51 protein-coding genes are annotated in these 55,758 nt (G+C 49.4%); 29 read left to right on the top strand and 22 right to left on the bottom strand.

The window, feature by feature from the left end:
• From ACFQ3W_RS23465 to ACFQ3W_RS23480, 4 genes are all read left to right on the top strand, one after another.
• On the top strand, positions 1-778 hold a 778-nt coding region (locus ACFQ3W_RS23465; protein WP_379321659.1), incomplete at its 5' end, for an amino acid ABC transporter ATP-binding/permease protein.
• Positions 779-986: 208 nt separating this feature from the next.
• Positions 987-1,427, top strand: a complete 441-nt coding sequence (locus ACFQ3W_RS23470) for a DUF1641 domain-containing protein (protein ID WP_379321660.1) — start codon at positions 987-989, stop codon at positions 1,425-1,427.
• Between the two features lie 19 nt (positions 1,428-1,446).
• On the top strand, positions 1,447-2,625 hold the full coding sequence (locus tag ACFQ3W_RS23475) for an NAD(P)/FAD-dependent oxidoreductase (protein WP_379321661.1): 1,179 nt from the start codon (positions 1,447-1,449) through the stop codon (positions 2,623-2,625).
• 325 nt (positions 2,626-2,950) lie between these two features.
• On the top strand, positions 2,951-3,346 hold the full coding sequence (locus tag ACFQ3W_RS23480) for a hypothetical protein (RefSeq protein ID WP_379321662.1): 396 nt from the start codon (positions 2,951-2,953) through the stop codon (positions 3,344-3,346).
• On the opposite strand, the gene ACFQ3W_RS23485 is transcribed toward ACFQ3W_RS23480, so the two are convergent.
• Positions 3,325-3,972, bottom strand: a complete 648-nt coding sequence (locus ACFQ3W_RS23485; protein ID WP_379321663.1) for a nitroreductase family protein — start codon at positions 3,970-3,972, stop codon at positions 3,325-3,327. The genes ACFQ3W_RS23480 and ACFQ3W_RS23485 overlap by 22 nt on opposite strands.
• 161 nt (positions 3,973-4,133) lie before the next feature.
• On the opposite strand from ACFQ3W_RS23485, the gene ACFQ3W_RS23490 reads away from it, so the two are divergent.
• On the top strand, positions 4,134-5,111 hold the full coding sequence (locus ACFQ3W_RS23490) for a Gfo/Idh/MocA family protein (RefSeq protein WP_379321664.1): 978 nt from the start codon (positions 4,134-4,136) through the stop codon (positions 5,109-5,111).
• Positions 5,112-5,149: 38 nt separating this feature from the next.
• Here ACFQ3W_RS23490 and ACFQ3W_RS23495 read toward each other — a convergent pair whose 3' ends face one another.
• The gene (locus tag ACFQ3W_RS23495) at positions 5,150-6,784 is read right to left on the bottom strand and encodes a response regulator (RefSeq protein WP_379321665.1); all 1,635 of its coding nucleotides are present in this window, start codon (positions 6,782-6,784) and stop codon (positions 5,150-5,152) included.
• A 14-nt stretch (positions 6,785-6,798) separates the two neighbouring features.
• Positions 6,799-8,631, bottom strand: a complete 1,833-nt coding sequence (locus tag ACFQ3W_RS23500) for a sensor histidine kinase (protein WP_379321666.1) — start codon at positions 8,629-8,631, stop codon at positions 6,799-6,801.
• Positions 8,632-8,803: 172 nt separating this feature from the next.
• Between ACFQ3W_RS23500 and ACFQ3W_RS23505 the strand changes: the two genes are divergently transcribed.
• The 4 genes from ACFQ3W_RS23505 (at position 8,804) to ACFQ3W_RS23520 (ending at position 13,669) form a co-directional block, all read left to right on the top strand.
• Positions 8,804-10,129: an ABC transporter substrate-binding protein gene (locus tag ACFQ3W_RS23505; RefSeq protein WP_379321667.1), complete on the top strand. Its 1,326-nt coding sequence runs from the start codon at positions 8,804-8,806 to the stop codon at positions 10,127-10,129.
• A 110-nt stretch (positions 10,130-10,239) separates the two neighbouring features.
• The gene (locus ACFQ3W_RS23510; protein WP_379321668.1) at positions 10,240-11,121 is read left to right on the top strand and encodes a carbohydrate ABC transporter permease; all 882 of its coding nucleotides are present in this window, start codon (positions 10,240-10,242) and stop codon (positions 11,119-11,121) included.
• Positions 11,122-11,134: 13 nt separating this feature from the next.
• Positions 11,135-11,959 (top strand): carbohydrate ABC transporter permease, encoded by an 825-nt coding sequence (locus ACFQ3W_RS23515; RefSeq protein ID WP_379321669.1) that lies wholly within the window; start codon positions 11,135-11,137, stop codon positions 11,957-11,959.
• Between the two features lie 12 nt (positions 11,960-11,971).
• Positions 11,972-13,669: a glycoside hydrolase family 66 protein gene (locus ACFQ3W_RS23520; RefSeq protein ID WP_379321670.1), complete on the top strand. Its 1,698-nt coding sequence runs from the start codon at positions 11,972-11,974 to the stop codon at positions 13,667-13,669.
• Between the two features lie 68 nt (positions 13,670-13,737).
• On the opposite strand, the gene ACFQ3W_RS23525 is transcribed toward ACFQ3W_RS23520, so the two are convergent.
• The 4 genes from ACFQ3W_RS23525 to ACFQ3W_RS23540 all read right to left on the bottom strand — a co-directional run bounded on the left by ACFQ3W_RS23525 (position 13,738) and on the right by ACFQ3W_RS23540 (position 17,817).
• The gene (locus ACFQ3W_RS23525; RefSeq protein WP_379321671.1) at positions 13,738-15,156 is read right to left on the bottom strand and encodes a copper amine oxidase N-terminal domain-containing protein; all 1,419 of its coding nucleotides are present in this window, start codon (positions 15,154-15,156) and stop codon (positions 13,738-13,740) included.
• A gap of 28 nt (positions 15,157-15,184) precedes the next feature.
• Positions 15,185-16,579, bottom strand: coding sequence for an MBOAT family O-acyltransferase (locus tag ACFQ3W_RS23530; RefSeq protein WP_379321672.1), 1,395 nt, complete (start codon positions 16,577-16,579; stop codon positions 15,185-15,187).
• Positions 16,580-16,771: 192 nt separating this feature from the next.
• Positions 16,772-17,449, bottom strand: a complete 678-nt coding sequence (locus ACFQ3W_RS23535) for a CidB/LrgB family autolysis modulator (RefSeq protein WP_379321673.1) — start codon at positions 17,447-17,449, stop codon at positions 16,772-16,774.
• Positions 17,446-17,817, bottom strand: a complete 372-nt coding sequence (locus tag ACFQ3W_RS23540) for a CidA/LrgA family protein (protein WP_379321708.1) — start codon at positions 17,815-17,817, stop codon at positions 17,446-17,448. Before ACFQ3W_RS23540 ends, ACFQ3W_RS23535 begins: the two co-directional genes overlap by 4 nt.
• Positions 17,818-17,958: 141 nt before the next feature.
• Here ACFQ3W_RS23540 and cidR point away from each other — a divergent pair, with 141 nt between their 5' ends.
• Positions 17,959-18,855, top strand: coding sequence for a cidABC operon transcriptional activator CidR (gene cidR, locus ACFQ3W_RS23545; protein ID WP_379321674.1), 897 nt, complete (start codon positions 17,959-17,961; stop codon positions 18,853-18,855).
• Here the strand turns inward: cidR and ACFQ3W_RS23550 are convergent.
• The gene (locus ACFQ3W_RS23550; protein ID WP_379321675.1) at positions 18,840-19,364 is read right to left on the bottom strand and encodes a GNAT family N-acetyltransferase; all 525 of its coding nucleotides are present in this window, start codon (positions 19,362-19,364) and stop codon (positions 18,840-18,842) included. The two genes, cidR and ACFQ3W_RS23550, sit on opposite strands and share 16 nt — an antisense overlap.
• A gap of 268 nt (positions 19,365-19,632) precedes the next feature.
• Here ACFQ3W_RS23550 and ACFQ3W_RS23555 point away from each other — a divergent pair, with 268 nt between their 5' ends.
• From ACFQ3W_RS23555 to ACFQ3W_RS23575, 5 genes are all read left to right on the top strand, one after another.
• Positions 19,633-21,048 (top strand): amino acid permease, encoded by a 1,416-nt coding sequence (locus tag ACFQ3W_RS23555; RefSeq protein ID WP_379321676.1) that lies wholly within the window; start codon positions 19,633-19,635, stop codon positions 21,046-21,048.
• A 195-nt stretch (positions 21,049-21,243) separates the two neighbouring features.
• Positions 21,244-21,999 (top strand): delta-lactam-biosynthetic de-N-acetylase, encoded by a 756-nt coding sequence (pdaA, locus tag ACFQ3W_RS23560; protein WP_379321709.1) that lies wholly within the window; start codon positions 21,244-21,246, stop codon positions 21,997-21,999.
• Positions 22,000-22,208: 209 nt separating this feature from the next.
• Positions 22,209-22,676: a MarR family winged helix-turn-helix transcriptional regulator gene (locus tag ACFQ3W_RS23565; protein ID WP_379321677.1), complete on the top strand. Its 468-nt coding sequence runs from the start codon at positions 22,209-22,211 to the stop codon at positions 22,674-22,676.
• A 22-nt stretch (positions 22,677-22,698) separates the two neighbouring features.
• Positions 22,699-24,426 (top strand): ABC transporter ATP-binding protein, encoded by a 1,728-nt coding sequence (locus tag ACFQ3W_RS23570; RefSeq protein ID WP_379321678.1) that lies wholly within the window; start codon positions 22,699-22,701, stop codon positions 24,424-24,426.
• On the top strand, positions 24,423-26,309 hold the full coding sequence (locus tag ACFQ3W_RS23575) for an ABC transporter ATP-binding protein (RefSeq protein ID WP_379321679.1): 1,887 nt from the start codon (positions 24,423-24,425) through the stop codon (positions 26,307-26,309). The genes ACFQ3W_RS23570 and ACFQ3W_RS23575 overlap by 4 nt, the downstream gene beginning before the upstream one ends.
• A 96-nt stretch (positions 26,310-26,405) precedes the next feature.
• Here ACFQ3W_RS23575 and ACFQ3W_RS23580 read toward each other — a convergent pair whose 3' ends face one another.
• Entirely contained in the window at positions 26,406-28,706 is a 2,301-nt protein-coding gene (locus ACFQ3W_RS23580; protein ID WP_379321680.1) for a bifunctional 2',3'-cyclic-nucleotide 2'-phosphodiesterase/3'-nucleotidase, read from the bottom strand.
• A 479-nt stretch (positions 28,707-29,185) separates the two neighbouring features.
• On the opposite strand from ACFQ3W_RS23580, the gene ACFQ3W_RS23585 reads away from it, so the two are divergent.
• The 4 genes from ACFQ3W_RS23585 to ACFQ3W_RS23600 all read left to right on the top strand — a co-directional run bounded on the left by ACFQ3W_RS23585 (position 29,186) and on the right by ACFQ3W_RS23600 (position 33,520).
• On the top strand, positions 29,186-30,517 hold the full coding sequence (locus ACFQ3W_RS23585) for an ABC transporter substrate-binding protein (RefSeq protein ID WP_379321681.1): 1,332 nt from the start codon (positions 29,186-29,188) through the stop codon (positions 30,515-30,517).
• Between the two features lie 67 nt (positions 30,518-30,584).
• The gene (locus tag ACFQ3W_RS23590; protein ID WP_379321682.1) at positions 30,585-31,514 is read left to right on the top strand and encodes a carbohydrate ABC transporter permease; all 930 of its coding nucleotides are present in this window, start codon (positions 30,585-30,587) and stop codon (positions 31,512-31,514) included.
• The gene (locus ACFQ3W_RS23595) at positions 31,514-32,398 is read left to right on the top strand and encodes a carbohydrate ABC transporter permease (protein WP_379321683.1); all 885 of its coding nucleotides are present in this window, start codon (positions 31,514-31,516) and stop codon (positions 32,396-32,398) included. Before ACFQ3W_RS23590 ends, ACFQ3W_RS23595 begins: the two co-directional genes overlap by 1 nt.
• 39 nt (positions 32,399-32,437) lie before the next feature.
• Complete coding sequence (locus ACFQ3W_RS23600) at positions 32,438-33,520, top strand: hypothetical protein (protein WP_379321684.1); 1,083 nt, start codon at positions 32,438-32,440, stop codon at positions 33,518-33,520.
• Here the strand turns inward: ACFQ3W_RS23600 and ACFQ3W_RS23605 are convergent.
• The 9 genes from ACFQ3W_RS23605 to ACFQ3W_RS23645 all read right to left on the bottom strand — a co-directional run bounded on the left by ACFQ3W_RS23605 (position 33,517) and on the right by ACFQ3W_RS23645 (position 41,530).
• Positions 33,517-34,245: a Crp/Fnr family transcriptional regulator gene (locus tag ACFQ3W_RS23605; RefSeq protein ID WP_379321685.1), complete on the bottom strand. Its 729-nt coding sequence runs from the start codon at positions 34,243-34,245 to the stop codon at positions 33,517-33,519. The genes ACFQ3W_RS23600 and ACFQ3W_RS23605 overlap by 4 nt on opposite strands.
• 190 nt (positions 34,246-34,435) lie before the next feature.
• Positions 34,436-35,350: a copper amine oxidase N-terminal domain-containing protein gene (locus tag ACFQ3W_RS23610; protein WP_379321686.1), complete on the bottom strand. Its 915-nt coding sequence runs from the start codon at positions 35,348-35,350 to the stop codon at positions 34,436-34,438.
• 437 nt (positions 35,351-35,787) lie between these two features.
• Positions 35,788-36,132: an EamA family transporter gene (locus ACFQ3W_RS23615; protein ID WP_379321687.1), complete on the bottom strand. Its 345-nt coding sequence runs from the start codon at positions 36,130-36,132 to the stop codon at positions 35,788-35,790.
• Positions 36,116-36,463, bottom strand: coding sequence for a DUF2304 domain-containing protein (locus ACFQ3W_RS23620; protein WP_379321688.1), 348 nt, complete (start codon positions 36,461-36,463; stop codon positions 36,116-36,118). The genes ACFQ3W_RS23615 and ACFQ3W_RS23620 overlap by 17 nt, the downstream gene beginning before the upstream one ends.
• Positions 36,464-37,168: a glycosyltransferase family 2 protein gene (locus ACFQ3W_RS23625; RefSeq protein WP_379321689.1), complete on the bottom strand. Its 705-nt coding sequence runs from the start codon at positions 37,166-37,168 to the stop codon at positions 36,464-36,466. It abuts the gene before it with no gap.
• Positions 37,165-38,457: an ArnT family glycosyltransferase gene (locus ACFQ3W_RS23630; RefSeq protein ID WP_379321690.1), complete on the bottom strand. Its 1,293-nt coding sequence runs from the start codon at positions 38,455-38,457 to the stop codon at positions 37,165-37,167. The genes ACFQ3W_RS23625 and ACFQ3W_RS23630 overlap by 4 nt, the downstream gene beginning before the upstream one ends.
• Positions 38,458-38,563: 106 nt before the next feature.
• Complete coding sequence (locus ACFQ3W_RS23635; protein WP_379321691.1) at positions 38,564-39,238, bottom strand: DNA-3-methyladenine glycosylase family protein; 675 nt, start codon at positions 39,236-39,238, stop codon at positions 38,564-38,566.
• Positions 39,239-39,252: 14 nt separating this feature from the next.
• Positions 39,253-41,229, bottom strand: a complete 1,977-nt coding sequence (gene abc-f / locus ACFQ3W_RS23640; RefSeq protein ID WP_379321692.1) for a ribosomal protection-like ABC-F family protein — start codon at positions 41,227-41,229, stop codon at positions 39,253-39,255.
• 151 nt (positions 41,230-41,380) lie between these two features.
• On the bottom strand, positions 41,381-41,530 hold the full coding sequence (locus ACFQ3W_RS23645; RefSeq protein ID WP_379321693.1) for an RAxF-45 family protein: 150 nt from the start codon (positions 41,528-41,530) through the stop codon (positions 41,381-41,383).
• Positions 41,531-41,790: 260 nt separating this feature from the next.
• Here ACFQ3W_RS23645 and ACFQ3W_RS23650 point away from each other — a divergent pair, with 260 nt between their 5' ends.
• From ACFQ3W_RS23650 to ACFQ3W_RS23660, 3 genes are read left to right on the top strand one after another with little or no spacing between them, the layout of a single operon-like run.
• On the top strand, positions 41,791-42,642 hold the full coding sequence (locus ACFQ3W_RS23650; protein ID WP_379321694.1) for an amino acid ABC transporter substrate-binding protein: 852 nt from the start codon (positions 41,791-41,793) through the stop codon (positions 42,640-42,642).
• A gap of 48 nt (positions 42,643-42,690) precedes the next feature.
• Entirely contained in the window at positions 42,691-43,359 is a 669-nt protein-coding gene (locus ACFQ3W_RS23655) for an amino acid ABC transporter permease (protein WP_379321695.1), read from the top strand.
• 12 nt (positions 43,360-43,371) lie between these two features.
• Positions 43,372-44,127, top strand: coding sequence for an amino acid ABC transporter ATP-binding protein (locus ACFQ3W_RS23660; protein WP_379321696.1), 756 nt, complete (start codon positions 43,372-43,374; stop codon positions 44,125-44,127).
• Positions 44,128-44,213: 86 nt separating this feature from the next.
• Here ACFQ3W_RS23660 and ACFQ3W_RS23665 read toward each other — a convergent pair whose 3' ends face one another.
• The 4 genes from ACFQ3W_RS23665 to ACFQ3W_RS23680 all read right to left on the bottom strand — a co-directional run bounded on the left by ACFQ3W_RS23665 (position 44,214) and on the right by ACFQ3W_RS23680 (position 47,917).
• On the bottom strand, positions 44,214-45,164 hold the full coding sequence (locus tag ACFQ3W_RS23665) for a DUF4097 family beta strand repeat-containing protein (RefSeq protein ID WP_379321697.1): 951 nt from the start codon (positions 45,162-45,164) through the stop codon (positions 44,214-44,216).
• A 1-nt stretch (position 45,165) separates the two neighbouring features.
• Complete coding sequence (locus ACFQ3W_RS23670; protein ID WP_379321698.1) at positions 45,166-45,843, bottom strand: HAAS signaling domain-containing protein; 678 nt, start codon at positions 45,841-45,843, stop codon at positions 45,166-45,168.
• Positions 45,840-46,166 carry a PadR family transcriptional regulator gene (locus ACFQ3W_RS23675; protein WP_379321699.1) on the bottom strand — a complete coding sequence of 109 codons (327 nt, stop codon included), beginning with the start codon at positions 46,164-46,166 and terminating at the stop codon, positions 45,840-45,842. Before ACFQ3W_RS23675 ends, ACFQ3W_RS23670 begins: the two co-directional genes overlap by 4 nt.
• A 182-nt stretch (positions 46,167-46,348) precedes the next feature.
• A complete protein-coding gene (locus ACFQ3W_RS23680; protein ID WP_379321700.1) occupies positions 46,349-47,917 on the bottom strand; it encodes an FAD-dependent oxidoreductase in 1,569 nt (522 codons plus the stop codon).
• 189 nt (positions 47,918-48,106) lie between these two features.
• On the opposite strand from ACFQ3W_RS23680, the gene ACFQ3W_RS23685 reads away from it, so the two are divergent.
• The 7 genes from ACFQ3W_RS23685 to ACFQ3W_RS23715 all read left to right on the top strand — a co-directional run.
• Positions 48,107-48,496 (top strand): Fur family transcriptional regulator, encoded by a 390-nt coding sequence (locus tag ACFQ3W_RS23685; protein ID WP_379321701.1) that lies wholly within the window; start codon positions 48,107-48,109, stop codon positions 48,494-48,496.
• Positions 48,478-49,290, top strand: coding sequence for a winged helix-turn-helix transcriptional regulator (locus ACFQ3W_RS23690; protein WP_379321702.1), 813 nt, complete (start codon positions 48,478-48,480; stop codon positions 49,288-49,290). Before ACFQ3W_RS23685 ends, ACFQ3W_RS23690 begins: the two co-directional genes overlap by 19 nt.
• A gap of 222 nt (positions 49,291-49,512) precedes the next feature.
• Positions 49,513-50,757 (top strand): methyl-accepting chemotaxis protein, encoded by a 1,245-nt coding sequence (locus ACFQ3W_RS23695; protein ID WP_379321703.1) that lies wholly within the window; start codon positions 49,513-49,515, stop codon positions 50,755-50,757.
• Between the two features lie 332 nt (positions 50,758-51,089).
• The gene (locus ACFQ3W_RS23700) at positions 51,090-51,938 is read left to right on the top strand and encodes a uroporphyrinogen-III synthase (RefSeq protein ID WP_379321704.1); all 849 of its coding nucleotides are present in this window, start codon (positions 51,090-51,092) and stop codon (positions 51,936-51,938) included.
• Between the two features lie 99 nt (positions 51,939-52,037).
• Positions 52,038-52,346, top strand: a complete 309-nt coding sequence (locus ACFQ3W_RS23705; RefSeq protein ID WP_379321705.1) for a phasin family protein — start codon at positions 52,038-52,040, stop codon at positions 52,344-52,346.
• A gap of 3 nt (positions 52,347-52,349) precedes the next feature.
• A complete protein-coding gene (locus tag ACFQ3W_RS23710) occupies positions 52,350-54,017 on the top strand; it encodes an ABC1 kinase family protein (protein ID WP_379321706.1) in 1,668 nt (555 codons plus the stop codon).
• A 460-nt stretch (positions 54,018-54,477) separates the two neighbouring features.
• A partial coding sequence (locus ACFQ3W_RS23715) for a DEAD/DEAH box helicase (RefSeq protein ID WP_379321707.1) occupies positions 54,478-55,758 on the top strand: 1,281 nt, incomplete at its 3' end.

Consider the following 55,758-nt stretch of genomic DNA (forward strand, 5'->3'; position numbering starts at 1 on the left):
CGCCCCGGGCCGCGCCGCAGGCGAGCTGCCGCAAGCTGCGCGCGGCGTGCGCCTGCGGCTCGCGGACGTCCGCTTCGCGTACCGCGCGGACGACGCCCCGTCCGTGGACGGCGTCACACTGGACGTCCCGCAGGGAAAACGTATCGCCGTCATCGGCCGCAGCGGAGCCGGCAAATCGACGCTGTTGAAGCTAATCCAGGGAGCGCTAGCTCCGACGGACGGCTCGGTCACGCTGGACGGCACACCCACAGCCTCCTTCGGTGACCGGATGCCAGAGTTTATCTCCGTCCTCAATCAGAGCCCGCATTTGTTCGATACGACGGTGGCGAACAATATTCGGCTCGGACGTCCTGATGCCACCGATGAGGAGATCAGACTAGCGGCTCAGGCAGCTCAGCTCGATTCAGTGATCGCCGGACTGCCAGGCGGTCTGGACACTCCGATGCGTGAGACCGGTCAGCGATTTTCCGGCGGGGAGCGGCAGCGTGTCGCTTTAGCTCGAATTTTGCTGCAAAATGCTCCCGTGCTCATCCTTGATGAACCGACAGTGGGCCTCGACCCGCATACGGAGCGAGAGCTGCTAGCTACCATTTTTCGGACAACGAGAGGCAAATCACTGATCTGGGTAACCCATCATCTTGTAGGCGCCGAGCATATGGATGAGGTCATTTTCATGGAGCATGGGCGCATTCTGATGCGAGGCACTCATGCCGAATTGATGGAGCGGGAGCCTCGTTACCGGAACCTTTATGCCCTGGATCGGCCTGAGATTTTGTAGGTTAAAATTAGAAACATAAATATACGTTACAGGACCGTGAAATTTATCACTTTCATGGTCCTTTTTCATTGAGAATGTGGTACAATTTACGTAGATTGTTGGGGATTTAGATGTGCATATTTTCACTTAATAGTAATAATGGCATAAATTGGACCAAATATTGCACTTAACCAAATTACAATTACTTTTTGTAAAGGAGAATCGAAAAATGTCTGAAACGATCACAGAAACAAAGACGGAACAGGCACCTGCCGCGTCCAATGCTCAGGACCAGCGGGAACTTCTGGAGTTGCTCCAAAAGCCGGAGGTACAGGCATCGCTGACGACCTTGGTAGAGCTTCTTCCGAAATTGACGGAAGTTGCCGGAGCGCTTACGAAATCGTATGATTTCATCAAATCGGTTTCGACCGATGAAGTACTGAAGAACGACACCGTCGGTGCCATTCAGGAAATGGCCGGTCCGGTGAAGGACAAAGTGAAACATATCGCCGCTAATGTAATTGAAGCGAAAGACCGCGCAGAGGCAAGCCAAGAAGCGATCGGTCTGTTTGGGCTGCTCAAAATGCTTAAGGACCCGCAAGCTCAAAAGCTGCTTCGCTTTGCAAATGCGTATCTTCAAGTCGCCGGTACTCGGGACAGCCATCACTAAAAACGGAGGAATCATTATTATGTCAAAACATATCGTGATTTTAGGGGCCGGTTATGGCGGTGTACTGAGCGCATTATCGGTTCGCAAATATATGGATCGCTCGGACGTACGGGTTACCGTCGTCAACCAGTATCCTACGCATCAAATCATTACTGAGCTGCATCGTCTTGCAGCGGGCAACATTTCCGAACGTGCGGTGGCTCTGCCGCTGGACAAAGTGTTCAAAGGTAAAGATATCGATCTTCGCATCGCGAAAGTGGAGAGCTTCTCAGTTGATAAGAAGGAAGTGAAGCTGTCGGACGGTACCGTTTTGAACTACGACGCACTTGTTGTCGGTCTCGGCAGCAAAACCGCTTATTTCGGAATTCCTGGGCTGGAACAACACAGCATGGTGCTGAAGTCAACTGAGGACGCTAAGAGAATCCATCGGCATATCGAAGAACGGATCCGGGATTTCGCCAAAGAGGGAAATGAAGCTGACGCAACGATTCTCATCGGTGGTGGTGGTTTGACCGGCGTTGAATTAGTTGGGGAAATTGCCGACGAGCTACCTGCTTTGACGAAAAAATACGGCGTAGACCGCAAAGCTGTGAAGCTAATGCTTGTGGAAGCTGGGCCCAAAATTTTGCCGGTGCTTCCTGACCCGCTTATCCAGCGCGCAACTGCCAGCCTTGAAGCTCGCGGCGTTGAGTTTTTGACAGGCCTTCCGGTAACGAACGTGGAAGGTAATACGATTGACCTGAAGGATGGTCGTAAAATCGTAGCCAATACTTTCGTATGGACCGGCGGTGTGCAAGGCAACCCGCTTGTTGGCGAATCAGGACTCGAAGTGAACCGCGGACGTGCTTCTGTGAACGAGTATTTGCAATCTGTCTCCCATAAAGATGTATTTGTCGTTGGCGACAGCGCGGTATTCTTTAGTCCGGATGGCCGTCCTTATCCACCAACGGCTCAAATCGCTTGGCAAATGGGCGAACTTGTGGGCTATAACCTGTACGCTTACCTGCAAGGCAAAACGATGGAAGACTTCCATCCGGTAAATTCCGGTACACTGGCCAGCTTGGGCCGCAAGGATGCCGTAGCCACGATCGGCGCCAACAATACGTCGCTTCGCGGACTGCCGGCAACACTCATGAAGGAAGCGAGCAATATCCGCTACTTGTCCCACATCAAATCGCTTGAAACATTAGCATATTAATCGTAAGTAATAAACACAAGGAACGGTTAGGGTAAATCGCCCGATACCGTTCCTTTTTTATACTTGTGCTTTACTGGCGAACCGAACAATTGGGCCTGGATCAACTCATTGATCATTTTTTTCATTTATTTAGTTTTAAATGTATTTCGTACATCTAATTTTAACGAATAAGCTCGGCTGCGCATAATAACTGCAAAAAGTACATTTAAAAGTCAGGGTTATCAGGGAAACACCCATTTTTATTCGAATTAGATGTATCTTTTACACTTAAATTGGCTAAGATAGCGAAAATTCCAAAATTAGATGTAGAATATACAGCTATCCGATGAGTGGTCAATACGGCGGGGCGGCATTTTTGCTTTTATTTATCGTTTGTTTGTTGGCTGTAGGGTTGCCGGTGCTTTTGGCAAAAGCTTTTTTCGATTGGATGGATTTTCTCGCCTCCAATGTTCTGCTTCCGCTCGGCGGACTAATCGTCACCATTTTTGCCGGCTACGCCTGGAAGCGAGCGTCAGAAGAAGCCAGACTTACAGGCGGATGGAACCGGGTTTGGATGTTTTTGTTGCGATACGTCGCACTGATCCTCGTTCTTTTCGTCTTTTTGCATACATCCGGTTTGATTCAATTTCAAATAAAAAAGCGCGAGCTCAGGATTTTATCAGCCCTTGCACTCGCGCTAATTTGTTGTTTGCGCCCCTTTTATTTAAAGGAATTCCAGTGAGTGATTTGATCTACAGAAAGACGAGGGGTCGCATGTGCTGCTTTAGCTGCTTTTCCGATAGCAATCAGCATAATCGGTTTCAACGTTTCCGGCACTTCGAACTCTCTGGCGAACGCTTCTGCATCGTACCCACCCATAGGCACCGTGTCATAGCCTCTCGCTTTAGCAATTAGCATTAGCTGCATGGATATGAGGCCCGCATCGAGCAAATTAACTTGATGAAGGCGTTCCGGTCCCATACCGCCATAGCCTTTATGGAGCCGTTCCACGAAGTTATTCTTCAACTCCTCGGTCATGACCCCAGCTTCCACCGCCTTGCTGTAAATGGTATCGGCTTGTTCATAGGACTTCAAATCCCCAAGCACGGCGATAACTGCGGATGCATCCACAACTTGCTCTTGGTTATTGGCGATCGGGAGCAATTTTTTCTTCAGATCTGCATCGTCGATAATCATAAACCGCCAAGGTTGCAAGTTGGAGGAGGAAGGTGCCGAAATCGACAGCTCCAGCATTTCTCTCAGTTCCTCACGTGATATTTTCACTGTTGGGTCATAGACGCGTACAGAATGTCTTTCTCGAAGTACAGTATAAAAATCATTCAGATCCAGTTTCTCTGCAATATTCATCCAAAATCATCCTTTCTATCTCAGCTCGAATTCAGTATAACGCCTAACTGTAATTATTTCAAGAACAGTTTATAAGTTGTGCATTGACCATCCGCTTGTAGATAATGGAGATAACCATTACTCTATAAGAAGAATATAGGCCTAGAAGGAGGAGCAGCAGCATGACGTTACGAATTGGAATCGTGGGTACAGGATGGTTTAGCAGGGTACATGCGGATTTATTAGCTGGTATGGAAGGTGTGCGGGTAGCGGCTGTTTGTGGAACGAGTGAAGAGAAGGCCCTTATGTTTGCCTCAAATTATCCTGGGGCAACAGGCTATAGCCGGTTTACCGAAATGCTCGACTCGCAGAAGCTGGATGCGGTATATTTATGTATTCCGCCAATGGCGCATGGCCAGATGGAGCTTGAGCTGATTGACAGAGCCATTCCGTTTTTTGTGGAAAAGCCGCTCAGTACGAATTTGCAAACCCCGCAAGACATTTTGGACCAGCTGCAAAAGAAACCCGTGGTCCACGCGGTAGGCTATCACTTTCGATATAAGGAGACAATACAGCGGCTGAAGGCATCCTTAAGTGGGCAAACGATTGGGATGGTCATGGGCGCATGGATGGGTGATATGCCTCAAGTGGCATGGTGGAGAAAACAGGAGGGCTCTGGCGGACAGTTTATCGAGCAGACAACCCACATTGTTGATTTGCTGCGCTATACGGCAGGAGAGGTCGAAGAAGTTTATGCGGCATACGGCAACCGGGTAGTTCAGGGGCAATACGAGAACGTCACAGTACATGACGTAGGTACCGTTTCGATGAAGCTTGAGAGCGGTATTATTGCAACTGTGTCCAACACCTGCATCCTGCCTGGAGGTGTAGGGCAAGTAGAGCTGCGGCTTTATACCAATAACGGAATACTGGATTGGAGCCCAGATCGATTGGAAATCTCCACCCCGGGAGTAAGAACGACATATACAGGAACGGACAATCCTTATGCTGCCGAAGCCGGGGCTTTTATTCATGCCTTGCGAACGGGTGACACTTCACGGATTTTATCGGACTATAGCGATGCCTATAAGACACAAACGGTCACCTGTGCTGCCTTAGAATCGGCAATGACGGGCAAACCGGTTCGAATCTCTGAGTAAACCGGCTAGCCCTATCCGCCCTTCGCTATTTACTCAACTCACTCTTTCAGTTTCTCCTGATATTCGCCCGGAGGCAGACCAAAGTGCTGTTTGAAGACGTGGGAAAAGTGCTTGGCACTGAGATAGCCGACTTGCTCAGCAATATCATAGATTTTTTGCTCTCCCGGTTCGGACAGGAGTTTGGCGGCACGCTCCATCCGGATCCGGGTGAGAAATTTGATATACCCTTCCTGCTGACGTTGACTGAATACCGTACTTAAATAGGCGGGGGAGACACCTACCTTTTCAGCGATCAGCGCTAGGCTGAGTGGTTCGGCATAGTGAGTGACAATATAGGCTTTGGCTTTAGCGACTAGATCGATGTCGTTGATATCGCGATTGTCTGCATTTCCTTGATGCATCAACGTCTCGGCCGCCTCTGTGTAGATTTCGTTGACATTATCCCGGGTCAACTGGTTACCGTATACGAGCAGCTTCCTTAGTGTATTTAGTGCGGCTTCCGAATTCACTTCTAGCAGATTTTCCGCATGCAGCCGGTCTAAATACGAGAGCATTTCGTTTCCAAACAGCAGGGCTCTGGGTACATTCAAAGGATCGATCAGTTCGATATAGTCCCTTAAGGCAGCAGTAAAAGCCCATTCCTCGTTCGAACTTAGAGCGTTGCCCAAACTGGTAAGGGACCGTTCGATCTGATGAATCCTTGTCAGCAGCGGTTCGCTGTCGGTAACCTGATTGCAGATTTCTTCGTGAAGGTATAATTGTCCGTTTCCCTGGAGTAAACGGGCTTGCAATGCTGTCCGGGCATGCCGGTAAGAAAGGTCGAGCTGCAGCACCTCGCTGACGCTCGAGCCCAGGGCCCCCGTCAGACTTAGACCGGTATGGAGACTTAGTGCGGAAGCCACATGCTCAAACAACAGACAGCTTTTTTGCTTCAGCTCCTTTGCATTCTCCCCGGTAATAAGCAGACAAGTATGTTGATCATGATCATTAAACACGATTCCGGCCTCAAGTTCTTCGAAGAGCTCGGCAGCCATCCGGTGCAAAATAAACCGGAAGATGCCGCGTTCTTCCAGCGGAACCGATTTCTCATAAAAAGGGACTTCGTCTAGATTTAGAATTAAAATGGCCGCTTCGGCTTCGATTAAGTTGACCTTGATCCGATACATTAACGGATAAAGGGTTTTAATTTCAATATGATTCCGGGTAACAACGGCGGTCAGAAACTGGTTGACCGCTTGTTTTTGCGTCTCCTTCGATACGCTTTGAAGTGCCCGTAGGGCGAGTTGATGGTGATTTTCCAGTTCAAGTTCACTGGCGATTTTGCTAAGTGCCTTGGTCATTTCTTCTGCTTGAATCGGCTTAAGCAAATAATTGCTTACACCATAACGAATCGCTTCCTGGGCCATGGGAAATTCATTGTATCCCGACAACAGCATGACCTTTTGTCCTGAATTTGCATCCGCAATATGACGGCAGAGCTCCAGTCCATCCATCTCAGGCATTTTGATATCTGTTATCACGAGGTCGAAGTGCTGTTTGTTCATCAGCTCCAAGGCTTCCACGCCGTCTCCTGCGACTGCTGCAACCTCGAAGCGAAAATCCCATTGCGGAATATGGGTGCGTAGAAAACGTCCAGTAAGCGGTTCGTCGTCGACAATGAGCAAGGTATACATGGTGATTCATCTCCTTACGAAAATTCGGGCGGGAGCATGACCGTTACGATCGTACCTTTTTCCCACTCGCTCTGAATGCGGAGTCCGTAGGTTGGTCCGTATTTCAGTTTAACGCGCTTGTCGATATTTAACAGGCCGATGCCGGTTCCCGGTGAAACCCCGGATTTAGCCGCGGGTCCCCCTGGCTCGGTTTCTACCGAATGAAGTGCTGCCCCTTGGGACAGCATCGTTTGCAGCGCAGCCAGTTTTTCCCCGCTCATTCCCTTTCCATTATCCCGGATATGAAACAACGTATAATCCGCTGTAAGCTCGTTATACATCCATATTGTCGTCTTTCCCCGCTTCAACTCACAGCCATGAATGACGGCGTTTTCGATAATCGGTTGAAAAAGGAGCGAAGGAACGGACGTGTTCATCAGTGACTCATCTACTTCTATCCGGTATTCAAGCCTGCCTTCATACCGGGTGCTTTGAATACCCAAATAAGCTTGAACCAGCTCCAGTTCCTTTCGCAGAGGGAGTTCCTTGTCCCAAGCGGTTAAGCTGCGCATCAGCAGGCTGAGTTGATTGAGGTGCAGGAGTGCTTTATCCTGCTCCCCGCTTTGCATGAGAATTTGAATCATGTTCAGAGAATTAAAAATAAAGTGCGGCCGGATCTGACTGTGCAGTGCGTTAATCTGCGCCTCCTGCTGCAGCATTTTTGATTCGTAGACCTCTTTGACGAGCTTGGTATTAGTTGATAGCATCACATTAATTTGTTGGGTCAAATGGTTAAAGGAGGAGCCCAAATATCCGATCTCATCCTGGCGGTTGTATGGGAATTGCACATCCAGTTGTCCGCTCTCCACCTTTTTCATCAGACGTACGATATGCAGTAGAGGCCGCAAGAAGCGTCTGACAAAGACCGCGAGAATAACAATGGCGAGCAGTGAGCAGGCAATAGCAAACAGGAAGGCCGTGTTCCGCGTTTTAACAGAATTGGCGTTCAGTTCTTCCATCGAGTTGACGGCAACAATCGTCCAATTGGTACGGGGCACATTGGCGAAGTTCACAAGGTATGACTTACCATTCTCCTTCATGGTGAAAGGCTTCTCCCTGCTACCGATGGCGTTGTAAAACGCAGCACTGTCCGGTCGAGATGAATTGGCGTAAATCAGCTTGCCCTGCTGGTCGATGATAAAGAAACGCCCCTCCTGACCGACGTCAACTTTGTTGCAAATATTTTCAATGCCCTTATAGTTGGCATCCACTTTGATAACTCCGAGGACCCGGTCCGTATTCCGGATGCTGCGGAGTCGTTTGACGATCGAGAAGACTTCCGTCTTATCGTATTTTATGAGCTGCTGCTGATGTGCCGAAACGAAGGTGGCTTCCTGCGTTGACATCGCTTCCTTGTACCAATCGTATTGGGTGAAATCCTTATCGGTATTGATGGTAATAGGGAAACGCCCGCTGAAATATATCTCGTCGGCCAAAATAAAAACCCGCAGAATATCTGACCGCGGATAAATCATGATCTCGTCGAGATAGTCCTCGATAAGGCGACGCTTATCTAGCTGTTTCATCTCTGAACCGCTGACGTTCCTGTCTAGCGCATCCATTACCGTTTCGTTACGGTATGGGGACAAAGTTAGCCGGAATAGGTCGTCAAGATAGTTGTTTACATTAATGGACACCTGATCGATCGTCTGCTGGACCTGATCCGCCGCTTTTTGCCTGGAGTCTTTAGTATATTCCATATAGGATAGCGCAGAGACGGAGAACACGGAAATCAATATGAACAAGGCGGTAAAAAATAGCAGTTTGGCTCGGATGCTCCAGTAACGGTAAGCTTTGCATTTACGCATGTCCCTCACCTCTGATTTTAGTTTATACGGTGGATACCGCGGTTTCAATGGATATGAAAAAGCAGTACCATGATCTTAAAAAAGCGGTGTTTAGGTTCCGGCCCGCCTGCTATATGCTTGATCTCGTAAGGCTGAACAAAACAGCACGGATTTAAAAGGGAGGGCTAATAGGATGAAAAAGATGTTGGTAATGATGCTGAGCGCAGTGATGTTCATTGTGCTGTTGGCAGGTTGTTCCGGAGGAGATAACTCTGATGCCTCGAAACAAAACGGCGACAAGGCAGAAGGCTCGAAGAGCGAGAAGAAAGTGAAGCTGCAATTTTTTACGGGAAAAGTCGAAACCATCGATTTAATGAATGAGCTAATCGCCAAGTTTAATGAAAAGAACCCGAACATCGAAGTGGAACAGGAATACCAGAAGGACGCGAGCAACGTGTTCAAGGTCAAGCTGGCTTCGGGCGACGTACCAGACATTACAACCGTGGTGGCCCAGGAATATATCGATCAGGGCAAATACCTGGATTTGTCGGGCGAAGCATACTGGCCCCGCGTTTTGCCGGCGATTAAGGATTTAACGACGGATGTGAAAAGCGGAAAGCAATACAAGGTAGCCACGAACGTGACGATGGGCGGAATTTTTTACAATAAAGCGCTGTTTAATGAATTAGGCCTGAAACCGGCTACCACATGGGATGAATTCGTAAGCAATATGAAAATTATTCAGGCAAAGAAACCGGACGTTGTACCTTTGTTTATCGCAGGAAAAGAATCTTGGACGCTTGGGCAATTGATTGAGTTTGTCGGACACGGCCCGCTCAAGCAGCAGCTTGGCGTTGTTCCGGCCAAGAAGGCATTTATTAACAACGACTCAGCCCAGTTGAAATTTGACGAGCAGGGTGGAGCCATGGATACATTCGCCAGCCGTCTGATGGAGCTCCGGGATGAAAAACTGGTGAATAGTGATCTAATCACGGCAACCTATGACAACCAGAAGCAGGCTTTTGTCGATGGTAAAGCGGCTATGATCATTCAGGGTATGTGGGTTATGGGCGATTTACTCAAAATGAAACCGGATTTTACGGACAACATCGGGTTTACGGTGATCCCGTCGGTGGTTGATGGCCTGAAGCCGACCGTCCTGTCTGCGGAGGATTCCGCCTACGCCATTACCGCTGAATCTAAGCATCCGGAAGAAGCCAAGAAGTTTCTGGAGTTCCTGCTGCAGCCGGAGAACCTGAAAATCTACAGCGAAACCCTGAAGTCTCCTACAGCTTTTACCGATGTTGATGCCGATTGGGGCCCACTGAAGGACCAGGCGGCCGAAGCGCTTAAACAAGGTGCGAATATCGCCTTTACTGATTGGCCATCGGGATTTTCCGGAGATGACGCCGGCCGAATGGTTCAGGAACTGCTGGTCGGAAAATACAAGAACGGGCATGACTTTGCGGTTGATTTCAAGAAAACCTGGGATAAAGCCTGGGCTGCCAATAACAAATAAGATTTTAGAAATTAGTAAGGAAAAATGGAAGGAAAGTGAGATCGTTCGAGCGGTGAATCCTTTCCTTCCTTTCATTCTTTTCCAAAACGAGAGAGAGGAGAGAAACGATAATGGCATTACTTCGCAACTTCAACAACCATCTGCATAAATATATGGCTATTCCGGCGATCGTGTTGTTTGGTTTCTTCTTTATTTATCCGTTGGCCCGGGGCATCGGGATCAGCCTGACGGATTCCAACGGAATCACGACTCCAAACTTTGTAGGCTTGCAGAATTTCATCGATTTTTTTAAGGATGATCGGGCCACGCACGATATGCTGACTACGCTGTGGTTCGCCATCGGGTCGGCACCTTTGCTCAACTTATTCGGTTTTCTTTATGCCCTGCTTCTTGACAGGAAAATGGTGGGCAAAGGACTCGTCAGAGCGATTGTCTACTTACCGGCTGTGATCAGTCCGCTGATTATGGGCTATATCTGGTATTTTATCCTTCAACCGGAGCGGGGCTTCCTATATCACCTGGGACAAAATCTCAAGCTAGAATTCCTCCAGGGTAATTGGCTAGGCAGTAGTACCAGTTCAATCGTTTTGCTAATCATCGTCAATGTCTGGCAATTTGTCGGTATGACCATGATCATCTACTTGGCCGGTCTGCAGTCCATTCCTTCAGAATTGTACGAGGCCAGCCGGATGGACGGAGCCGGGGTCTGGAAGACGTTATGGAATGTCACGATCCCCATGCTGTACCCTTCTATTAAAATAAATGTCGTAACCAATATAATTGGTTCCTTGTCGGTTTTTGACATTATTGTGGCGTTAACTGACGGTGGACCAGGGTATAGCACGGAATCGCTCAGCTTGTACATTATGCGGATGCAGTATGGCAGCTTCACGGGATACTCCACCGCAGTTGCCTTGATTCTGTTCTTAATTATCATCATCCCTGTCTTCTTATTCCTGCGTTTGACCCGGAATAAAGAAGTGGAAATGTAAGGGGGGAACGAAGTTGAAACAACTGCTGGGGATCATAAAGTATTTGGCTGTTATCGCTATTTCGCTGCTGGCCCTAATTCCGTTTTATGTGCTGTTGTATTTGTCGCTAAATACTCCTTCCAGTAATGTGTTTGAAGGCGGTATACTACCCGTTCCGAATTTTTACTTCGGCAATTTTAAGAAGGCATGGTTCGCTTCGCAACTGGGAACAGCCATTGGAAACTCACTGATCATAACCGTAGGGGCGTTGTTTATCATGGTGGTGCTTTCCAGCGCGGCGGCTTATTCCATCGCACGTTTCAACAGTAAAATGAATTCCGTGATTTTTAATGTGCTGCTCATTTGCATGATGGTCCCAGCGATTATCATCACGGTGCCATTGTATACGCTGATGCGGTCCATTCATGGGATCAATACGCTGTGGGCCATGATTCTGCTGCTTGCCTCAAACGGTCTGCCAATGGCGGTTTTTTTATACACCAGTTTCATCAAAGCGTTACCCCGCGAAGTGGAGGAATCGGCGATCATCGACGGATGTACTTATTTTTCCGCGTTTTGGCGGGTGACCTTTCATTTTCTGAAACCGGTAACCGCGTCTTTAATCATCTTGTCGGGCCTCGGAATTTGGAACAATTATGGTCAGGCGGTATTCTTTCTACAAAAACAGGAAATGAGGACAGTGCCGTTGGCGGTGTCGATGTTTTTTCAAAAGTACGGCGCTGACTGGAACCAAATGGCGGCTGCCGCTATGATCGGTCTTGCTCCAGCGGTGCTGGCATTTTTGGCCTTCCAGAAATATTTCATCAAAGGAATTACTGCGGGAGCGGTGAAGGGATAGGAGGACAACAGCATGATTAAAGATATATACCCGGTTCGTGCCCAGTTCTTGAGCGGGCAGCCGGTGGAAATAGCTATAGAGCTTGCTAACTTTACAAAAGAAATAGTAGTTATTACACTGTCTGTCAGGGTAAATTGGCTTAATCAGGAGCTTAACAAAATGGAGCTGCGTGGCATTACCCTAGCTCCATGTGAAGAACGGGTTCTTACGCTTCGTGTTGGGGAATATCTTGCTGATTTCAATGGATACGGAGTGGATGTGGAATGGGTGTTAGACGAAGCCATGGAGGTTTCCGCCGGGAGGATATCTACGGCCTTCGACGTAGTTTCGGACTGGCGTAAATCGACCCGCTACGGGTTTTTGAGCGATTTTAATACGTCGGAGAAAGGAGACCGGCAGGATGTAGCCTGGTTAAGCAAGCTCCATATCAATCTTGTGCAGTTTTATGACTGGATGTACAAGCACGACGATCTGGTTCCAGAATCCAGTGAGTTTACCGACCTGATGGGGCGGAGGCTGAATTTAGATGTTGTTTCCGAAAAGGTACGCTACTGTCATGATTACGGCATGAAGGCGATTGCATACGGTGCCATTTACGCAGCAAGCAAAGGATTTTATGAGCAGCACAAGAATTGGGCGCTTTTGCAAAGCGACGGAGAGGCTTACGATTTTATCGATGTATTCAAAATCATGAACATAGAAGCAAGTTCACCATGGCATGACCATATCATTGCGCAGTATAAACGGGCGATTGAAAAGGTCGACTTTGACGGCATTCATATGGATACTTACGGTTTTCCCAAAACCGGCATTTCCGCTGTCGACGGAAGCGTCGTCCGCCTGGAAGAGCAGTTCCCGCTCCTGATCGACCATACCCGTGAAGCTCTGGAGCAAAGCAAGGACGATATTTGCCTCATCTTTAACAATGTCGGAAATTGGCCGGTGCATACCGTGGCAAGAGCTGCCGAAGACGCGGTTTATATTGAGGTTTGGAAGCCTTACGAACGGTACCATCACCTGGTGCAAATCATCCAATGGGCCAAGCTGTGGGGAGGCGGCAAACCAGTCATTTTGGCTGCTTATCTGGCTCCCTTCCGTCTGGAGGGGGCAACTTCCGAACAGGCGGAATACGGAGCTTTACTGCTAACGGCCGCCATTGCGGCACAAGGGGGGTATCATCTGCTGGTTGGTGAAAACGGGGGCGTTCTAACCCAAGCCTATTATGCCGACTATTCGACGATGGGGGGAAAATTCATTCGGACGCTGAGAAACTATTACGATTTCAATGTCCGCTATGCGAACCTTCTATATGACAATAAGTTGGTAGATGTCTCCATGACGCATGCCGACGGCGATAACCGGGAATACGTTTTCGAAAATGTCGAATACAGCACATATGGGGAACCCGGTAAGGTCTGGACGGTCATCCGGGAAAACGAAAGCTTCAAGACAATCAGTTTCATCAACCTGAGCAACAATACCGAGGATTATTGGAATGCCGGCAAAAATCACCCGCTTGTGCAGGATGGCATAAGGGTACAGGTTTTGCTTGACAGGAAACCGAAGGGCGCGTTCGTCGCCACGCCGGACCGCGATAACGGGCGCCCGCTGCCGCTTGAATTTGAACTTACCTGCAGCCTCCGAGGAATCACGTTGGAAGCAATTCTCCCATCTCTGGAAGTATGGAACCTACTGGCAATCGAACTTTAATTAATATTCAAACAAATTGAGGCATCCGGACATAAAACGGGCTCCCGGGAAGGGAGCCTGATTTTGGCTTAATCCAACGTAATATTGTAAGTGACCAAATGAGAATCCGGTTCATCCTTGGTTATCTCTACTTCCCCGCGAAGGAGCTGAATAATTTGAATCAGGGGTCCGTTCACGCGGTTCTTGTAGATTTTAGCGGGAATATCAAGCGATGTCGATTCTCCATTCACCTTAGCGGTCTGATCTCCTACGCCAAGCGATAGTTCCTGTTCTCCATAGGAGAGGGACACATTTTTGCTGCCAGCGTCATAAGTGAACTCAATACCCGCTGCATCAGCAAAGTCCTTGAGCGGGACACTAACCTGGTCACTATCCGCAGGTGGGAGTTCCTTGAACATGACCGGCTCCCCGTTGATATTAATGGCGATGGAATATATCTGTCCGCTTTCACCAACGACAAGGCTATTCACCTGCTCTTGCAGCTGGCGATTGTTCAGCTCGACGTTTTCTGCGGTAACCAGATGTGAGCCGGCTGCAATTTCTTCCACGATGAAACGGTTAATATCGGCAGAATGATGGGACAAATCCTTGAATTCATCCAGGTTGTAGGTGATGGAGCTGTCATTTTGAAAATCGTGGACTGTCACATTGCTTAAAGCGCTGAACTGCTCAAACATGTATTTTTTCATCTCCAATTGATTGTTGAACCGCTCCGGATTTATGCTATACCACAGCTGCTGGCGAAGGATAGAATAAGGCGGGAAATATACGATGAATTCGATTTCCGGATGAGCCTTCATTAGACTGATTGTATTCCTATCGAAGCTCTTCTTTACGATGTCCAACGAAGGTTCAGTTTCGGAGGTCATCTGCTCTGAAAGACGGGCTTCTTCCCGCTTGGCAAGCACTCTTTTCGCCCCATAGACAGCGGAAGCATCCCAGTTATTCAGCATATCCAGGGTCCGCAGCTCGGGCAGCATAGCTTTGGGAAGATACAGCACCCCTAACGCATGCTTCACGTTAGAGATATTGAATAAATACTTATAATCGTTCAGCTTAGATTCGTCGTACAGGTAATATGGAAACGTCTCCTCGCCCCGGACCGAATCGTCCCGGAAGGAGAAGTAGTCGATTCCCCACAGAACTTTCTTGACCTGTCCCGTTTTGATGGCGACGTCAGCAATCATGCGCTGTTCTTTCGCGGTGGAGCCCTCCATGGACAGCTTCATCACTTTTCCGCCCAATACTTTACCTACCTGGGAAGGAACAAAATTTTCGGTCATGGAGCTGCCGAGAATGATGGTGTCATAAGCGTAATTTTTGGCCAGACCCGGGTTCTGGTAGCGCTCCTGCTTCGTAAAAAGGGGCTCATAAGCGGATTTGCGGTATAGCTGTAGCGGGTCGACGGCGTACACAAACGTACCGACGATAGCGGTGAACAATAGGATAAAGGCCGCAAACCAGGCGATAAATTGAATATTTTTCAAGGGGAAGAGTCTCCTTTGCTAACACGGTTTAGAAGGTGAAATATAAAAATTCACTGACCTGGTTGAAGTATAAAATGGAAAAGACGAATAGTGCGGCAATATACGCTGCATATTTGAGGTTCGGCTTGAAATGTAGCTTCATTTCCATCGAGTTGCGCGCCAGTACGGCTATGGTGAAGGTAGCACCGATCATCAGAAGCTTGCCGATAAGGTCCAGATTGAGCACTAAACCGATATTCTGAAAATTAAACATTCCGTGGAACACCTTCATGGCGTCCTCCATCGTTTTGGCCCGGAAGAACACCCAGCTGAAATTGACGAACAGGAACGTGATAAGCCAACCGCTCCAGCGTGGTAGTGTTATCCCCGTCTTGCCCCACAGCCTTTGTACGACTTGAGCAATACCATGCAGCAGTCCCCAGATGATAAAGGTCCAGCCTGCTCCGTGCCAAATCCCCCCGATCAGAAACGTGGCCACAAGGTTGAAATAAGTACGCACCTTTCCTTTGCGGTTGCCGCCAAGCGGAATGTATATATAGTCCTTGAGGAACCGGCTTAACGTCATGTGCCAGCGGCGCCAGAAATCCTGAATACTGACCGCCTTATAGGGAGAATTGAAGTTTATAGGCAGCTTGATATTGAACAAAAGAGCAATCCCGATAGCCATATCGGAGTATCCGCTGAAATCGAAATACAATTGTAGGGTATAGGCTAAAGAGGTGCTCCAGGCATCAACCAGACTTAGTTGCGTAGAAACATCAAATCCTTGGGTGGCTATAGGAGCAAGTGTGTCGGCGATGATGACTTTTTTAAACAGGCCGATACAGAATACAAAGAAACCGCGAGCGACATTGCCCGGGATAATCTGTTTGCTGCGGACGCGATCGAACTGTGGCATCATTTCTTTATGGTGCAGGATCGGGCCGGCAATCAAGTGAGGGTAAAACGTGACGAAAAGGACGTAATTAACGATGCTGTATTCTTTCGCCGAACCGCGGTAGGCATCGACGAGATAAGCGATTTGCGTAAAGGTGAAGAAGCTGATTCCGAGTGGAAGAGCTAGCTCTAGCAGCTTGATATGTGCGGCAAATAGGCTATTTACGTTCGTGATTAGAAAATCGGCATATTTGTAGTAGCCGAGCAGAAGGACGTTGCCGGAGATTCCTGCGGTTAGCAGCAACCTTCGAATTTTGGGCGATTTACTCCCGGAATGACCGATCAGGCGTCCCATTAAATAGTTAAAGGCGATCGAACCTAGAATGAGCGGAAGCGATTTGATGCTCCACCAGCTATAAAAGAACAGCGATGCGGCAGCAAGCCACAGTTTTCCCACCACAGGAGGGCAGAACCGGTTAAGTAGAAAATAAGCAATAAACGTAATCGGCCAAAAGGCGAAAATGAATTCATAGGAGTTAAACAGCAAGGATCGATGGCACCTCTTTCTCCAAAAAAAGCGATATATCGAGCTAATCATATAACATTATGTCAAAAGCGGACAATAGTTTTTTGTTAATTCAATTCCTTTTTTTTACAAAAAGAGCCCTGCCATTACGGCAGGGCGGAAAAGAGAAATCTATATAATAAAATAGGAGGAACCATAACATAAGCTTTAGAACTACAGTAGTGATATCAGCATCGGAGCTGCGCCTAAAGTGAATAATGCCGCCAAGATCATCGAAATGCTGGAAATCGTGCCGGTTAGTGAGCTAAGCTCAAAAGCTTTCGAGGTACCGGTACCGTGGGCGCTCGTTCCGAACAGAACCCCGCGCGCCACCTCGCCCTCGATACGGAACATCTTCACCACAAGCGGCCCGAGCATCGTTCCAAGCAGGCCGGTCAAGATGACGAATACAGCCGTAATGTTCGGAACGCCGCCGATGATTTGCGATACATTCATGGCGATCGGTGTCGTCACCGAGCGTGGGATCAGACTACTGATGAGCTCGTTGTCCAGATGCAGCCACTCGGCAAGAACGGCTGAGGAGAACATCGCTACGATGGAACCGCTCAGGACGCTAATCAAAATTTCCACGGCATGCTTTTTCAGCACGTTATAGTATTTATAGAGAGGGACGGCAAAAGCGATCGTTGCCGGCTGCAGCATGGCGCTTAGCCATTTTCCTCCGGTATGGTAAGTTTCGTAAGGAATATTCGCCCATACTAGGCCGATCACCAGAAATAAAGGAGTAATCAGCAGGGGAGACAAATATATTTTAGGCTGAATTTTGTAAATTCGTTTGGACAAAACGTAAATCATTAATGTAGCAGCTAAACATAACACACCGGCAATCATGAGATTCGGCGCTCCTTTCGTTTCGCAATACGAGTGGCGATAAGCCCGGAACTGACCATGACGATCAGGGTACTGAATATGACAACGATGAGAATACGTACTCCTTCACTTTCCAGAAGCGGTATGTATTGCATAACACCGACAGCCGAAGGAATGAAGAACAGCAGTAGTTCGGCCAGCAGCCAGTTTGCGCCTTGCTCTATCCATGTAAGTTTGATGACGTTGGTTTTCAGGAGAATAAAGAGAACAACAATGCCAAGAATCGAACCTGGAATCGGCAGATGGAGCAGCTTAGCGATAGCGTTCATAGCCATTGAGATGCAGAACAGGATGGCAATTTGAAAAATGGCTTTACTTATCATTTTCATTTTATCCATGTGGATAGCAGCTCCTTTCTGTCTGTGGTTGGTAATGAAAATATTACACCGTTTGTTTTCATGAGTAAAATGAATATACTGAATGAATAGCATTCCATTTATCTATGGATTAAGCATAAAGGGGACTTGGTTATGGACATCCGGCAAATGCAGTATTTAATTGAGGTTGCTCGGCTCAAAAGCTTCACGAAGGCAGCGGAGGCACTCTATATTACTCAGCCGACGATCAGCAAGACGATCAAGGGAATTGAGGAGGAGCTGGGGGTCGTATTATTCGACCGATTTGGGAAAAAAATAGAGCTGACCGATGCAGGCCAAATTATAGTGGGACAAGCCCAGCAGATCGTCACGTCGTTCCAAAATCTTACGGCGGAGCTGGATGATTTACGCAATTTGAAGAAGGGCCATATCCGGATCGGACTGCCTCCAATGGTTGGATCGAGCTTTTTTCCGAAGGTCATTGGCCAATTTCACCATCGATACCCGGAGATAACGATTCAACTGATTGAGGATGGGGCGAAAAAGGTGGAGTCCGACGTGGCCAGCGGAGCGCTGGAAGTCGGCGTCGTGGTGCTGCCGACGGTACAGGAGGGTCTCAGCAGCTTCCCGTTTGTGGAGGAAAAGCTCAACTTGGTCGTTCACCCGACGCACCCGCTCGCCGAGAGGAAGGCGGCGGAGCTGTGGGAGCTCGCCCAGGATCAGTTCGTGCTGTTCCGGGAGGACTTCACGCTGCATGACCGGATCATCAATGAATGCGGGAAGGCTGGTTTTCAGCCGCATGTCATATATGAGAGCTCCCAGTGGGATCTTATTAGTGAGATGGTGGCGGTGGGACTTGGCATTACGCTATTGCCGGAAACGATCTGCCGCGAAATCGATGATGAGCGCGTGAGAATCATTCCGCTCGTCAAGCCGATCATTCCCTGGAAGCTTGGTATCGTATGGCGCGATGACCGGTATTTATCTTTTGCTACGCGGGAATGGATTCGCTTTGCTCAGCACGAGCTGGCGGCTCAAGGGCAGGGATAATTTCTCATTAATTTCAAACATATCTGCGGCTGCTCATCGACATCCCTGCACGGTTCAGAATCGACAAACCCAAACTTTCGCACAGTTGAAATGGATGCTTTGTTTTCGGGATGCGTGAGAATATAGATACAATCAACACCAAGATGGGTAAAACAAATATTGATTAAAATGGGTAATGCTTCGGACATATAGCCTTGCTTCCAATAATCTTTCCAAATGTCGTATCCAATTTCAACTTGCTTTTCTTCAGGATCCCAGTAGTGATACCCACATGTTCCGATAAATGCATCACTATTTTTATCAAACATGCCGTAACGGAGATACCCTTTCCCTTCTGGGTTTTGGTAATGCTCAATAATTTCTTTTGCTTCTTCCATATCGCAGGGTGGTTCACTAAAATATTTACACATGTCCGGATCAGAAAATTGCCTGTAAACTGAATCAAGATCGCCAATATTAAGCAATCGAAATTTCATTCTTGCCGACGTAATAGGTTCTGATAGGTTCATAATAGTCACCTCGGGCGATTTGTTGAAGGAATATAAACCGCGTTTCTTCTCATCATCGCATTAAAGATTTTTTCCTTATGTTAGCAAAATTTTATTGGAACAGCAATGGAGTGACCACCACATCTAGAGTTCTCCCGGAAAATATTTCGCAAAATGTTAGATATTTAACGCTTTAACCCTGTGCAGGATATATGTACAAAAGTCCTATCTTTTTATATAATAACCAAATGTGAAACTTACAAATAAAAAAGTAGGGGACAGAGCCTATATGAGTTTTATTAGAAAAAAATCGATCACTGCGATGATTCAAGAGAAGAACGCATCCAGTGATGGGACGCTCAAGAAAGAGCTTAACGTGTTTGATTTGACGATGCTTGGCGTCGGGTGTGTTGTAGGAACAGGAATTTTTGTACTGACCGGTGTAGCGGCAGCCCAACATGCTGGACCAGGGTTGATCTTGTCGTTTATTCTAGCCGGGATTGTGTGTGCCTTCTGTGCACTCTGCTATGCAGAGTTTGCTTCCATGGTTCCCGTGTCGGGCAGTGCCTACACCTACAGCTATGCTACGTTTGGTGAACTGTTTGCCTGGATTCTCGGTTGGGATTTGATCCTAGAATACGGCTTTGCCGCCTCTATGGTCGCGAGCGGTTGGTCGGGATATTTCCAAGGGCTGTTATCCGGCTTTGGATTTAACATACCGAAGGCCATCAGCAGCGCCTTTGATCCGAGTGCAGGGACTTATATCGACGTACCAGCCATCTTGGTGGTACTGGCGCTAACCTTTATCGTTTCTCGCGGTGCGAAGGAATCGACGCGCCTCAATTCGATCATGGTTATTATCAAAATAGCCGTCATCATCCTGTTTATTGTCGTCGGCGCTTTTTATGTGAAACCGTCCAACTGGACGCCATTTATGCCGTTTGGCTTCAGTGGTGTTGTTACCGGCGCGGCAACTGCCTTTTTGGCTTACATCGGATTCGATGTCGTTGCCACAGCGGCCGAGGAGGTCAAAAATCCTCAAAAAGATCTGCCACGAGGCATAATCTGGTCACTCATTGTTTGTTCCTTGCTGTATATTCTTGTCACCGCCATTCTTACCGGCGTAGTGCCTTATACGATGCTCGACGTGAAAAACCCTGTTGCCTTTGCACTCCAGTACATTCATCAGAACTGGGTTGCTGGCTTCATCTCGCTTGGAGCAATCGTAGGGATTACGACAGTTTTGTTCGTACTTCTGTTTGGACAAACCCGTTTGCTTTACGCTATTGGCCGTGACGGCTTGCTGCCTAAGAAGCTGGCCCACCTGCATCCGAAGACAGGGGCCCCGAGTACAAGCACATGGGTTACCGGCATTATTGTAGCTGTATTCGCAGGATTGATTCCGCTTCACAGACTTGCCGATTTGGTCAGTATCGGAACGCTGTTTGCTTTTATCTCGGTTTCGCTCGGTATCGTCATTCTGCGGAAGACGCGTCCGGACCTAGAGCGTTCATTTAAGGTTCCATTCGTACCAGTCGTACCGATTTTGGCAGTCCTTTCTTGTGGTTATTTGCTGATCAGTCTGCCGAAGATTACTTGGATAGCATTCCTTCTATGGCTTGTGATTGGCCTGGTCGTATACTTTATGTACGGATACCGGCACAGTCAGCTTGCCGAGCAGCGTGACCACTCTGATCATAAATAGACTTTAACGTTACACTCCTAATCCCTTTTCGAGCTGTCCGCTAAAATGCGGTGGCAGCGACCGAAAAGGGATTTTTTTCGTATATTTCGGGTTGCTTCAGCGGATAGTAAGCAAAAGAGTGCTGAATATTCCAAATGAAGGGGAGATTGCTCAGTGAGGTTTACGAGGTTAGCTATCATCCTGGCTGTAGTTGCGCTGGTATTTGCGGGAGTTTCATACCCTGCCATACCGACCGAGGCTGCTTCGGCAGATGTTCCTTATCACTTCGGCTTTAAGAAAAGCGTCGGCGGCCAGCTTCCTTCCATTAATGAGGAAGGCTTCAAAGAGATTGTCGACAAGCACGAAGCGATTTTTCTGGGGGATACCTCCAGTAAAGATTTGTTTCTTACCTTCGACAATGGCTATGAGAACGGCTATACGGCTCCGATATTAGATACGCTGAAAGCGAAAAAGGTGCCGGCTATTTTCTTCATAACCGGCCACTATGTCAAGGATCAACCCGAGCTCGTTAAACGCATGGCTGCCGAAGGGCATCTGGTCGGCAATCACTCCTGGAGTCACCCGGATATGACCACCATTTCCGATGAACGTATCCGTGAGGAGCTGGACAAGGTTAAGCAGGATACCGCAAAATTAACAGGACATCCAGACATGGCGTATTTGCGGCCTCCGCGCGGCATCTTCAGTGACCGAACGCTGCGGGTAACCAAGGAGCTCGGCTATATTAATGTGTTTTGGTCTATCGCATATAAGGATTGGGACGTGAACGACCAGAAGGGTGCCGGGTATGCATATCAGAAAGTAGTATCCCAGCTGCACCCCGGCGCGGTGATATTGCTTCATTCTGTATCGAAGGACAACGCTGCGGCACTCGGCTCCATCATAGATGAGGCTAGACGACAGGGATACACCTTTAAAAGTTTGGATCAGCTTCACAAAAAGCATAATTGAAATAGAAATGGAGCAAAGGTTTGAAGATCGCCAAAAACCGCATGCTAATGCGGATTTCCAGGCGATCTTTTTTATGTTTCCTGCATGGAGCAAAGGTTGATTTTACCTCCGCTTGACTTTGAATTTTAACGCTCCTATAATTAGGCTTGCGAATAAATAGATATGCTAATTATTAAACTGTGAAAATAAAATGGAGGTGAACTAACGAGATGATGCTCGGCGATGATCCCAAAGCCCAAAGATTATGGAGGGCATTTCGACGCTTCCGTAAGCTGGACATGAACAAATCTTCGCCGGAAGGGTATAAGGCAAGCGAAATTAGAATGATGTTCTTTATTTGGCGAGAAACCCGGCACAATGAGCGCGGAGTAACGGTCTCCGGGCTTAGCGAGGTTATGGAGGTGACTTCTCCAACCGTAACCCCGTTAATAAGAGGCATGGAGAAGAAAGAGCTCGTCTTCCGCTATAACGACCAGGAAGACCGCAGGGTTGTTCGTGTGAAGCTCACGGAAAAGGGCGAGGAAGTAACCCGCGCGGCCATGGAGAAGTATTCCAGCCGATTTAAAGGCCTATGCGAACATCTAGGGGCGGAGAAAGTCGAACAACTGACCGAGCTGCTCGATCAGGTATATCATTACTTGGAGGAGCTGCTCATACAAGATAGCCATAAGTCATAAGAGAAAGTGGAGATGATAGGAATTGCTGAAACTTTTCCGCTATTTAAAACCATACTGGATATTGGTAGCTGCAGTGCTCCTACTGGTATTTTTCCAGACGCTCTCCGAGCTCTACTTGCCGACACTGATGTCGGATATTGTGGATAAAGGGGTTGTGAAAGGAGACACCGACTATATTTGGCGAGTGGGCGGGACCATGCTGCTCGTGGCACTCGGCGGAATGGCCTGTTCGATCGCGGCAAGCTTTTTCTCAGCCAAGTCGGCCTCCGGATTCGGCAAGCTGCTTCGTGGCAAGCTGTTTAAGCACGTTTCGAATTTTTCGCTGGAGGAGTTCGATAAAGTCGGGACAGCTTCCCTTATTACGCGGACGACGAACGATATTACGCAAGTTCAGCAAGTGATGATCATGATCCTGCGGATGATGGTCATGGCGCCGATGATGTGCATTGGCGGGATTATTATGGCGGTATCGAAGGATGCTACATTGTCTTTGGTCCTCGTTGTCATTCTTCCGGTGCTGGTCGGGGCTATCTTTCTGATCGCCGGCAAAGGGATTCCGTTATTCAAACAAATTCAGAAGAAAATCGATAGACTTAACCTCGTAATGCGGGAAGGCTTGACCGGGATTCGTGTTATCCGCTCGTTCAACCGGATCAGCCACGAAAGCAAACGGTTCGATGCTGCCAACTGGGACCTGACGGAAACCTCGATCAAGGTCAACAAAATAATGGCCTTTATGATGCCGGTGATGATGATCGTCATGAACTTGGCCTCGGTCGCAATTATTTGGTACGGGGGCTTGCGGATCGATAAAGGACACATGCTGGTCGGAGACCTGATGGCCTTCCTGCAGTATGCGATGCAAATCATGTTCTCGCTGATCATGGTTTCGATGATGTTCGTCATGATTCCGCGTGCATCTGCTTCGGCGGTCCGCATCAATGAAGTGCTGGATATGGCTCCGGTGATCAAGGATGAAGGAACGAAAAGACCGGCTGCAGGGCACAAGGGCTATGTCGAATTCCGCAATGTCAGCTTCAGCTATCCGGGTGCGGAACAGCCGGCGGTACAAAACATATCGTTCAGCGCCAAGCCGGGTGAGGTGACCGCCATTATCGGCGGTACGGGCTCCGGGAAATCGACGCTGATTAGCTTGATTCCGCGCTTCTATGACGTGGATGAGGGAAGCGTCCTGGTCGACGGTACCGATGTTAGGGAAATGCCGCAGGAGGTGCTGCGGAGCAAGATCGGCTTTGTGCCGCAAAAGGCGGTGTTGTTCTCGGGGACAATCAACGAGAATATCCGCTACGGCAAAGAGGATGCGACGGATGAGGAAGTACAGCATGCCGCTCGGATCGCTCAGGCGAGCGACTTTATCGCCGAGATGGAGCAGGGCTTTGAGTCTCCAATCTCCCAAGGCGGAACGAACGTATCCGGCGGTCAAAAGCAGCGCCTGTCCATTGCACGTGCGCTTGTCCGGAACCCGGAAATATATATTTTTGACGACAGCTTCTCGGCGCTGGACTTCAAAACCGATGCCAAGCTGCGTGCGGCTTTGAAGGGTGAAACTCAGGAATCCACGGTGATCATCGTCGCTCAGCGGGTAAGTACAGTGCTTGATGCCGACCGGATTATCGTCATGAATGAAAGCCAGATTGCCGGTATCGGCAATCACCGTGAACTGATGGAAACCTGCGAAGTGTACAAAGAAATCGTGTATTCGCAGCTTTCAGAGGAGGAAATCGCATGAGCCAGGAGCAGAAGAATAAACGACGTGGTTTCGGAGGCCCTGGTGGCGGTCATGGCGGAGGACCCGGTATGGCGATGCCGGTAGAGAAAGCGAAGGATTTCAAAGGCACCTTAAAAAGACTGATTCATTACTTGAAACCTCGCAAGGTCCAACTCATCGTGGTATTGCTGATGGCCGTATTAAGTACAGTATTCAGCATCGTCAGCCCGAAGGTGATGGGGAAGGCGACAACGAAGCTTTTTGAAGGAATCATGGCTAAAATGAAGCACGTCCCGGGAGCTTCGATCGATTTTCATTATGTATGGCAGATTATTATGGTTTTGATCGGTCTTTATGTATTAAGTGCACTTTTCAGTTATTTACAGCAGTACCTGATGGCCGATGTCGCACAAAAAACGGTTTACGACCTGCGTCGTGACGTCAGCGATAAGCTGAACCGTCTACCGCTTAAATACTTTGATGCGCGGACGCACGGTGAAATTTTGAGCCGGGTTACCAATGATGTCGATAACATCAGTACAACGCTGCAGCAAAGCTTGACTCAGCTCATCACTTCGATTCTGACGATTATTGGCGTGATCGTGATGATGCTGTCGATCAGCCCGCTATTGACGTTGATTGCGGTTCTGACCCTGCCGCTTAGCGTGTTGGCGATCACCAATATTGCCAAGCGCTCGCAGAAGCAGTTCGTTCGGCAGCAAAAGGAGCTCGGACAGCTAAACGGACATGTGGAGGAAATGTATACCGGCCACAAGATTATCAAGGCGTTTGGCCGTGAGCCGAAATCGCTGGAGCAGTTCGATACGATTAACGAGCGGCTGTATGAAGCAGGCTGGAAAGCGCAGTTTATTTCCGGCGTTATCATGCCGATTATGAGCTTTATTGGAAACATCGGCTACGTGCTGGTTTCGGTCGTCGGCGGGATTCTCGTGACGAAGAAGTCGATCGAAATCGGGGATGTTCAAGCATTTATTCAATACGCTCGCCAATTCACCATGCCGATTACCCAGACAGCCAATATCGCAAACATCATTCAATCGACAGTGGCTTCGGCGGAACGTGTATTTGAAATTTTGGACGAAGAGGAAGAGAAGCTGGAATCGGTTCATCCAGTCGAACTGAAACAGCCGCAAGGTAATGTTGCCTTCAACCACGTGAAGTTTGGATATGATCCAAGCAACATCCTGATCGAGGATATGAACATCAACGTATCCCAGGGCCAAACGATTGCGATTGTCGGACCGACCGGCGCCGGGAAAACGACGCTAATCAACCTGCTGATGCGGTTCTATGAGGTGAATGAAGGCTCGATTACCGTGGACGGTGTCAACATCGCGGATATGAAACGTGGCGATTTGCGCAGCTTGTTCGGAATGGTACTTCAAGATACGTGGCTGTTTAACGGCACGATCCGTGACAATATCGCTTACGGGCGGGAGAATGTCACAGATGAAGAAGTGGTGAGCGCAGCCAAAACGGCGTATGCCGATCACTTTATTCGGACACTCCCAGGTGGCTACAATACGATTCTGAACGAGGAAGCATCCAACATTTCGCAAGGGCAGAAACAGCTATTAACGATTGCCCGTGCAATCCTCGCCGACCCGGCCATCCTCATTCTGGATGAAGCGACGAGCAGCGTCGATACTCGGACCGAGGTCCACATTCAGAAGGCAATGAACGAGCTGATGAAAGGCAGAACGAGCTTCGTTATTGCGCACCGTCTGTCAACGATCCGGGACGCCGATCTCATTCTGGTGATGAATCATGGCTCCGTCATCGAAAAAGGCACGCACGAAGAACTGCTGGCCCTCGGTGGATTTTATGCGGATTTGTATAACAGCCAGTTCACGAAAGGCGGCTTCGATCAAGAGGTTGGGTGAGGGTCGAGGCACCGCGATTTGCCACATTAAAATAGAACGAAAACAAGGCTCGTCCCAGATGGGGCGAGCCTTGTTTGTGTTTTGGCCAAAGCAGTATTACTTCGACGGGATTAAAATTTGCTGCCCGATACGGAGAAACTGCGGATTAGTCAACTTGTTGTGCTTGGCAAGAGCTTGCCAAGTCGTTTTGTACTGGATCGCGATGCGGTCTAGGTTATCGCCTTTCTTGACGATATAGGTTTTCACCGCTGCAGCTGGCTTCTTGGCTGCTTCCTTGGCCGGCTTCTTAACCGTTTCTTTTACCGGTTTCTTAGCTGGCTCTTTAGCTGGTTCCTTGACCGGCTTCGTTGGCTGCGGTTTTGGTTCCGGTGTCGGAACTGGCTTTGGCTCAGGTGCAGGAGTAGGAGTCGGTTTCGCCGATTCTACTGCCGAAGCCAGCTTAAATTTGGCGTAGCCGTCCTTGGTATCGGAGAGGTACGTCAATTTGCTGTCTTTCGCAGCGATCTCCTTGGCTGCTGGCGAAGTAGCAAACGTCACGTCAGCCTTGCCAAATGGCGCGAGCGACCAGTTACCGTCTGCTGCCGGGTTAATCGTTCCATTCGAACGAATGTAATTGATGACAACCTGACGGTTTTCATCCGGTGATGCAAGGATGATCCGTTTGCCGTCCGGATTTGCCAATTTGCTGGACGACGCGCGGTAGTTGTTGCTGGCAACGACGAATTTTTGCGCCGGATCGATCGGTTTTCCCTTATAGGACAAGCTCAGGATACGGTTTGCTTTTTCGTTCAGCAGTCCGCCTTTTGCGTCGTATTTGGTCGGCTGCGTTACGTCGATTTGATATGTTACGCCGTCGATGACGTCAAAGTTATACGTTGGGAATTCATTATTAACCAACTCTTGTTCTTCTGTTTTGGCAGGATCGATTTGCTTGAACTGCCCGGCCGACCATTCCAGCCATTCCTTCAATTCGGCGCCAGTTACCAGTACCGCGTTCACCGTGTTGGAATACAAGTACAAGTCGGCAACGTTTTTAATGGCGATATCACCGGCAGGAATATTCGTGTAATAGTTTGCACCTTGGCGTCCGCCGGCTTTAAACGGAGCAGCGGCCGAAAGCACAGGCAATCCTTCGTATTCGGTACCTTTTAAATGCTGCTCGACGTACCATTTTTGCGCGTTGTTGACGATTTGGATCGAAGGGTCGTCCTGGATCAGGGCGAACCAGCTATTGATCGGCGCGGAAGTTTTGCCAACCGGTCCGCGTACGTACTCCAACGTATGATCGTGATCGGTTTTGACCGCGTCCCAGATTTTTTGGTCCGCGTCCACCAGCGGCTTTTTATTTACGGTGTCAAAGATCGGTTTAACGGCAACGGAGGAATCCTTCACCGTCCAGGTGTTACCGGCTTTCTCCAGCTTGAGGTCGATGATACCCAGGTTGTTGCCCCAATAGCCAGGCTCTACGGCAGGCACACCGTTGATCGTTCCTTTTTTCAGGTCGACGCCCGTTTTGCCTGAAAAGGAAGCGTCCGGGAATACCTTATGCGCGTGTCCAAACAGGATTGCGTCGATGCCTTTCACCTTGCTCAGGTAAAGGATCGAATTCTCCATCAGCGGCGTTTGCGGAATGTCCTCAAAGCCGGAGTGCGGCACGGCAATGATGATGTCGGCACCTTCTTTTTTCATTTGCGGCACGAATTTATCTGCCGTTTCCACAACATCCTTTGTGATTACCTTACCTTCAAGGTTAGCTTTGTCCCAGGACATGATTTGCGGCGGCACGAAGCCGATGATCCCTACCTTCAGCTTGTGCTTCGCTCCCGTGCTGTCAGTCACCTCTTTGTCGAGGATGAGGTACGGGGTGAAGGCGTTTTTGTCGTTCGATGGATCTTTATCCTTATCGTCGATGTAAATGTTGGCGTTGATGTAAGGGAAATTGGAGCCTTTTACAGAGGTCTTCAGGAAGTCTAGCCCGTAGTTGAATTCGTGGTTGCCGAAGTTACCGGCATCGTAACCGAGCAAATTCATCGCTTTGTAGACGGGATGCGTTTCACCGTCTTTCAGCTTGTCCACTGTCGCAACGTAATCGCCCAGCGGGTTGCCTTGGATCAGGTCACCGTTATCGATGAGCAGGCTGTTCTTGGCTTCGGCGCGGGCCTGTTTGATCAGCGTCGCCGTCTTGGCCAGGCCGTATTCGTCGGTCGGCTTGTCCGCGAAGTAATCGTAGTTGACGATGTTCACGTGCAGGTCGGTCGTCTCCATGATGCGGAGATCGACGGATGCTGTGCCGCTTACGTCTGCCGCGGACGCCGAAAAAGGCAGTGCCGCCAGGCTTGCCGTCAGCAAGGATGCGATCATAATTAATTTAGGACTGCGGGGTTTGTACAAGTTCATTCCTCCTTGAAATTTGGATGACTCCCTACATGCGCAATGTGTAGAAACATGATGAAAAATTATTTTAAATTGACTTTAATATTTTATATGAAATGGCAAGTGTTGTCATGGATTATTTTTCTATTTATGCGCTGCAGACCCTGGCCAAGGCGATTTTGTATGCGATACTCTAGTAAACAGTAGGATAAAATTATCAAAAATAAAGTTAAATATGGAGTATTGTTCCAACTATTAAGATATGTTAATATATTGAAAAAAAAGTGAGAGACTAAGGCTTTCGTTTGCTAGACGCGATATTTTTTATGACCATATGGAGAATATTTTCGTCTATTGTTTATTTAATGGGTGAAAATTTTCCTTAATTGATAGAGGTAATTCTGTGGAGGGGGTGGTAATGGAAAGCCGTTGCAATCGACAGCGGTGCTTTGCAGGGCATTATTTTAACTATTCAAGAAGAATATTAGGGGGAGGCGTCAAGCATGTTTTTGTTTAGAAAAAAAGCGATTGCACTTTTAGGTTCGGCTGTCCTAGCTTTATTATTATTGGCAGGCTGTGGATCTGGCAACAAGGAAGGGGATGCCAAATCTGACGCTCCCTCGCAGGGTGGTCAAAAGGAGAAGGTAGAAATCACCTTCTGGACGACGTATACGGATAAGGATGCAGGCCCAATCACGGCACTGGTGGAAAACTTCAACAAGACAAACGATCATATTACGGTCAAAATGCTGGGCAATCAGGATCCGACGAAGCAACTGACGGCTATCTCCGGCGGAGCTGCACCCGATATCCTATTAACTTACTGGAACAACATCGGACCGTGGGCTGATGCTGGAGCTGTGCTCGACCTGACAGACCATATCGCCAAATCCGGCTTTGATGTCGGTACTGTCGTTCCTGCAGCTATGGAACGGATGAAAATCAACGATAAATATTATGCGATGCCATTTACAATGAGTATGGCTAGCTCACTTATGTATAACAAGAAAGACTTCGCGGACGCCGGTTTGACTAAAGCACCGGAGACGCTGGAGGAGCTTTTCGATTATGCGAAAAAGCTGACAAAGAAGGACGTAAGCGACAATATTACGCAGATCGGATTTATTCCGGATTACCCGTGGATTGACAATGTCTTCTGGCCGATTATCTTTGGCGGCTCCTGGGTGGATGAGTCGACTGGAAAAGTAACGCCGAATGCGGTGGCGAACGTGAAGGCCATCGCCTATCAACGCTCGTTCTATGAAGCGTTTGGACAAAGTCAGATCGACAAGTTCAAGTCCAGCATGGGCAAACGTGGTACACCGCAGGATCCGCTCCTGACGGGGCAACTGGCCATGTATATCGGGTGGGAGTACAATTTCATGCCGGAACGAGGCGAGAACGGCCCGATCGGCGTTGCACCGTTCCCGTATCCGGCCGATCGGCCAGAGTTGAAGAGCTCCGGCATGGTCAGCCCTCGCGCGTTATTTATTCCTCAGCATGCCAAGCATCAGGAGGAAGCTTGGGAATTTATGCAATATCTGATGACCGTAGACGCTCAGGTTCAATTTTCGCTTGAAGGGCATGTGATTCCAACCATTACTGAGGCGCTAAGCGACAAACGTTTGATGGTCGAAGAGAACAAAACGATGTGGGAATTCTATGAGCGCGCTAAGAGCGAAAATCTGAAAGGCTTCCCGAACAGCGCCTACATCAATGAGTACCTTCAATCGCTCACCGAAGAAACGGAGAAGGCGCTTAAGGGAACCGTGTCGCCTCAGGAAGCCATGGATAACGTCGCTAAAAAGATTCAACCGCTGGCTGACGGTAAATAAGCGATAGTAAATAAGGCGGACCGCGGCCAGGCGGTCCGTTTACTACTTGCAGACAGGAGGCGTGACGATGGCCAAAGCCAGCGGCAATACGGTTGGAACTCGCAAGAGAGAACGAAAGGTCCTGCTCACGGGTCTGCTGTTCACGAGTCCCTGGATCATTGGGTTCATTATTTTTCAGCTTTATCCTATTCTGACTTCTTTCTATTACAGCATGACGGAATACAACCTTTTCAAGGCCCCGAAGTGGGTGGGGCTGGACAACTATAAGGCGCTCTTCAATGACGACAAGTTCTACAAATCGATGTACAACACCCTCTACATTACGATCGTCGGCGTCGTGCCTCATATGGCATATGCTTTGTTGATGGCCCTGCTGCTAAATGCGAAGGTGAAGGGGCAAAGCATCTATAGAACGATCTATTTCCTGCCGACACTCGTACCGGCGGTGGCAGGCTCACTGCTGTGGATGTGGCTGCTTAATTCCCAATATGGGCTGATCAATATGGCGCTGGAATGGATCGGCGTTGCGGGGCCAAACTGGCTGATTGATCCGAACTGGACGAAGCCGTCGCTCGTTCTGATGGGTTTCTGGGGAACGGGGACGATTACCGTCATGTATCTTGCGGCCCTCCAGGATGTACCCAAGATGTACTATGAAGCGGCGGAAATCGACGGAGCGAGCAAGTGGAGACAGTTCTGGACGATCACATTTCCTGCCATCTCCCCGATGACGCTGTTCCAATTAATCATGATGCTCATCTCTTCATTTCAATATTTCACGGAGGGTATGGTATTCGCCGAAGCGACGCAGTCGGTAGGAGGACCTGAAAATTCGCTGTTATTTTACTCGATTTATCTTTATCAACAGGCCTTCTCGTTCCTGAATATGGGGTATGCTTCCGCGATGGCGTGGATGCTCTTCCTGGTGGTCATGATGTTCACCTTGATCATTTTCAAGACTTCTGCACGCTGGGTTTACTATGGGGGTGACAAGTGATGGCCGATCATCCGATAGCCCTGGACACTTATACAAGGAACACATTTAAGAAAAGAAGAACAGGAAAGAGCATCGCTATCTCCTTGTCCAAGCATTTCATTCTTTGCATTGCCGGCGTCTTCTTCCTTGGACCGTTTGCTTATCTTCTGCTTACTTCCGTGAAAAGCATTGATGAGATTTTCGCCGTGCCGTTTGTCTGGTGGCCCAAGCGATTCTATTGGGAGAACTACTCGAATGCGGTTCAAGCCATTCCGTTTTTTCGCTATACGCTAAATACGCTGTTTGTATCTCTTTTGAGCGTACTCGGCGAATTGATAGCGGCTCCTCTGACCGCGTACGGCCTGGCGAGAATCCCCTTCAAGGGACGGAATGTGCTGTTCATGATCATGATGGGAACGATTATGCTGCCGGCTCAGTCCACCATGGTGCCGCTGTACGTCCTATTTAACAAACTGGATATGGTGAACTCGTACTGGCCGTTGATTCTTCCTGCCTACTTCGGAGCCGCTTATTATATATTCTTGCTTCGGCAGTTCTTTATGGGCATTCCACAAGAGATTTCGGAGTCCGCCAAAATCGACGGGGCGTCTGAGTTTCGTATTTACGCGCAGATGATCCTGCCTCTATCGTTTCCGGCCTTATTCACCGTCGGCTTGCTCGTCTTCCTGAATTCGTGGAAGGACTACCAGATGCCACTTATCTATCTGAATGATCCGATCAAATGGACATTGTCTGTCGGTCTGAAGGCCTTCATCGGCGAATACAACATCGAATGGGGGATGCTTATGGCCGCAGCGGCCCTGTTTGCCATACCGATCATCATCTTGTATTTCTTCGTGCAGAAGGTGTTTATTCAAGGCATTACAATGACTGGCTCCAAATAACAAAAATGAGGGATAGACCAAAGGAAGGGGAATGGACATATGGATTCTTCTGCATTGATGGAAGCGATCGGCCCCCGTGTCATCGCCGGGGTCAAGCCTTACTTTGACAGTCTGCTCAGACGTGACTTAGAGACGGGGGAGTTGTACATCATTGATGACGAGTTGGACAACCGGGCAAGCTGCTGCACAACAGCTGCCGCCGCGGTTTTCTACGCCTGGGAAGGGCGATGCAATGCTTCCGAGGTGTCGGTGGAAATCGCGCGAGCACTTGCCAGAGAAGTGCGGCGGCGCCAGCTTCCAAGCGGCGGTTTTGGTCAGCCTTTCTATGTCAAGAAGGGGGAGCCGGATGTCGTGGATATTGCCGAAGTAGGAGCAACAGCCGATAGTCTGTACCATTTGCATCGGGCGGTTGGCAGCGAGGTGGCTCGGGAGAGCCTGATCCACTCGGCGGAATATTTGCTTACGCAAGTCGCAGCGCAGAATCCGGCTGTGATTCTAAAGCGTCCCGGCGAGGATTTCGATGTGCTGAACGGGGATATGTACGCCGCTCGGACGTTTGACAGAGCCTATGCGTTGTCTGGAAATCCAGTCTATCTGGAGAAGGTGAGGCAAATATTTGCCCACCTGGCTGATCGTTTCGGCCGCAACGAAGCGGGATGGTGGCCCTATATTGAAAATTGGGACGGTTCCGTCGTTATGGGAAACAGCGTCGCCTATCAAGCGACGATCATCGAAATGGCTCATTCCTCGCTGCCGCTGCTGGACGAAGCGCTGCGCGAGCGTTGGAATGATGTATCTAGGAGTGCGATGGCGACGATTCAAGATGCGATGAAGGCTCCCCCATCGGAAGCAACCGAAGCCCCCTGGTGGGCTCGCGATTGGAGCCAAAGCTGGGAAATCACGATGGCTTTCTGGCGCTGCGGAAGTCCCGAGGTGAAGCGGATCGCGTGGAACCGCTTCGCAGAAACGGTTGATCGCCTAGAAGAGCAAGGTATTGCGTTGTTTAAACCCGTGATCGAGAACGATGTACAGGATCGGACGCCGGTGACGACGACCTACCGCAAGGCTGCCGGCTTCGCCGGAATGATTGCGAATATGGCGTTTGGCCAATTCTTTGATTAGATGTTGTCGGACTGTGGAGAAATCTCCCCAGCCAAACGGCGCAAGGCTGCTTCCTCTATAATACGCAGCTTCCGGTTCGAAACGGCGATAATGCCGTTCTCCGTCAACTGGCGAAGCTTGCGACTGAGTGTTTCCGGGGTGGCGCCGATCATCCCGGCTAATTCTTTTTTGCTCACGGGCAGCGTAAATTCAGCGGAGGACGGGTCAAATTTTTGCCGAAAATAGAGCAGCATCTTCGCCAGCCTCCGGTCGGCCTCCAGCAGCGTGAGTACCGCGGCCCAGCCGTCCGCTTCCTCCAGTTGCCCGCTTAGTGCCGTCATGAACCGAGCCGCAGTGTCCGGGCTTCGGCGTAAAATGTCTAAAAAATCTTTGCGGTAAATGCGGCATACATCGGTTGTATCGGCTGCCTGAGCGCTGGCGTAATGCGGTTTTTCCTGCAACAGAGCAAATTGCCCAAAGAAATCCCCGGGAAAAAGCAGCCGCAAAATGTGCTCTTTTCCGTTATCCTCGAGCTTAGTTAGCTTAATGATGCCCCGGTTCAAGACAAACAGGGAATCCGACCGATCCCCCTCCCGAAAAATAAACTCTCCTTTATGATAATGCGAGGTCTGCATTACGGAATGAAGCAGATCTACCTCCGCATCGCTTAGTTGTGTAAAGACTGGAACACGTGACAAGCAGGACAGGCGACCATCTTCGGCATTTATGCATGTATGGCAGGTCATCGATTCCACCTTCTTTTCGATAATGTTGGTCCCATGGAGGTTTGTATTATTACCCTACCAAGCAAAAAGAGGCTGTATGGTGATTGTCATCACAAAAATTGAAAAGCTTAATAGATATCAAGCGTAAAAAAGATCAAAGGCTACCATATAGGCAGCCTTGTTTTTGTTTGCGATATCGCTAAATTAAACCCTATTTATTCGTTATTTTAAGTTCAGCTACCGGTTTTTTGCTGTCTGTTCGGGTTTCTCCCTTGATTGAGACGGCTACCTTGTGCATCCCGGTGCTTCGTTCAATTCTTCCAAGCTCTGTCTTGACGCCTTTAGCGTCAATCGTCCCGTAAAGCAGTACTTCAGACATAACGGCATCCGTGAAATATACGCTTTCCCCAAACGGCTTTGGAGGTGTCCCGATCTCAATCTTATTGCCTAAGCTGTCTTTTTGCCATTTCGCGATCAACAGACCGTCCTCATCGACCTCTCCATACGTCGTCATTCCCTTGTAGTCTTCTATCTGGCGAAGGGCCTCACCTCGCGGAAAAGTATGGTCATAAGTAAACCCTTCCCCGGTATAGGGCAGCTGTTCCAATCCGTCTTCAAAAACGAACGGAAGCCGGGCAACGATTTCGCGGGCTTCTGTCAAGTCGCCATTCATCATCGTTTTGTACTGCTGCTGACCTAATGGTGTACGGATGATGGTGCGCTTTTTCTCCTTATTGTAGGAGACGAAACCGTCAAGCGTTTGGGAAATAAATCGTAGTGGCACATAAGTAGTTCCGTTTTTGACAGTCATCGATGCATCTAGCTTAACACTTTCCCCGTTTATCAGGGCGGTCGGTTGCCCGGACTTAAGCTCAATGATTTTTTTGCCGGCTTGCAGCTTCACCGTCTTGGATTTCGCATCGTAAGCAATGCTCCAATCCGGATCCTTCAATGTGGTTAGCGGTACTAGGGTGCGTCCGTTTACAGATAAAGCGTCCCAGGACATATTTCCGTTAATGTAGACGCTCGTCTTCGATTCCGCAGCATGGACGGGAACTGCCGCCCCCAATAAACTGGTCACCATGCCGAATAAAGCTATTTTGCGTACCCAATTTGTCAAACTCATCCCAACCTCCCGAATATTTTAATAGCTAGTAAACATTGGAAGCTATATTGATTAGACGTGATAAACCGCAGAATAGTTTCCATTGTCAGGCAAATTTTATAAAAAGGAGCCCAATTAGAGATAGGCGAGGTGCAGACGAGATCAGGCGCTAACGAATCTATACGTTCTTATTTGACTAAAAATAGAGGGATTCATCATCTAACGAACCTACTCATTCTTATTTGCCGCAAAAACCTCGAAAAACCGTCATAACCTGCTAAATAGCGCCGTATGGGTTCGTTACATTTGAAATTACCCTATTTTCTATCAAATAGCGCTTATCAGGTTCGTTAAAATACCCACGTATCGAAGTATAAAAAAAGTGGACGAACTACGCTTGATCAGCATAGCATCCACATCCACTTTGAACATGCTTCATTGGTCGTGAATCTCTTACATTACTTAGCCAGCAGGTACACGCCGCACAAAATAACTGCTACTCCGGCCAGCTTCGTAGCGGTAATCGTTTCGTTAAATATAAAATAAGCCGGAACGAGTGCGAGGACGTAAGCCATTGCCTGCATCGGGTAAGCGACGCTCAGCGGCAACCGTGTTAGCACGGCAAACCAGAGCAGGGTGGCGATCGCATACAGCCCAACGCCGCTAATAACGTAAGGGGATGTCATCAGCTTGACCCAGTGCAGTCCGCCGGAGCGTGTCAGCCCGACTTTAAAGAGCACTTGGCCGGTTACAAGCAATAGGATATTTCCAAGCAGCAGGAGATAACTAATCGTTTTGTCCATGGAGAGCCTCCCGTTCTTTCAGAATCGCTATTTCCTGTGTAAGCCGGAGCACCTGTGCCGTTAGCCGCGTAATAACGATCGTTAAATGAAGAATAAATGCAAAGCAGAATATGAGCCCGAACAGGAAAAGCACCGCCGGAGCATATTTTACTCCAAGGCGGTCCGCCACCCATTCTACAAAGGAAACGTTAAGCGAAATGATTACAAGAATAATGCTGAATAAGATCCATAGCAGGGAGTATTGCTCCCTCAATTTTTGTCTTCGCACCAGCTCTAGGACGAATACTAGGAACAAGCAAGCAATGCTGATGGACAACACATAAATGCTCATTTATTTCTGCACCGCCGTTCTATCGTAACGGATAGCGCTCATCAGCACGGAGAGCGTCACCTTAATCATATAATAGACGGATTTCACCGGCGTGATCGAGGATTTCCCGGTAGTACGCGGGTTCATCTCGGTCGCTACCTCGGCGATCCGGCAGCCTTTTCGCTTTAAGTACACAATCGACTCTACCTCCGGATAATCCACCGGATAATAGTGGGCATAAAGGTCGATTACCTTTCGCCCAGCCGCACGAAAACCGCTGGTGGTATCGGTAAATTTCTGCCCTGTGACCAGCGACACCAGCATCGAAAAGAACACAATTCCCACTCTTCTGGCCGGGGAGGAATGATAGGATGTCTCGGCCACAAATCTTGAACCGATCACGAGATCATTCGTGCTCGCCTTAGCAATCAGCTTCGGCAGCTCCTGAGCGGGGTGCTGACCGTCCGCATCCATTTGAACGGCGATGTCATACCCCATTTCCTTGGCATACATATATCCGGTTTGCATCCCACCGCCGATTCCTACATTAAAAGGCATTGTGACTACGCGGGCACCTGCTTCCCGGGCATACATTTCCGTATGGTCGGATGAGCCGTCATTAATGACGAGAACATCCGCATCCGGCGCAAGAAGATGAATATCCCGTATTACCGAAGCGATGCTGCCTTCTTCGTTATACGCAGGGATAATGATAAGTGTCTTCACGTCGCTGAGGCCCCCTTTCGTTCCGCCTTTTTTAAGGGACGAGGCAGGAACCGACTGATCAGCCTGTCCACAAAATACGCCCCAAACATAATTAGCAGTACCATGTTCGGATACCCGTAGCGGTTAAAAGCGACAAACGGAAAATAAATCAGCGTAAAATACCCAAGCGCCAGGAGAAGAGGAAGCAATTGGTTTAACTTCGACTTGATCAGCGCCCAAACGATTCCGGCCATATTAATGACCATCAGCCAGATTTGAATCACGTTCATGACAGGACGGGTTACAGGCCAAAACGGCCGGGAGTAAAACGGGTGAAAGTACAGTTCAACCCATCTGCCAAGCGTATACCAATACAGATATTTCAAAGGCTCATGGATGAACCCGTATTTCGCAATATCGAGTCCTTTATGAAAAGCGGCGCTGTCGGCCCCCTGAAAAATTGTCTTCGGATCATACTGCGGATAAGCTTCAAAGAAACCGGCCGGTGGCAGTTGTCCGTGGATACGAGTCCCCAGCAGAAACGGACTGCCGCCAGAATTCGTGAACAAAATGAACTCATGAAATGTTACCCAGTTACGGATCCACCATGGAGTAAGCAGAAGTATGTAAGTAATCCCCATCAGCATGGTGTATTTCACCATGAGTCGCCAAGGTAGCCGCGTTCTCAGCCATACAATAAGTAAAACGGCTGGGTAGAGCGAGGCGTGCGGTTTGAAATAGGCCGCTGCCGCCGTCAGTACGCCTATGAGGATATAAAGGCCGGAACCCTTCCGTTCCATCGCTAGTATAGTGCAGCATACTAACAGTAGAAGAATCGTGCGGAACGTCGTCTCCGACAAAATAACCCCCGAGGAGAAGTAGTCCGGTAAATATAAAGCACTGGCGATACATGCTATAAGCGCTACGCGATCATTGAAGATCCGTCTACAGATCCAGAAAATCAAGTAGATGCATAGTGCCTGCTGTGCGCATTGAAATAGGCGAAAGGCGATCACTCCGCCTTGGTCTTGGCCGAAAATCGCCATCAGTCCGGACAGAATGAGCGGCAGGCCGGGCATAATAAAGGCCGAAGGCTCTTCCCCTGAATTATAGGCCAGAACTCCCTGGTTCAGCAGAAGTCTAGAGGACTGAATGTACTTGACATCATCGTTATTCGGTTTAATCGGGTCTCCCAGCAAAAAATAATTATTGTACGTAAGTACAATAATGCAGGAGACAATGCCGACAAAGGCTATCAAACCGATCAGGACCATTTTGGTCGGACGGCTAATTTCTGACCGTGAGAACAACTTATTCGACCCCCGCTACTCATATATTGTAATCCACATGAATCCAAATGATTTCCTTTCTATACCAATATCTTATTCTATATGCAATCCAAAGACGGCGCAACCGTCATAGGGAGGGATTGCCGAACCGTTCTTCAAAGGTTTCTCCGGAATCGACATGACCCCGGTTGATCCCTTCCCATAAATATAAGGAAGCGATCGAGCCATAGGGCGTCCAGGCAGGAGCTACCTGCTGTAAATACTTACGGTCAGGGCGCTCCTCCATAGCATAAAGCCACCTGGCGGCACGCTGCAGACCAGCGTCACCGGCTGATACGATATTCTCGCGCCCCAGAGCAAAAATGAGGAACATCTCTGCGGACCACCTGCCAATGCCTTTGACGGAGGTGAGCTGATCGATCACATCATTGTCACTCATATGCTCAAGCTGCTCCAGTACAATTTCACCGGATAGCACCTTGCTGCATAAGTCGCGAATGTATGCGACCTTGGAGGCCGACAGACCGGCTGCCCGCAAATCGGCATCGCTTTGGGCCGAGAGTGCTGCCGGGGATAGCTCCCCGGCAAGCTCCAGCACTCGGCCGCGAATGGTGGCTGCGGCCTTAACGGAAATTTGCTGACTGATGATCGATCTGGCCAGCTCGGCAAAATAGGGGCCTTGCGGTTTAGTCGTTAAGCTTCCAATCAGTGTGATCAGCTTTCCCATATGCGGATCGGCCATAGACAGCGCCTGAACACGCGGGTCCTCAAGATGCAAATGAAATTTTGCGGTGCCACTCATTAAGGGCTCCTCCTTTATTCTTCAGATTCGTCCAACAGGGTAAAATATCGCTCCATCAGCTCTTCAAGGCGCTGCTGCAGGTCATCCCGCCGGCTTTGAATCTCCGTCAGCCGCGAGGCGTCGAAGGCGGCCTCCGGCTCAAGCATCGCGGCGTCCACTGCCGCGAGCTCCGCCTCTAGCGCTGCGATATCACCCTCCAGCTTGCGGAGCAGGGACGGGTTCGCCTGCGTTTTGCCTGCGACTTTCGGCTTCTTGGACAGCGCTCCGGCCATATTAACCTCAATATTAATGGGGCTGTTCTTAGCTGTGCTAGTATCAGTGCCAATTGTCCCGGCCTGAACGTTCATTCTTGCCAGCTCTTCCTTGTAATCCTCATAGCTGCCGAAGGTGACGCGCATTCTCCCATGGTCCAGTTCCCATATCTGACCTGCTATCTTATTTATAAAGTAGCGGTCGTGTGAGACCGCTAGAAGCGTCCCCGGATACTCTTCGAGCGCCTCCTCCAGTGCCTCCCGAGAATCTATATCCAGGTGGTTGGTCGGTTCGTCCAGCAGCAGCAGGTTTGGCTTGCGGTGCATCAGAATGGCGAGTCGCAGCCGGGTCCATTCTCCACCCGAGAGGCTGCTTACTTTTTTGAACACATCTGCGCCGTAGAACAAGAAACGGGCCAGCTGATTTCGGGCTTCGCCTGTCTCGATCCCGATCTCGTCTCGGAAGTACTGCAGCACCGTCTCGTCATGATCCGAGGGCGCAGTCTGTTGGGCGAGATAGCCGACATCAACCCTAGAGCCTAAACGAATTTCGCCTTCGGCATGGGCTTCGAAGCCGAGAATATTTTTGAGCAGGGTGCTTTTGCCCGCCCCGTTGCCGCCGATCAGCGCGGCCGTCTCACCATAGCGGAGTGTATGGTTGATGCCGCTGAATAAACGCCGCCCGCCGACCAAGGTACCTACCTCGCGCAGTAAGATCGCGTCTTTCCCCGAGCGGTCTGACTGCTGCAGCTGCAGATCGATTCGTTTGCGCTCCAGAATTGGCCGTTTCAGCTTCACCATCCGATCCAGCGCCTTCTGCATCGAAGCAGCCCGGCGGTGGAAGCCTGGATTCGGCGGGTTGGAGCGATTACCCCACTCGATTAGCTGTTTAATCGTTTCCTGCATCTTCTTTATTTTCTTCTGCTGCTCCTGATAATCGGCAAATTGCTGAAGCAGCCGCTGCTCTTTCTCTTCTTTATATGCGCTGTAGTTGCACGGGTAAGTGAACGCTTCGCCATCCTCAAGCTCTACGATTTTGGAGGTAACGGCATCGAGAAAGTAACGGTCATGGGAGATAACGATGGTCGTCCCGGCAAAAGAACGCAGGAAGGACTCCAACCACTCAATCGCCGCCATGTCCAGATGGTTGGTCGGTTCATCGAGGAGTAAAAGATCCGGCTGCTGTAGCAAAATGACTGCCAGCCCAATCTTCGTCTTCTCCCCACCAGATAGGGAAAAGAAGGGACGGGAGAACTGGTCAGCAGGTATGCTTAGCCCTGCGGAAACCTTTTCAATCGATGCCTCGATTTCATAGCCGCCACCGCGTTCAAAGGCTTCCTGCAAGGCACCGTACTGACCCAGCATCACTTCAAGCGTGGCATGGCTGCCACTACCGTTATCCCCGGTGCTGGATGCAGCCATGTCCGTCTCAAGGCGCTGCATTTCCGCCTGCATCTGTCTTAGATGCGTAAAGGCGGTTAACAGCACATCATAAACGGTTTCACCCTCGCGAACATCAGGAATTTGGGACAGGGCACCGATCCGGGTGTTTTTGCGGATGAAGAGTTGGCCTTGGTCTGGCTGCTCACTACCAGTTAGCAGCTTCATCATTGTAGTTTTCCCTGTACCGTTTCGGCCGATAAGCCCTACCGTTTCGCCTTCTTTAATTTCAAACGTTACATCGCTAAGCACCAGTTCGGCGCCGTAGTATTTCTGTATATTTTGACATTGAATCATCATGGTTATAATCTCCTTCGGCCTATGCCGTCCTGCCGAAAGCATCATCCTTAGGCTCAGGGGCTGCTGTTCTGTTCTACTAGCGCCCGTTAGTTACAAAAAGAAGGCTGCAGGAAATCCTGCAGCCTTCTTAAAGCACACAAAGTCCGTGAGGTTAAGGTAGGAGCGGCATTTCGCAATTTGTAATGGATATCGAATTGTTAAAAATGGACAGACTGATCCCGTTACGGGCTGCAGCATGAACAATGCCAAACATTGCCATTGGCAGTTGGCTAACTCGACTCCACACAAATTTACGATCCACTCTACCCACCTCCTTTTCATATAGTTACGTTAAATTATATTCTCTGGATTTGGAAAAATCAAGTATTGCGGAACGGGATATACTATTTTTGGGCATGGCAAAGTAGGCAAATTTTGAAAAGCATATAATTTACATTGGAATTATGAGAAAAAACCGTTGACGGATAATGTCGAAGCGTGTAAGATTCATTTAAACCGAGCGAAATAGTAGGAAATAAATTAATTTAAATAAACTCTTACAACGATGGGGGAATGAACATTATGAAAAAACTCAGCTTACTTGTACTCACACTCGTCCTTACTGCACTGCTGGCGGCAGCTTGCGGAGCTAATAAAACCGGTAACAATCAGGCAGAAAACAAAGGAGCAGCAGGGGAGGGGACTACAACAACCGAGCAGCCAACTGCACAGAACACGCTTGAAGCCGTTAAGTCTAGCGGCAAGCTGCGAATTGGTACCGAGGGAACTTACGCACCGTTTACCTTTCACGATAAATCCGGCAAGCTTACCGGCTTTGACGTAGAGATTGCGGAGGAAGTAGCGAAGCGCCTCGGTGTTCAGCCTGAATTCATCGAAACGCCATGGGACGGCATCTTTGCCGGTCTTGATGCAAAGCGGTTTGATGCCGTCTTTAACGAAGTCACGATTCGTGATGATCGTAAAGAGAAATATGATTTCTCGGACCCGTACATCGTTTCACGCGCTGTTCTGATCGTTCGCGAGGACAATAAGGATATTCAGAAATTCGCGGATATAAAGGGTAAAAAAGCAGGACAATCGCTGACGAGCAACCTGACGGATATCGCCAAGCAAAACGGAGCGGAAATCGTAGCTACCGAGGGCTTCAACCAAGCGATCGATCTATTGCTGTCCAAACGAATCGATGTTACCGTGAACGATGGTTTGTCCTATCTGGATCTGAAGAAACAAAGACCGGACGTTCCGCTGAAGGTCGTTGATGAGATGCCGGAAGCGGCGGAAAGTGCAGCTTTGTTCAATAAAGGAAATACCGAATTGGTAGAAGCCGTCAATAAAGCGCTGGCCGATATGAAGAACGATGGTAAATATCTGGAAATCTCCAAAAAGTACTTTGGTGAGGATGTTTCGAAATAAAGGTTTGATGCGCTCTGAATGAACCCTTCTTGAAAAGGATGCTTGGATATGGATGAACGAAAGTGGCAAATTTTGCTCGACTCATTGCTGCCCCTGCTAAAAGCAGGGGTTGCTTTTACCGTTCCGCTTACACTGATTTCCTTTGCTCTCGGCTTGCTATTAGCCATTGTTACAGCGCTGGCCCGGTTGTCGAGCTGGCGCGCGCTGCAAGCCATCTCCAAATTTTATGTTTGGGTTATTCGCGGAACCCCGTTACTTGTGCAATTGTTTATTATTTTTTATGGTCTGCCTTCTGTTGGGGTAACTTTGGATCCTTTTCCGGCCGCGGTCATAGGTTTTACGCTTAGCGTAGGGGCATACGGTTCGGAGATCGTACGGGCGGCGATCTTGTCCATTCATAAAGGGCAGTGGGAAGCTGCTTATTCGATTGGGATGACTCGGTTTCAAGCTCTGCGGAGAATTATTCTGCCGCAGGCCTCGCGGGTCGCAGTACCACCGCTTGCGAACTCGTTCATCAGCTTAGTGAAGGACACATCTTTGGCCGCAACCGTGACCTATACGGAAATGTTTCGGACCGCGCAGCAGATTACTTCAACGACTTATGAGCCGCTGCTCGTATACAGCGAGGCGGCGGTCATTTATTTATTGTTCAGTACCGTGCTGTCTGGGCTGCAGAACTATTTGGAGAAGCGGCTAGACCGATTCTCGGCGAGGTGAGGAGGGCTATTGATGATACAAATCCGCGATTTGCATAAGAAGTTTGGTCCGCTGGAAGTGCTCAAGGGGATTAACCTGCAAATTGATCAGGGCAAGGTGCTCGTTATCATCGGGCCTTCAGGATCAGGCAAGACAACGCTGCTCCGCTGCCTCAACCTGCTTGAACTGCCGAATCGGGGTAGTATACAGATTGGCGATGTGCAGCTTGAATTCTCTGAGGGAAGAAAGCTGAAGCATAGTGAGGTACTGGCTCTCCGTAAAAAAACGGGGATGGTTTTTCAATCATATTATTTGTTTCCTCATATGACTGCACTGCAAAATGTCATGGAAGCGCAGATTCAGGTGCAGCGGAAGTCCAAGGAGGAAGCGCGGACCCGTACCATGGAGTTGCTGAATAAAGTAGGCCTAGGGGAGCGTGCGGACTTTTATCCGCACCAGTTGTCGGGAGGTCAGCAGCAGCGGGTCGGCATCGCTCGGGCGATGGCGGTAAATCCGGAGGTGCTGCTGTTTGACGAACCAACATCAGCACTGGATCCCGAGCTGGTAGGAGAAGTGCTAAAGGTGATGAAGGGGCTAGCCCAAGAGGGAAGGACGATGGTCATCGTCACCCACGAAATGAAGTTTGCCGCCGAAGTGGCCGATCGGGTGCTGCTCATGGATGAAGGGACCATCATTGAGTCCGGAACGGCCCGGGAGGTACTGGAGAATCCAGCTAGCGAACGGGCACGGGCTTTCCTTAACCGGATTGCCCAGAAGGAGACCGATTGAAGCAAACTATGCCAAGCAGCAAAGCGCGGGGACAGGGCTTTACAGCCCAATCCCCGCGCTTTTTTTGCGATCATGCTTAGTAGAATTTATTTAACCTTAATATTGCCGGAAACCGAGCGAGCCTTGATAATATCAGACGTTTCTCCCGGAGATTCCGGAGCGGTAACATTCCCGGAACTTGCGCGTAAATCGTAGGTACCCTTGAAATCCGGATCACTAGACAAGCTCACATTGCCCGAGCCGACGCGAATATCGAGGTTATCGGACCGTTGGTCCATAAGCGTGACATTCCCAGACATGCTGTGAAATGTTCCGTCGCCTGTGAAGTTGGTGAATCGGATATTCCCGCTCCCGACCGAGGCATCTACGTTTCCAGTCACACCTTCCGCCGTGATGTTGCCGGAGGTCGTTTTCGCTTGAAGCGAACCGCTCAGCGTTTCGACCCGAATATTCCCCGAGGACAGACCGATGTCCGTGTCCCCCTGGATTTGGGAGGCGGAAATTTCGCCAGACGTGGCGGACAGCTTTAATTCGTCAGCAACAATGGAATCTGCATGAAGATTCCCAGAGATGGTTGTAAGATGAATCTTCTTCCCTTGAAGTCCGGTAAAATGACCGTTGTTAGATCTTGCCTTAAAGTCAATCCGATCCAACGCGTTAGGATTGGCTAACGCTACGACGATGTGCTGTTTGGTGGATTGAAAACTTATTGTAAGAAAGGACCAGTAGAAATCATCGTTCATTGGCAGTTCAAGCGTCTGGCTTGATATTTTGGCCTGCTTGATCTTGTTAATCGTTTGCTGCTTCATATTGCCGCTAACCTCAACGTAATTGGTTCCGTCCGGGCTTTTGATGAATTCCATGTCTACATCATAACTGCTGTCAATGCTTAAAGCCTTAAGTGCATCTTGATCAAAGGTCCATTTTTGATGAAAAGAAGGATAGTCATCGCCGAATTCAAATTTATTGTATGTCGCTCCAGCAAGGCCTAGCAGGATAAGGATAATCGCAAGAATAGACCACTTTTTGCTGCTCATTTCATTTGCCCCCCTTCGCTACACGCACATTCCATGCCAAGTAAGAACTGGTGAGACGGTTCAAACCTTTGAAGGCATGACGGGAAGCGATCGTAAGTAAAATGCCGATACCAATTAATGCAATAACAGCAAAGCCTTTTGCCGGGTAAAAATTGCCGTGCACCAAATAATCTAAGCCTAAAGCTAGTGGACTGATAAGGCCGGATAGCGCGCAGGCGGCAAGGCTAATTCCTATAGCCCACAATGAAAGGATTAGTGGGGCAACAATAGCGTTTAGAAAAAATAAGCCGGTATAAACCGTCCAGGTTGCAAAAACCCCTCTTCCTGTCCGGACGGGAGAGAAATTACCGGTTGAACCGTCTGCGTTTAATCCACCAGCAAATGTTTGACTAGCCCGGTGAACTCCGGCAGTTTCCCCCGCAGACTTAGCATTTTCCCTTCCCGAAGCTTCAGGGCCAAACCAGTAAACATGCTCCTTTGGTACGTAACGATTGCCGAGGGCTTCCTTGGCCAGTTCAACCGGATCACCCAACTCCTGGGCAATTTCCAGTTCCGTTTTTCCATTTTCTAAGCCAATTGAGAAATGTGCTTCGTAATCCTCCAGCAGTTCACCCCGCTCTTCCGGGGGAAGAGCGGAGAGATTCGCCTCAAGAATCGCCATAAATTCCATTCTGTTCATTTTCGGCTTCCTTTCTCGATTAATGTCGATACGTTAAGGACAAACTGCTTCCACTCAATCACCAACTGATGCATGTATGTTTCGCCTTCCGGAGTCAACTTGTAATATTTACGTGGTGGGCCTCCCGTGGATTCCTGCAGATATGTGGTGCAATACCCCTCGTTGACCAGTCTTCTAAGCAGAGGATAGAGCGCCCCTTCGGCGACCTCAATATGCTTGGAGACGGACTGGGCGAGCTCGTAACCGTAACGATCCCGCTCATGAATCAGAACAAGGACGCAAAGCTCCAAGGCGCCTTTCTTGAATTGGATACTGATATCCAATACTCTCTCGCCTCCTTAATATTTCTTCGTCTAATTGTCGTTTTTTTTACAGTACTGAACATTAATCAGTATTAATGTGAACATAGTAACACACGGTACTGATTAATGCAAGGTAGTGAATATAGAAAGAGGCACCTGTCCATCGGGAGATGGCAGGTACCGTTAAGATATCATTTAGAACGCTAGCTTTTCTCCTGTTCCGGTTGCCGACTAAGCCGAGGCAAGTCCTCCGTAGCGGGTCCTTCGATGACCTCTCCCTTATAATTGAATCTTGACCCGTGGCACGGACAATCCCAAGAGCGCTCCGCTTCATTCCACTTTACCTCACAGCCCAGATGCGTACAGGTGGTGTCGACTAAATACAGGAGTCCTTTCGGATCCCGGTAAGCTCCCGCTCGTTTTCCTTGATGCTTGACCACCGCCCCTTGATCGGGTACGAGGTCTTCGGGCTTCAGGTGGACGATCTCTATTTTTCCCGTTACTAATTCTTTGGCTACATCGGCGTTCTGCGCGAAAAAGTTCTTCACGGTAGGTTCCCCAATGAAACGGGAAGGCGTAAACAATTCCGTGTAGCGATTCTCTTTCTTTAGAATCAGGTCCCTGATTAACAAGGCGGACACGGTGCTATTCGTCATGCCCCATTTTCCAAACCCTGTGGCAACATATATGTTCGGATGGTTCGAAGTAAGGTGGCCGATATAAGGTACCTTATCGAGTGTTTCTAAATCCTGCGTAGACCAGCGGAAAGGGATGGACTTGGCGCCAAAAATCGCCCTGCCGAATTTCTCAAGCTCCTCATAATGCTTGAACGTGCAGTCGTCTTTCCCGGTTTTATGGGATTCCCCGCCGGCCAAAACGACGGTTTTCCCGTTCCATTCGGCAGAGCGAAGCGAGCGCTTCGGATTGCCGCAATTGATATACATGCCTCCGGGATAGGCTTGTTCCGGCTCGATGGCGACCACGTAGGAACGTTCCGCGTACAGTCTGGTGAAGTAAAAGCCTTTTCCGTCGGTAAACGGAAAGTGAGAGGCCGAAACGGCATGACTGCAGACGATGGAGGGACCGTCATCGGTCGCAAGCCTAAGCCGACCGCCATCCAGATTCTCAACGGAGCCCTTTAGTGTCGTATGCTCATAGAACGTTCCGCCATGCTTCGTAATGTAGGATACCAGTTCCTGCAAATAGTGAAGCGGGTGGAATTGAGCCTGGTTATGCAGCACGATGGCTCCTCTAGCTTCGAGCGGAAGGGACAGCTCGTTTAACCAATCCCCAGGCAGACCGAGCTCCTCGTAAGCTTTCCATTCAGCTTCGAGCTGTTTCAGCTGTTGGTCCGAATCCGCGTACAAGTAGGCATCCTCATGGCGGAACTGGCACTCAATCCTCCGCTCCTTGACTGTTTTTGCGATAAATTGCAGAGCTTCCTCGTTCGCTTCATAATACAGCCTGGCGCTGTCCCGGCCGAAATGGCTGATCAACTGATCATAGATCATGCCGTGCTGGGCGGTGATTTTGGCGGTCGTATGCCCGGTTGTACCGTCCAGGACTTTACCCGCATCGATAACGGTCACTTTAAGACCTGCCTGGACTAATAAGTAGGCGGTTGTAATGCCCACGATACCTGCCCCGATAATTGCGACCTCGGTGTCGATATCTTCGGTTAGTTTGGAAAAGGTGGGGAGAGATGTCGTTTTCCGCCACATGGATTCCGGATATCGTGGTAGTCCTTCGGATTTAGCTGGATCATGATTCATGTCGGGTTCCTCCTTGATAGCAAGTTAATTTGAAGGATATGGCTCGTATTTAATGCTCATTATTTCCACACAATGACAATTGGAAACAAGTCGTTTTCTCGGAACATATTACAGGTCTGTATATCTTGACGGAGTATAAATTAAGACTTATACTAATTCTAAAAATAAACCAATGAGGATTGATCATAGATGAAATCTTTAAATCTGACGACCCAGCGCAAAGCGGTGTACGATGTCGTTCGCAATTCTCACGATCACCCGACAGCGGCTGAAGTGATGAATCGCCTTGTGGAACAGGGATATAATTTTGCATATGGTACCGTGTATAACTCGCTGCGGTATTTAACGGATAAAGAAATGATTCGCGAACTGAAGCTCGGCGAGGCTGCATGCCGGTACGACGGTAAGCTCGACGACCACCAGCATATCCTGTGCGAGGTTTGCGGGCGAGTTGACGAGGTAATGTCTCACGTGCCTGAGGAGTGGAGCCGTGCCGTTGCCAAGGAGACCGGTTATGATGTACATCATGCCCATGTCGTATTCGGGGGGGTATGTCCGACATGTCAACAGAAGAAGTAACGATAAAGGGACAGTCCATTTCCACACCGTCTTTTCAAAATTCTGTGAACGAGGAGCTTACTCAGGATGATTTGACTATGGGGCGTGTGGCTTGTCCCGTAACGCAAAGAGTGATTGTTATTAGCCCCTTTCCAAGCGACATTCATGAGCTGGTTCGGGATTTGTCGGAGGGGTGTTTTGACGTTTTAGTATTTCACCACTGGGAGCAAGGACTCCGCAACGCCTTGTCGGCGGATTTGCTCATTTTTGATCTAACCTCCTATCGGGAGGATGAGGAGTCGGCCGTATTAAAGTCGCTGGCGCATCAAGAAACCGGTGGAATCCCTTCGCTGCTGCTCGTGAAGGAGTCGATGTTATCTCGTTTGGACCAGGGTTTGCTTCAACAGGAATTGTTAGTATGGCCGGCCAGACCGATGGAAATTGTGTATCATGCACAGCGGATTATTCGCAGCAGCGGAGCGAGCAGACCGGCTTCCCGTTTGCTTACCGGTACATCCCCGGCGATTTTTAAGGATTTGTGGATCGATCGGAAGAAGATGGCCGTCTATCGCAGCGGAGCCAAGATTGAACTGACCAAGACGGAATATGAGCTGCTGGTCAAGCTGCTCGAGCACGAAGGCACGGTTCTGTCTCGGGAGGATTTGCTCGTCGAGGTATGGGGTACGTCCTTTCTTGGCGGCAGTAACGTCGTAGATGTGCATATTAAGAGCCTGCGCAAAAAACTAGGGGATAAAGCCGCAAATCCCGTATATATCACTACTGTACGCGGTGTCGGATATCGGCTGGCCGATTGACACCTAATCGCAAATGTTAAAACTGCCAAAAAGCTCTCCTTTGAGTGGATGCTGGATATCTTCCATATCAATAGGAGAGCTTCCTTTTTATACAATGTTCAACTATGAAGCGAAGGAGTATAATACGTTGAAGCTGAAGAGCTTAAGGAGATGATTGGAAAGATTAACGATTTTCCATGCTGAAAAACCGTCGTATTTTTTCTATGGAAAGGACCTGTACATATGAGAAGAAAAGTTAGATTTGCTCTGCTGGCGACTATTATTTCAGTAGCTATGGTCCCCAGTATTCTCGACCTGGTGCTTAACGGAGAGTTGGAAAACACATGGTTTTTGATTTTTGGAATATCTGTCGCTTTGGCCATTGCCGCAGCATTGTTTAACATTCGTTTCGTGGCTGTCCCGCTTGACCGGTTAAGTGAAGCCACGCAGAAAATCAGCTCCGGGGATCTGACCCAGCGGGTGGAATATTTGAACCGGAAAGACGAAATCGGCAATCTGGCGAATCATTTTCAACAAATGGTGGACGATCTCCACAGTATGATCACAAACGTTCGGGAAACGACGGACCGGGTCACTTTGTCTGCAGAACAATTGTCAGCTGGTACGGAGCAAACGACAAAGGCGATCGAGCACGTTACGGTGGCGATTCAGGAAATGGCGACCGGAAGCGACCGTCAGCTGCAAAGAGTGGAAAACGGTGCGGATGGTGTGGAAAAGATGTCTGAGCAGGTTATCGTCATGTCGGAGCACATTCGGGCTGTCACCGAAACGATGGAACGCACAACCGGGGTTACGGAGGAGGGGAATGCCTCTGTACTTGATGTCGTCGACAAAGTGAATCATATCCAACAAACGATGGACGAATTGGGCGCTGTCATGAAAACACTGAGTGAACGAACGGAAAATATCGGCGGCATCGTTGAGGTGATTACAGGCATCGCCCAGCAAACGAACCTGCTCGCCTTGAACGCCTCCATTGAGGCGGCTAGGGCCGGCGAGGATGGACGCGGCTTTGCCGTAGTGGCCTCGGAGGTCCGCAAGCTCGCGGAGGAATCAGAGCAATCCGCACACCAAATTGCCGAGCTGATCGCCGGCATCCAAGGGGAAATGGAGCGGGCCATCACTTCGATGGACAGCGCCATTAACGGTGTGCGGGAAGGAAGAGAAGCCTTTGACGTATCCGGCCGCTCCTTTTCACGAATTCGAGAAGCGGTTCAAGGTGCGGCGGTCAAGATGGAAAACGTGGCGGTCTCGGCGAAGGAACTGGCGCAAGGGGCTGAGAAAGTGACGGATTCCATTAAGGATATCCGGCTTATCTCCGAAGAAACCGCAGGAAATACACAGACGATTTCCGCGGCGGCGCAGGAGCAATTGGCCTCGGTTGAAGAGATTGCTTCATCATCTGCCGACTTATCGCGAATGGCTGAAAAGCTGAGAACGCTAATCCATAAATTTAAGATTCAATAAAAGTGCAAAAAACGCTGGAACCAGCCTGGTCCGGCGTTTTTTTGAAATATATATATGTTAACTGCAGGTTTTACAATTAAAATTCAGAATTTCGCAATTCGCCCGAAAATAGCTGTACTAAATACATTTAGTGGAGTGAATTCATACCACAACCGTAACTAGTTGCACATTTAAAGGACCTGGCGGTGATTTTTCGCCAGGGTTCTCGAAAGACATATAAGAAATGATAAATGATTGGGGGCCACGAAGCGGCTCTCATAAGAAGATGATTTACTTCTTTTTCACAGTCGTATAAGCTGAAAAGAAAACTTGAGCAGGCAAAGGAGGCAGGCATGGCACGGAGATTGGAAGGAAAACGGATCGCTTTGACGGGACCAAGACGGGCTCAGGAGCTCGGAAAGCTGGTGGAGAACTTGGGCGGTATTCCGCTGTATCGCCCAGCACAAGGAACGGTGCTGCTGGATGACCTCGATTTGCGTAGCGGCATTGTCTCCTGGGTGAAGGAGCCGCCGGATTGGTCGATTTTTACGACGGGAATGGGACTGGATGCTCTGTTTGACATGGCGGAGGATATGGACGTAGCCCTGCAGCTGTGGGATGCGCTGCGGCAAAACCATATCGCTGCAAGAGGCTACAAAACGGCAAACACCTTAAAAAAACGCAAGTTGACCCCTATCGTTCGCGATGATGACGGAAGCACAGAGGGGCTGATCCGTGGGCTTAAGGAGTTTGATTTTCAAGGTAAAAAAGTGATGCTGCAGCTCCATGGGGACCCGGCGCCTAGATTGGTAAGCTGGCTTGAGGCCCAGGGGGCTAGCGTTACCCAAGTGCTCCCTTATCGGCACATCTCTCCACCGGAGGAGGTACTGGAGCAGCTCTTAGATGATATTGTGAACGAACGTGTAGACGCCGTTACCTTTACAAGCGGCCCTCAGGTTCGCTTCCTGCTGGAGCATGCCAACAAACAGGGGCAATTAGCTGCTTTACTCGAGGTGCTGGAGGGGCCGGTTCTAGCGGTTGCCGTAGGCAAGGTGACAGCGGCAGGTCTTCATGAGGCCGGTATTCCGCGCGTATTGGCGCCTAAGGAAGAAAGAATGGGGAGTATGATCGTAGAGCTGGCCCGTTATTACGCCGGGGAGACAGAAGCGTTGAAGGCCGAAAATCAGCAATCGGAGAACTAATAGTCGGGTGTGATAAAGGAATGCTAAACATTTCACAAATTGGGGTTATAATGGGATTAGGCAACATCCAAACCTTTTTTGTGGAAAGGACGGTTGGTTATGAGCGATTTATTGAAGAAGGCATTTTCGCTGGGCTTTGGCATTACAATGGTTAGCAAGGAAAAAATTGAGGGCATTGTGGATGATTTAGTAAAACGCGGTGAACTGGCTCCATCGGAATCAAAACAGCTCGTTGAAAAGCTGATCGACCGAGGGGAAGAGGAACAAAACCGTTTTAAAGAAATGGTGAACGAGCAGGTAAGAACGACACTTCAGGGTATGGGACTAGCTTCGGCTAAAGAGGTGGAGGACCTAACTCGGCGGGTAGCAGAACTGGAAATTAAGCTTGCTGAACTTCAGCAGCCTTAAGCCATGATCAGCTTTTTTCGTCATTCCGGTCGTTATCGTGAAATAGCCATGGCGCTGGGGCGCCATGGCTTTGGGTTTATGGCTGAAGGCGTCGGATTGACCAGACTTCTGCCTCGTCCACTCCACCGCAAAAAAGTGAAAACCGAGACCCGGACGCTTGGTGAGCGAATCCGGCTCGTACTCGAAGAACTGGGTCCCACCTTCGTCAAGGTAGGACAGCTCGCTAGTACTCGCACCGACCTACTTCCCGAGTCGATCACCCGGGAGCTGGTCAAGCTTCAGGATCAAGTCCCCCCTTTTTCAGCCCAGGAAGCCCGGCGAATTTTGGAAGAGGAACTGCAAATGCCGGTAGAAGATTTGTTGGGCAGCTTCAACAATGAGCCCTTAGCAGCCGCGTCCATCGGACAGGTGCACGAAGCACGTCTGACTACGGGTGAACGGGTAGCTATCAAAATCCAGAGACCGGGCGTAGTCCCGGTTATAGAACGTGACCTTGATATTTTAAAGACTTTAACGGCGCGGGCCCAAAAACGGTGGACTTGGGTTTCCCGTTATCAAATTCCGCAAATGGTGGACGAGTTCTCCAGATCGATCCGGTCGGAGCTGGACTACAGTCTCGAAGGCCGAAATATGGAAAAGATCGGCTCCCAGTTCAAGGAGGAGAAGGGAATTTACATTCCCAATGTATTTTGGCAGTATACGACGTCAAAGGTGCTGACGATGGACTTTGTCGAAGGGCTGCATCTTAGTAGATTGCCAGAGATAAAACAGCAGGGTGTTGATCCCAAGGATCTAGCACATCGCCTCGTTTATGCGCTGCTTCATCAAATATTTGACATCGGTCTATTCCATGCTGATCCGCATCCCGGAAATTTATTGGTTACGCCTAACGGAGATCTGGCTTTTATCGATTTTGGCATGGCCGGGCGGCTCAGCAATGAGATGAAGGATCATCTGGCCTCTCTGGTCATTTCCTTGATGAAGAAGAATAGCGCGGGTATGGTGCGGGCCATTCTCCGCATGGGACTGCTGGATGAGGGCGTTGATATGGCGGGACTGAAGCTTGAGATGGAACAGCTTCGTGACCGCTACTACGACACTTCGTTTGCTCAGATTCGGATCGGGGAGGCCATCAATGATCTGTTTGGGGTAGCCCAGCGCCACAACGTTATCATACCTGCCGATTTGCTGCTGCTTGGCAAAGCGCTGATCACTGTGGAAGGGGTGGCGCTTAGCCTCGATCCGGAGCTGCGAATTCTCGATATGGCCGAGCCGTTCGGCCAAAAGCTGCTCAAGGAAAGATACGGACCGCGCCGTGTACGAAAAAAGCTGATCGACGGAGTTATCGATATGGCGGATTCCTTGTCCGATTTGCCGCAGCAGGTTCGTAATTTGTCGATGCTGATCAGCAAAGGGAAAATGAGAGTGGAGATGGATTTACCGGAGCTGGAGCATTTTCTGCGCAAGTTGGACCAAATCAGTAACCGGGTATCTTTTAGCATTGTGTTGCTATCTTTTAGCATTATCATGGTCGGGTTGATTATCGGTTCTTCCTTAGCAAGAATGCCTACGGTGCTGTGGAAGTTTCCGGCGATCGAGATCGGCTCGGTCGTAGCTACACTTATGTTTCTCTGGCTGCTTTATTCCATATATAAATCGGGAAAATTTTGAATTGACTTAAGGCAACAGGATATTTTTCGTGCTTGAGTTCGAATATTAGTGCGTGTTCCAGTTCGTGCGTTGGATCGTGCGGCGACCTCTGTTACAATAAGGGGACCATTAGATGATGAAAATATAACCCCAGTGGTACACGCGACTTTTAGGATAGCCAAAAATCAGAATAGCTGCATTCTCTACATCTAATTTTGAGGTACATCCCGTTTTCATTTTTTTAATTGTAAAAGGTGCATTTAAATGGGCGAAAAACGAAGGGATGAGTATGCCTACCTCGATTTAGATGTATTTTTTGCACTTGTTGACGCGGGGGACGCCTAAATGTAAAAAATAAATGTACATAATACATTTAGACACCCACGCATGTCTGATTTTTCAGGTAGAAGCTAGTTATACTAGGGGAAATTAAGCTTTCTTCACATGGAGCTGTGTTTATTAAAATATGAGGTGAATCCTGTTGACAACATTTCAAAACCTGGGCCTTTCGCCCGCTCTGCTTCAAAAATTACAGGGACAAGGCATCGTATCCCCAACACCGGTGCAGGAGTCAGCCATTCCGGTGCTGCTAGCCGGAGAGGATGTCATGGTTCAGGCACAGACCGGTACCGGGAAGACGCTGGCCTTTTTGCTGCCTATTTTGGAAAAAATCCGAACGGACCGGCCGGATGCACAGGCGCTCATCATAACGCCGACACGCGAGCTGGCGATTCAAATTACAGCGGAAGTACGCAAGCTGGCGGAAGCCCGCGAGGGTTTATCTGTGCTGGCAGCCTACGGTGGCCAGGACGTTGAACGGCAGCTGCGCAAGCTAAAAGGCGGTACTCAGCTTGTCATCGGCACGCCGGGCCGTTTGCTTGACCATTTGCGGCGGGGGTCGCTTACCCTTGGATCCGTTCGCATGCTGGTGCTGGACGAGGCGGACCAAATGCTGCATATGGGATTTCTTGCAGAGGTGGAGGAGATCATCCGCCTTGTTCCTCGCAGTCGGCAGACGATGCTGTTCTCTGCAACCATGCCCGATAATGTAAAAAGATTGGCCAAAACGTACATGGACCGGCCGCGGGATATCCGGATTGCCGAGACGTCGCGAGTGACGCTGGACAGCATCCGGCAAGTGGTCGTAGAGTGCACTGACCGGACGAAGCAGGAGGCGCTAATCGAGAAAATTCGCAGCCAGCGGCCTTATCTTGCCGTTATTTTCTGTCGCACGAAGCGCCGGGCGAGCAAGCTGAATGAAGCGCTGCAGGAAGCGGGCTTCAAGTCCGACGAACTGCACGGCGATTTGTCGCAAAGCAAGCGCGAGCAGGTGATGCGGGCGTTTCGGGAAGCCAAGCTGGAGCTGCTGGTAGCTACGGATGTAGCGGCGCGCGGTATTGACGTTGAAGGTGTGACGCACGTGTTCAACTACGATATCCCGCAGGATGTAGATAGCTACATCCATCGGATTGGCCGGACCGGTCGCGCCGGGGAGAAAGGCGTGGCCGTTACGTTTGTAGCGCCGAAGGATCACGAGGAGCTACGCCAGATCGAGCGCGGCATCGGCCTCCGGCTCGAGCGCCAGCGCTTTGACAAGAGCGGCGCGGGAACCGGCGGGGAGCGGATCGTTTCGGCCCGCCGCGATGCAGGCAAGGCGGGCGAACCGGGCAGCCGCCGGGCGAAGCCGAGCGGCGGCGCAAAAGGCCCGCACGGTCGTCGCGGTGACGCGGAGACCGTGCTGGGCCGTTCGGCGGGCGCGCCT

Source organism: Paenibacillus puldeungensis, from assembly GCF_042678945.1.
Classification (GTDB): domain Bacteria; phylum Bacillota; class Bacilli; order Paenibacillales; family Paenibacillaceae; genus Fontibacillus; species Fontibacillus puldeungensis.

Excerpts from the sequence above, each read along its gene's own strand:
- ACFQ3W_RS23470 (WP_379321660.1), top strand. The coding sequence starts at position 987 with ATGTCTGAAACGATCACAGAAACAAAGACGGAACAGGCACCTGCCGCG.
- ACFQ3W_RS23475 (WP_379321661.1), top strand. The coding sequence starts at position 1,447 with ATGTCAAAACATATCGTGATTTTAGGGGCCGGTTATGGCGGTGTACTG.
- ACFQ3W_RS23480 (WP_379321662.1), top strand. The coding sequence starts at position 2,951 with ATGAGTGGTCAATACGGCGGGGCGGCATTTTTGCTTTTATTTATCGTT.
- ACFQ3W_RS23485 (WP_379321663.1), bottom strand. The coding sequence starts at position 3,972 with ATGAATATTGCAGAGAAACTGGATCTGAATGATTTTTATACTGTACTT.
- ACFQ3W_RS23490 (WP_379321664.1), top strand. The coding sequence starts at position 4,134 with ATGACGTTACGAATTGGAATCGTGGGTACAGGATGGTTTAGCAGGGTA.
- ACFQ3W_RS23495 (WP_379321665.1), bottom strand. The coding sequence starts at position 6,784 with ATGTATACCTTGCTCATTGTCGACGACGAACCGCTTACTGGACGTTTT.
- ACFQ3W_RS23500 (WP_379321666.1), bottom strand. The coding sequence starts at position 8,631 with ATGCGTAAATGCAAAGCTTACCGTTACTGGAGCATCCGAGCCAAACTG.
- ACFQ3W_RS23505 (WP_379321667.1), top strand. The coding sequence starts at position 8,804 with ATGAAAAAGATGTTGGTAATGATGCTGAGCGCAGTGATGTTCATTGTG.
- ACFQ3W_RS23510 (WP_379321668.1), top strand. The coding sequence starts at position 10,240 with ATGGCATTACTTCGCAACTTCAACAACCATCTGCATAAATATATGGCT.
- ACFQ3W_RS23520 (WP_379321670.1), top strand. The coding sequence starts at position 11,972 with ATGATTAAAGATATATACCCGGTTCGTGCCCAGTTCTTGAGCGGGCAG.
- ACFQ3W_RS23535 (WP_379321673.1), bottom strand. The coding sequence starts at position 17,449 with ATGATTGCCGGTGTGTTATGTTTAGCTGCTACATTAATGATTTACGTT.
- ACFQ3W_RS23540 (WP_379321708.1), bottom strand. The coding sequence starts at position 17,817 with ATGAAAATGATAAGTAAAGCCATTTTTCAAATTGCCATCCTGTTCTGC.
- cidR (WP_379321674.1), top strand. The coding sequence starts at position 17,959 with ATGGACATCCGGCAAATGCAGTATTTAATTGAGGTTGCTCGGCTCAAA.
- ACFQ3W_RS23550 (WP_379321675.1), bottom strand. The coding sequence starts at position 19,364 with ATGAACCTATCAGAACCTATTACGTCGGCAAGAATGAAATTTCGATTG.
- ACFQ3W_RS23555 (WP_379321676.1), top strand. The coding sequence starts at position 19,633 with ATGAGTTTTATTAGAAAAAAATCGATCACTGCGATGATTCAAGAGAAG.
- ACFQ3W_RS23565 (WP_379321677.1), top strand. The coding sequence starts at position 22,209 with ATGATGCTCGGCGATGATCCCAAAGCCCAAAGATTATGGAGGGCATTT.
- ACFQ3W_RS23575 (WP_379321679.1), top strand. The coding sequence starts at position 24,423 with ATGAGCCAGGAGCAGAAGAATAAACGACGTGGTTTCGGAGGCCCTGGT.
- ACFQ3W_RS23580 (WP_379321680.1), bottom strand. The coding sequence starts at position 28,706 with ATGAACTTGTACAAACCCCGCAGTCCTAAATTAATTATGATCGCATCC.
- ACFQ3W_RS23585 (WP_379321681.1), top strand. The coding sequence starts at position 29,186 with ATGTTTTTGTTTAGAAAAAAAGCGATTGCACTTTTAGGTTCGGCTGTC.
- ACFQ3W_RS23590 (WP_379321682.1), top strand. The coding sequence starts at position 30,585 with ATGGCCAAAGCCAGCGGCAATACGGTTGGAACTCGCAAGAGAGAACGA.
- ACFQ3W_RS23595 (WP_379321683.1), top strand. The coding sequence starts at position 31,514 with ATGGCCGATCATCCGATAGCCCTGGACACTTATACAAGGAACACATTT.
- ACFQ3W_RS23600 (WP_379321684.1), top strand. The coding sequence starts at position 32,438 with ATGGATTCTTCTGCATTGATGGAAGCGATCGGCCCCCGTGTCATCGCC.
- ACFQ3W_RS23605 (WP_379321685.1), bottom strand. The coding sequence starts at position 34,245 with ATGACCTGCCATACATGCATAAATGCCGAAGATGGTCGCCTGTCCTGC.
- ACFQ3W_RS23610 (WP_379321686.1), bottom strand. The coding sequence starts at position 35,350 with ATGAGTTTGACAAATTGGGTACGCAAAATAGCTTTATTCGGCATGGTG.
- ACFQ3W_RS23615 (WP_379321687.1), bottom strand. The coding sequence starts at position 36,132 with ATGGACAAAACGATTAGTTATCTCCTGCTGCTTGGAAATATCCTATTG.
- ACFQ3W_RS23620 (WP_379321688.1), bottom strand. The coding sequence starts at position 36,463 with ATGAGCATTTATGTGTTGTCCATCAGCATTGCTTGCTTGTTCCTAGTA.
- ACFQ3W_RS23635 (WP_379321691.1), bottom strand. The coding sequence starts at position 39,238 with ATGAGTGGCACCGCAAAATTTCATTTGCATCTTGAGGACCCGCGTGTT.
- abc-f (WP_379321692.1), bottom strand. The coding sequence starts at position 41,229 with ATGATGATTCAATGTCAAAATATACAGAAATACTACGGCGCCGAACTG.
- ACFQ3W_RS23650 (WP_379321694.1), top strand. The coding sequence starts at position 41,791 with ATGAAAAAACTCAGCTTACTTGTACTCACACTCGTCCTTACTGCACTG.
- ACFQ3W_RS23655 (WP_379321695.1), top strand. The coding sequence starts at position 42,691 with ATGGATGAACGAAAGTGGCAAATTTTGCTCGACTCATTGCTGCCCCTG.
- ACFQ3W_RS23660 (WP_379321696.1), top strand. The coding sequence starts at position 43,372 with ATGATACAAATCCGCGATTTGCATAAGAAGTTTGGTCCGCTGGAAGTG.
- ACFQ3W_RS23665 (WP_379321697.1), bottom strand. The coding sequence starts at position 45,164 with ATGAGCAGCAAAAAGTGGTCTATTCTTGCGATTATCCTTATCCTGCTA.
- ACFQ3W_RS23670 (WP_379321698.1), bottom strand. The coding sequence starts at position 45,843 with ATGAACAGAATGGAATTTATGGCGATTCTTGAGGCGAATCTCTCCGCT.
- ACFQ3W_RS23680 (WP_379321700.1), bottom strand. The coding sequence starts at position 47,917 with ATGAATCATGATCCAGCTAAATCCGAAGGACTACCACGATATCCGGAA.
- ACFQ3W_RS23685 (WP_379321701.1), top strand. The coding sequence starts at position 48,107 with ATGAAATCTTTAAATCTGACGACCCAGCGCAAAGCGGTGTACGATGTC.
- ACFQ3W_RS23690 (WP_379321702.1), top strand. The coding sequence starts at position 48,478 with ATGTCAACAGAAGAAGTAACGATAAAGGGACAGTCCATTTCCACACCG.
- ACFQ3W_RS23695 (WP_379321703.1), top strand. The coding sequence starts at position 49,513 with ATGAGAAGAAAAGTTAGATTTGCTCTGCTGGCGACTATTATTTCAGTA.
- ACFQ3W_RS23700 (WP_379321704.1), top strand. The coding sequence starts at position 51,090 with ATGGCACGGAGATTGGAAGGAAAACGGATCGCTTTGACGGGACCAAGA.
- ACFQ3W_RS23705 (WP_379321705.1), top strand. The coding sequence starts at position 52,038 with ATGAGCGATTTATTGAAGAAGGCATTTTCGCTGGGCTTTGGCATTACA.
- ACFQ3W_RS23710 (WP_379321706.1), top strand. The coding sequence starts at position 52,350 with ATGATCAGCTTTTTTCGTCATTCCGGTCGTTATCGTGAAATAGCCATG.